Here is a 55,510-nt window from a genome sequence, read left to right as displayed (position 1 = left end):
GGCCGCGGCGCGCGCTTCCCCGGCCAGCTGGAACTGAACGGCCGCATCGAGCGCATCGACGCGACCCGCGTGCAGCGCTATCTGCCGCTGCAGGTCGGCGAGACGGCGCGCCATTACGTGAAGGAGGCGATCCGCGGCGGCACGGCGCGCGACGTCACGTTCAAGCTGCGCGGCGATCTGGCCGACTTCCCCTTCGACGCGGCGCCGGGGCGCGGCCAGTTCCGCATCGCGACCCAGGCGCGCGACATCGAGCTGGCCTATGTGCCGCCGGCGCCGGGCCAGCCGCTGGCCTGGCCGGTGCTGGAGCATATCGACGCCGAGCTGATCTTCGAGCGCGGCAGCATGACGATCCGCGACGGCCGCGCCAGGACCCTGGGCTACGAGCTGACCGGCATCGAGGGCGGCATCAAGGACCTGATCCACAAGCCGGTGCTGCTGATCGACGGCGCCGGCCGCGGCCCGTTGGCCGAGCTGCTGCGCTTCGTGCGCGCCTCGCCGGTCGACGAATGGACCGGCCACGCGATGGGCCAGGCGACCAGCACGGGCCAGGCCAATCTGAAGCTGAACCTGCAGCTGCCGCTGGCCGACATCGCCCAGGCCGGCGTCAAGGGCTCGGTGCAGTTGCTGGGCAACGATCTGCGCATACGGCCGGACGTGCCGCTGCTGGCCAATGCACGCGCCAAGGTCGACTTCGACCGCAAGGGCGTCACCGTCAGCGCCGGCCAGGCCCGCGTGCTTGGCGGCGACGCGACGTTCGAGGGCGGCACGCAGCGCGACGGCAGCCTGCGCTTCACCGGCCAGGGCGTGGCCAGCGCCGAGGGCCTGCGCCGTGCCGGCGAGCTGGGCTTCGTGCCGCGGCTGGCACAGGCGGCCAGCGGCCAGGCGGCCTACCGGCTGCAGCTGGGCTTCAACAACGGCCAGACCGAATTCGCCGTGACCAGCAATCTGCAGGGCATGGCGATGGACCTGCCGGCGCCGCTGCGCAAGGAGGCCGAGGCGGCGCTGCCGCTGCGCGTGCAGACGACGGCGCTGGCGCCGGGTCGCGACGAGCTGCGCGTCGAGCTCGGCACGACCCTGCTGGCGCAGTACCAGCGCGATGTCGCCGGCGACAGCACCCGGGTGCTGCGCGGCGCGCTGGCGGTGCAGGACGCGCTGCCGGCACTGCCGGCCAGCGGCGTGCTGGCCCAGGCCAGGCTCGGCAACGTCAATCTGGATGCCTGGGCCGCGACGGCGCAGCGCCTAGCCGGCGGCGCCGCCGCGCCGACGAGCGGCAGCCCGGCGGGTCCCGCCAATGGTCCCGCTAGCGGCCCCGGTAGCGGCGGCGATCTGCTCGACGGCGGCTATATGCCGGGCCAGATCGGCCTGCGCGCGCAAAGCCTGCAGCTCAATGGCCGGCCCATCACCAAGCTGGTCGCCGGCATCACCCGCGCCGGCGGGGCGGGCTGGCGCTTCTCGGTCGATGCCGAGCAGCTGAGCGGCTTCGTCGAGCTGCGCACCAATCGCGCCGGCCAGCTGGACAACGTCTATGCGCGGCTGGCGCGGCTGTCGCTGCCCAAGCAGGAGGTCGAGTCGGTCAGCCGCCTGCTCGACACCGGCCTCGACCAGGCGCCCAGCTCGGTGCCGGCGCTGGACATCGTCGTCGACGACTTCGAGCTGCGCGGCAAGCGGCTCGGCCATCTTGAGGTGCTGGCCAGGGCCGGCCCGACACGTGACTGGCGGCTCGACAAGCTGCAGCTGCGCCACCCGGACGCGGTGTTGAACGCCAGCGGCCAATGGCTAAACGAGCCCGGCTCGGCGCAGCGGCGCAGCCTGATGGACTGGAAGCTGGAGGTGGCCGATGCCGGCAATCTGCTCGAGAAGCTGGGCCAGGGTCGGGTCTTGCGCGGCGGCAAGGGCCAGCTCTCGGGCCAGATCGGCTGGCTCGGCTCGCCGATGTCGCCCGACTACTCGACGATGTCGGGCGAGCTGAGCGTCGCGCTCGATCGCGGCCAGTTCCTGCATGCCGAGCCCGGCGTCGGCCGGCTGCTGGGCGTGCTGAGCCTGCAGTCGCTGCCGCGGCGCTTCCTGCTCGACTTCCGCGACGTGTTCGCCGAGGGCTTCGCCTTCGACGGCGTCGACGGCGACGTGACGATTGCCCGCGGCGTGGCCAGCAGCAAGAATCTGCGCATGCGCGGCGTGCAGGCCGCCGTGTTGATGGAGGGCAGCACCGATCTGGCCAGCGAGACGCAGAATCTGCGCGTGCTGATCGTGCCCGAGATCAGCGCCGGCGGCGCGGCGCTGGCCTATGCGGCGGTCAACCCGGTGATCGGCCTGGGCACCTTCCTGGCCCAGCTGCTGCTGAGCCGGCCGATGGAAGCGGCGAACACGCGCGAATTCCATATCACCGGCAGCTGGGAAGATCCCAAGGTCGAGCGGGTCGACCACAAGGCGGCGCTGGAGGCGGCCAAGGCCAGCGCCGACGCCGCCAGCGCGGCCAAGGAGTAGAGCTATGCAGATCGCGGCGATCCAGATGGTGTCCGGCCCCGAGGTGGCGCGCAATCTCGAGCGCGCGCGGCACTGGCTGGAGCAGGCCAGGGCGCGCGGCGCCGAGCTGGCCGCGCTGCCCGAGTACTTCTGCCTGATGGGCCATGCCGACACCGACAAGCTGGCGCTGGCGGAGACGCCCGGCGCCGGCCCCATCCAGCAGATGCTGGCCGAGGCGGCGCGCGAGCTGGGCCTGTGGATCATCGGCGGCACCTTGCCGATGAAGGCGGCTGCGGCCGAGGCCGGCGCCGCCGCGCGGGTGCGCAATGCCTGCTGCGTGTTTGCGCCCGACGGCAGCCTGGCCGCGCGCTACGACAAGATCCATCTGTTCCGCTACGACAACGGCCGCGAGCACTACGACGAGGGCCGCGTGCTCGAGGCCGGCGCTGCGCCGACCGCCGTGCAGACCGGTCCGCTGCGCACCGGCTTGAGCGTCTGCTACGACCTGCGCTTTCCGGAGCTCTACCGCGCCGCGGCGCTGGGCGGGCCCTGCGATCTGCTCAGCGTGCCGGCCGCCTTCACCTACACGACCGGCCAGGCGCATTGGGAACTGCTCTTGCGCGCCCGCGCGGTCGAGAACCAGGCCTATGTGATCGCGCCGGCCCAGGGCGGCAGGCACGAGAACGGCCGGCGCACCTGGGGCCACACGATGATCGTCGACCCCTGGGGGCTGGTGCTCGGCTGCCTGGAGGAGGGCGAGGGCCTGGTGACGGCCGAACTCGATCCGGCGCGGCTGGCGCAGGTGCGCGAACAGTTGCCGGCGCTGCAGCATCGGGTGCTCTGAGCGGCGCGGGCGCCTGTCGAACCGAGGAGCGATCATGGCGAAATTCCTGACCATCGGATACGGCGACGAGGCCGGCTACAAGCGCACCGATCCCGCGGTGCTGAAGGCTGCCCATGCCAACGACGCCCGGCTCAAGGCTGCCGGCGCGCTGATGGGCGTCGCCGGCACAGCGGTGCAAGTGCGCAAGCACAACGACGAGCAGCTGCAGACCATCGAAGGACCCTATATGCACAGCGCCCTGCCGATCGCAGGCTTTGCCGTCATCGAAGCCGCGGATCTGCAGGAAGCCATTCGGCTTGTCAGCGGCTCGCCCTGCGCGGTGGCCTACGGCCTTGTCGAGGTGTGGCCCATGGAATCGATGCCCTGAAGCGATGCCCCGAAGTGCTGGCCGCCGTCATGCGCGCGGGCTGGGAATGCTGCTTGCCGGATTGCTTCCTGCGTATCAAGGCCTGCCGCGCTTTCGCGTCGGGCAACAGGAACGCAATCAACAGGAGCAATCATGGAGACCAGCAATGACCGCCGCATGGTGACGGGACTTTTTCCGGACCGCGCCAGTGCCGAATCCGCCTACGGCTCGATGCGCGAGCGTGGTTACGAGCAGAGCGACGTCGACGTCGTCATGTCGGACGAAACGAGGCAGAGGCATTTCGCCGATGCGGGCACGGAAACCGAGTTGGGCAACAAGGCCGCGGAAGGCGCGGGCGTTGGCGGCGCCATCGGCGGCACCGTCGGCGCCATTGCCGCCGCGGTCGCCGCAGTGGGTACGACGCTGGCGCTACCCGGGCTGGGCCTGGTCATCGCCGGCCCCTTGGCCGCCGCCTTGGCGGGCGCGGGGGCCGGTGCAGCAGGCGGCGGTTTGATCGGCGCGCTGGTCGGCTGGAACATGCCGGAGGAGCGGGTTAAGCATTACGAGGAAGGGATTCGCAAGGGCGGCATCCTGATGGGCGTTCGCGCCAAGAACGAAGAGGACGCCGCGCACTTCGAGGATCGTTGGACCGCCAGCAACGGAGAGCATGTCTATCGCTGAGCCCGCGCGGGCGAGTGCGCTGGGTCGCGTCGGCCGGGGCCCGGTCGGCCCTCAGACGACAGCGGGCCGCGGGCGGGGCTCAGATGCCCTTAGCCCTCACGCACTTGCCTTCCTTGTTCGGGCGATAGAGGGTGGAGCGGGTCCGGATGTTGTCCTCGTCCTGGTTCCAATACGCCAGTGAGACGGTCTCGCCCGGCTGAACCAATTTGTCGGCATAGGACTGGAAGCTGCGCGCGGTCGTGAGATTCCAGACGGCCGCGCAGATCGGCGACTTGCCGCGGTTGACCGCGTACCACTCCGAGTAGGAGGCTCTGGCGTGGGGATTGAACCACTCCTGCACGAACACGGTCGCCCCGCCGTACTCGTGCTCCACCGACTGCTTGCGGAGCTCGTTGGGCGCGGACTCGCAAGCCGCGAGCAGGCCTGCGGCGACGATGGGGATGAGCTTTGTTGCTTTCATGGCGGGGGCTTCGAAGAGCGCTGTTGACGAGTCGGTAGCGCCTCTGCCCTCGTTGAATCCGGTCAAGCGCGCCTGCACTGATCGGCAGCTTAGCGGCGATCGGCCGCCGCTTTGCCGACGGAGCCGGGCGAGTTTGTGGCATCCGTCGCAGATGGGTCCGCAGCGTGCATCGTCCTTGCCGGGCCCAGGTGCTCCCTCGTATTGGATGGCTGGGGGCCGCCTTCGTCAGCCGGCCGGTTAGCCGGGTGGAGGTGGCCCGTTTCAGCGCTCTCCAGCCAACGCGCCTGTCTTGGCACGCTCGGCCAACTCAAAGATAACCATGCCCGCCAGCATGGCCAGCACAAAGACAGCGCCCTTGGCATTGCCTGCGCCCATGGACACGATGGCCGGCCCCGGGCAGAAGCCGGCGAGGCCCCAGCCGGCGCCGAAGATCAGGCTGCCCGCGACCAGTCGCCGGTCGATGTCCGGGGATGCAGGCAGGTGCATGGCGCCGCCCATGAGGTTCGTGGCACGACGCCTGGCCAAGGCAAAGGCGCCAAGCCCCACCAGAATGGCGCCGCCCATGACGAAGGCGAGGGAAGGGTCCCAGGCGCCGGCAAGGTCGAGGAAGCCGATCACCTTGGACGGATCGGTCATGCCGGCAAGAATCAGGCCGATACCAAACAGCAGGCCGACGAGGAATTCGGAGACGCGATGCTGCAAGTGTTTCTCCTCAGGCGTTCAGTGCGTGGCGCAGCAGGAAGACGACAACAAAGCCGGCGCCCATAAAGCAGATGGTGGCCACCAGGGAGCGCGGCGACAGGCGGGAGAGGCCGCACACGCCATGGCCGCTGGTGCAGCCCGCGCCATAACGCGTGCCCAAGCCCACCAGCAGGCCGGCCAGTACCACCGTGCCCCAGCCTGCATCGACCGTGGCCGTCAGCGGGCCTGCAAGCGGCATGTAGAGCAGGGGCGCAAGCAGCATGCCCAGCACGAAGCTCAGGCGCCAACTCGCATCGCCGGCGCGCGGGCGCAGCAGTCCGCCCACGATGCCGCTGATGCCCAGAATGCGGCCGTTCACTAGAACGAACAACGCAGCGGCCAGCCCCAGCAGCAGCCCGCCAATCAGCGAGGCCCAGGGCGTGAAGTGATTCCAGTCGATCGTCATAGGGTTCTCGTTCATCGGATCTTGCAGAACTGGGCATACAGCACGCCCATAACCGCCAGGGCCTGAGGGCTGTTGATGCAGTAGTAGATGTTCTTGCCCTCGCGGCGGGTGCTGACCAGGCCTTCTTCCCGCAGCACGCCCAGTTGCTGAGACAGCGTGGGCTGGGCTACGCCCACCAGGGCCTCGAGTTCGCCCACGTTCTTCTCGCCCTGGCTCAGTTGGCACAGCAGAAGCAGGCGGTCGGGGTTGGACAGGATCTTCATGAGCCGACAGGCGGCCTCGGCCGAGAGGCGCATGGCGTCCAGGTCCAGGGGGGGATCTCCGGCGGGGTGACGGTTCGTACGCACAGTGCGCGAGTCCTTTTCAAATTCGATGCGGTCAGTTTATTGACTGACAATATGTTTGTCAATAAACTATATGAATTGAAACAGACGGTCGCCTGGATAGACATGACTGCCACCACCCAAGCTCTTGTCAAAGCCTTCTTTGACCCCGCCACCTGGACCGTGAGCTACGTCGTCTACGACCGGCCGCAAGGGCATTGCGCCATCGTGGACTCGGTTCTCGACTACGACCCCAAGTCTGGCCGTACCCGCTCGACCTCGGCCGACCAGATCGTGACCTTTGTGCAGGAGCAGGCGCTGACCGTGCAATGGATTCTGGAGACCCATGCCCACGCCGACCACCTCTCTGCCGCGCATTACCTGCGCAGGCAGCTGGGCGGCAAGATTGCCATTGGCGCGGCCATCACGGACGTTCAGAACGTGTTCAAGCGCATCTTCAACCTGGAGCCCGAGTTCTACCCGGATGGCAGCCAGTTCGACCACCTGTTCCAGCCGGACGAAGGCTTCGCCATCGGCGCGCTCCCAGCCCAGGCACTACCGGTGCCAGGCCACACCCCGGCCTGCATGGCCTACCGGGTTCAGGATGCCGTCTTCGTGGGGGACACCCTGTTCATGCCCGACGTGGGCACCGCCCGCTGCGACTTCCCCGGCGGTGATGCGCGCCAGCTGTATCGCAGCGTTCGGAAACTGCTGAGCCTGCCCGGCGACACCCGGCTGTACATGTGCCACGACTATCCGCCCGATGCCCGAGAGCCCGCCTGGGTATCGACCGTCGCCGAGCAGCGGGCCAGCAACATTCACATTCGCGAGGGCGTGAGCGAAGAGGCCTTTGTTGCGATGCGCACCAAGCGCGACGCAGGCCTATCCATGCCTAATCTGATCCTGCCCTCGGTGCAGATCAACATCCGCGCCGGCGACATGCCGCCGTCGGAGGCCAACGGAACGGCCTACCTCAAGATTCCGCTCAACGCTCTGTGAGTAACAGTCCTGTCATGAACGCCTTTGCCGAGGTCTGGACATTCCCGCTGGCCAGCATGGCGATCATTGCGCTGTACCTGCTGCAGTTGGCCTGGCGCCCCGAGCGGCGTGCGCGTCATATCCACGCGGATTTGCGCGCCGCATGGTTTGATGAGATCTCTGCGCAGCCGGGCACCGAGGTTCTGGCCGTGCAGACCCTGCGCAATTCGGTCATGACCGCTACGCTGATCGCCTCCAGCGCGGCACTAGCACTGATGGCAGCCATCAGTCAGGCTGCGCCGTCGCTGCATGAAGCCTTCGGAGCAGGAGTACCGGGCCCGCGGGCGACGCCGCGAATCGTGCTGGAATTGACCCTGATGGCCCTGCTCTGCGCCACCGTCTTGCTCAACATGCTGGCCGTCCGCAACTACACCCACGCCGGCTTTGTGCTGGGCATGCCCGTCAACGCGCCGGCGCGCCAGCGCTGGGCGGGCGCGGGGCGTCTGCATCTGCGCAGCGCCGGCCTGCTTTACGGCTGGGGTCTGCGCTGCATGCTGCTTGTTGCCCCCATCCTGGTGTCCCTGGTCCATGCCGGGGCCGGCACGGTCTCTGCGCTGCTGCTCACAGGGGCACTGTGGCGTCTGGAAGGCAGTGGCGCGGTGTCGCAGTAAGCCGGGTCGTTTGCCGACGGCGAGCCGCCTTCCTCCAACAGTGCGAGGACCGGCAGCCACCGTGAGTTCGGCCTCGACGGTCGAAGGGCTGCTACAGGCCGATGTCGCTCAAGTGCACCCAGCCCCCCCAGCGGCTCCCGCCGGCATGAACAGCCGAGGGCCAGGGGCCGCGGGATCAGCGGGTCGGCCTACGCGCAGAGCCGGTTGCGCCCGCCTCGCTTGGCGCGGTAGAGCGCGGCATCGGCGGTCTCGAGCAGCGCTGCCAGCTCGTAGGGGGCGGCGATAGCCAGGCCGATGCTGACGGTGACCTGCCAGTCCGGTCCGCCCAGCTGAGCCCAAGGGTGGGTCGCGACGCGTTCACGCAGGCGTTCGCAGACGTCGGTTGCAGCCGACAGGTCGGTGTCGGGCATCACGATGACGAACTCTTCGCCCCCCTGTCGCACCACCACGTCGCTGGCGCGCATGCTGTCCTGCAGCAGCTGGGCCAGCAGCGTCAGCACGCGGTCGCCGGTGGCGTGGCCACAGCGGTCGTTGATGGACTTGAAGTGATCGATGTCCAGCTGCGCCAGGGCCAGCGGGCGCTGCTCGCGCCCCGCCGCGGGCAAGAGCTCGGCGCAGCGGCGCTCCAAGTGGCGGCGGTTGCCCAGTCCGGTGAGCGGGTCGCGTTCGGCGCTGGCGGCCGCCTCGGCAGCGCGCTGGCGCTGCTGCTGGGCCTCCAGCCGCGCGTCTTCCGCCTGCCACTGCACTTGTTGGGCTTCGGCGCGCGAGACGAAGAGTTCGGACTGGGCGCGCATCTTCCTCGTCAGGTCACGCAGCTCCTCGCGCTCGGCCACCTCCAGATGCTGCAGCGCCGGCTCGAAACGGCCGAGTGCGCGGCAGGCACGGTAGGCCGAGCGTCGGGCACGGATCACCGTCTGCTGCTGCCCATGGGCGCCCATCTCTTCGAGCACACCGAGCGCCAGTGCCAGCGCGTGCTCGGGCTCGGCCTGCGCCAGATGCCAGTCGGCGAGCGAGATGCGCATGCGCCAGGCATAGGCCTGCAGACCCTGCTGCTGCGCCAGCGCCAGAGCCTGGCGCAGCAGCGCGCCGGCGCCGGCGAGCTCGCCCTGGTGCAGCATCACCTCGGCCAGATTGCCCATGATGGGCGCCTCGTAGGCCGGGCTGGGCAACTGCGCCAGCAGCTCTCGCGCACGCTCGGCGGCGGCGCGCGTGTGCAGCAGCAGGGCTTGCAGCTCGGCCTCGTCGGCCTGGCTGTCCAGCAGCAGGTGCAGCATGCCGATGCCGATGACACAGAGGCAGTTGTTGGCCGACAAATTGAGCGGCGTGCTGGCATCGGGGCCATGGTCGCGCAAGCCGTCGGACAGCACACGCTCGGCCTGCCAGGGGTCGCCCATGCGTTCGAAGCAGGCCGCCAGCGCGATGGCGGCATCGAGCGCGGTGCTGGCGTCGCGATCGCGCGCCAGGCGCACCAGTTCGTTCGCGGCGGCCAGCGCGGTCTCGAAGGCATTGGCTTCGCTCGCGGCCATGGCCTGCGTGCGCAAGACCGCACAGCGTTCGGTTTGTTGATCGGCGCCCTGCAGCAGGGGCAGCGCCTCATAGGCTGCCGCCACGGCCTCGGTGTAGCGGCCCAGTCGCGCCAGATGCAGGCAGCGCAGCTCGGCCGCGCGGCCATGTTCCAGCGGTCGCTGCAGCTGTGCGGCCAGCTTCATGGCGGCCAGGCAGGCGGCCAATGCCGCCTCGGGTGCGGCGGTGCTGCCGCGTCCGCCCAGGGCCAAGGCCGCTTCCAGCTGCTGGGCCAGATCCGCCGGCGGCAAAGCAGGCGGCACGTCGGGCAGTGGGGATGCGGATTCGGATGCTGAGTCAGTGCCTTTCACCTGGGGCTTATCGGCAGCTGGCGGCGTTTGCTTGAGGGAATTTCACCCCTGTCCGGGCGGACCGGCGCGCCGTCCGGGTGCCCAAATGAGCGCGACGCGCATCGCCCTGGCGCCGGCCGCCCTCGCGACGTTTTTCAACAGCCTGCTAGCCCGCCCAGGCCGCATGGAATCCGAACGGGATCACTTGCGGCGCCTGCACCAGCGCCAGGCATTCCATGCTGTGCGCATCGACGACGCCGATGCGCGTCGTGTCGTCGGCGTCGGCCAGGGTCGGCACCAGCAGCACGCCGTCGTCCTCCTCCGTGCCGCCGGGCCGCGGCACGAACAGCGGCTCCAGCTGGATCGCGTCGGGCCGCTGCCAGCTGCGCTGCTCGCGGCGCTCCAGATCGAGCCGCAGCGTGCGGTCGAAGAAGCGGCTGGCGCCGGCGGCATCGAGGCCGCTGCCCCAGCAGATGCCGGCGCGCGCGCGGCCGAAGCGCTCGGGGTGGACCTGCGGCAGGTCCAGGCCGCCGCCGAAGTCCTCGACCAGCGCCTCGCCATGGCCCTGGCGCAACCGGTAGCGGCGCAGCCGCGGCATCTGGCCCAGCGGCTCGCCGGCGCGCAGCCGCGTCAGCTGCAGCGCGTCGATGATGCCGGCATCGTCGAAGCAGCACAGCTCGGCGACCAGATCGGCACCGTCCTGATAGGCCTGGACCGGATGGAAGGCCAGCATCGGCGGGATGTCCCAGCTGCGCACGCTGCCGTCGGCCAGCGAGACCGCATGCAGCACCGAGCCATGGGCCGGATCCCAGCGGAAGTTCTCGATATAGGAGCGGCCGGTGAACAGAAAGCCCAGCGGCTGCGCGCGCAGCGCGGTCTCCCAGATCAGCGCATGGCCCGGCGTCATCGCGAACGCATGGGTGTAGCCGGCTTTGGCGACGCGCACGCTGCCGACCAACTCGCGCCTGTGGCCGCCCGGGCGCAGGCGGAACAGCTTGTAGATGCACTTGGGGCCCAGGGTGATGCCGACGTTCCAGTAATTGCCCTCGGCGTCGGTGATGCCGTGGGCGCCCATGATCTGGATGCCCAGCCCGTCGTCGAACTCGAGCCGGCCCTCGCTGGCCAGGCTCAGCGGGTCGAAGGCCAGCAGATGCGGGGACTCGGTGGTCGCGATCCATTGCGCGCCGACCCGGGACATCACGACGGCCGGGTTGTCGGTCGAGCGCGGCTTGCCGAAATGGCGCAGGCGCTGCAGCAGGGTCTCGGGATCGCGGGTGTCGAAGGCGCTGTAGGCCGGCGCGCCGGCGGCGATGCTTTCCAGATAGTCCTGGCTGCGCGCGAAGCGGCTGCGGTAGCGCGGCGCGGCCTCCGGCGCGAACTCGATCCGGTGCAGCATGGCCAGGCCGTCGAACCAATGCCGGTAGCTGCCGCGCGGCAGGTCCCACAGCGCCGGGCCGTTCAGCAGCAGGCCGCCGCGCAGCCAGTCGGGCAGCCGGCCCTGGACCTGCAGCGCCGCGTCGTCGATCTCGCGCGCGCCGCTCAGGAAGCCGCGCCAGCGGCCGCGGGCCGGTGTCGGCGTCGGCGTCGAGCTGCCGAGGGGGCTGGAAGTGCTGGCGGCGGGCAGGATGACGGACATGGCGGCGACTCCTTGCGTGCCGCGGGGGCGGCGACGCGAATCGTCCCACCGCGGCGCGGCGCCGGCAAGCGGCCGGGCGCGGCCCCTGTCCTGTCGATCGGCCTCAGCGCGGCGGCAGCGCCATCAGATCGCGCAGCAGGGTCGCGATATTGGCGCGCACGGCGCCCTCGTTGGCGCGGCGCGCGCGATCGGGCTGCGACAGCATCGAATCGCCGAAATCGGCCGTGTGGGCGGTGCGCACCGAGCGCTGGTAAACCACGCGGCCACCGTTGGCGGCGCTCCTGTCGACCAGCACATAGTGGATGGTCGCCGTGACCTGATAGTCGGCCGCGACAATGGGCTGCACCAGGCTCAGCATCTCCACCTGCAGCTGGTAGCGGCCGCCGCCCAGCGGCGCCAGCATGCCGACGCCGCGCAGCGAGTCGTCCAGCGCCTGCTCCAGCGCCAGGCCGCTGACGCGCGAGCCCCACCAGGCGCTGGTCGCGTCGCCGCCGCGCACCTTGTCGAGCTCGATCGCATTGCGCAGGAAGTCCGGCGTCCAGCCGCGCATCTGCAGCTGGTCGGCGGCGCTGAGGCCCATGGACAGCGATTGCGAGGGCGTGCCGCAGCCGGCCAGGCTGGCCGCGGCCAGCAGCAGGGTGACGCCCCACCAGGGGCGCCGGGACGAGGAGGGCCTTGCCATCGAGCAGAACTCCGGGAATCTTGTCCTGTCACGATAGCGCGCGGCGGCGCGGCGCAAGCGCCGATAAGCGGACGATAGCGAGGGCTGTTTGCCGCGCCGGCTGCTAGCGCCGCCCGAACATCATCTGCCGCGCCAGCGCCCGCTTCAGCGGTGGCAGCGCCTGCAACGCCGCCAGCCCCAGCCCGCGCGCGCCGGGCAGGCCCGGCCAGCGCCAGGCAAAGGTCCGGGCCAGGAAATCGGTGCCGGCAATGGTGCTCCAGCGGTCGGGGCCGCGCTGCCACTCGACCTTGCGCAGCGCCGCATCGATGTCGCCGTAGCGGGCCTCGTGCTGGCGGCGCAGCGCCTCGACCAGCGAGTAGGCGTCGCGCAGGCCCAGGTTAAGCCCCTGGCCGGCGACCGGGTGCAGGGTCTGGGCGGCATTGCCGATGCGCACGATGCGGCCCTCGACCAGGCTGCGCTCGGCGTTCAGGCCCAGCGGGAAGCATTTCAAGGGGCTGATCGCGCGGAGCTTGCCGACCTCGGCCGGCAGCAGGGTCTGGATCACGGCCAGGCGCTGACCATCGTCCAGCGAGGCGATCTCGTCGTCCTCCTGCGGCATGCACCAGACCAGGGCCGCGCGCCGCGCGCCGTCCTTGGGCGGCAGCGGCAGCAGGGCCAGCGGGCCATTGCGGGTGAAGCGCTCGTAGGCGATGCCCGGCGGGCTGTCATCGGCCAGGGTCAGGGTGCCGACCCAGGCGTTCTGGCGGTAGTCGTGCGCGATGGCCTTGCGCGCCTGCTCGGCGAACACGCCGCCCTCGGCGACGACGGCCAGATCGAAGCGCTCGGCCAGGCCGCCGGCATCGAGCTCGACCCCGCCGGCCAGCGGCTTGAGCTGCTGTACCGCGCTGCCGAAGCGGCTTTGCAGCCGCTCGGGCTCGGCGGCGGCGTCCGCCAGCCAGGCGGCCTGCAGCGGCGCGAGCAACTGGCCGTAGTGCAGCACCGCGCCCAGCTGGGGCACGCGCTGCTCGGCGGCGCTGATGCGCACCTCGGGCTCGCCGCTGGCGCCGAACAGCGGATGCGACAAGGTCGGCGGCGCCTGGCTGACATGGACCTCGCGGATCGCCTGCGCCAGCTGCTCGCGCCAGGCGCCCAGGCGCTGCAGCAGCTGCACGCTGCCCAGGCTCAGCGCCAGGGTGCGCGGGTCGCCGGAGACGTCGCGCTCCAGCGGGCGGGCGTCGAAGAGGCTGATCTGCGCCTGCGGCAGCGCACGCGCGGCCAGCAGGGCCAGCGCGAGGCCGGCCGGGCCGGCGCCGACGACGGCCAGGCGCAGCGGGGCGGCGGAGGGAGTGGGCATGCGCATGGGCCGAAACTATAGCTGTGCGTAAACTCGCGCTTTCGCTTGAGGAAGATGCCATGCAATACCGTCGTCTGGGCCGCAGCGGCCTGAAGGTTTCCGAGCTGTCGCTGGGCTCCTGGGTCACCTATCACAACCAGGTCGACACCACGGCGGCGACCGAGATGCTGGCCGCGGCCTTCGACGCCGGCGTCAACTTCTTCGACAACGCCGAGGTCTACGCTTTGGGCGAGAGCGAGGTCGTGATGGGCCAGGCCTTCAAGGCGCTGAAGTGGCCGCGCCTGAACTATGTCGTCTCGACCAAGTTCTTCTGGGGCCTGGAGCGGGACGGCAACACGACCAACCGCAAGGACACGCTGAACCGCAAGTACCTGATGCAGGCGATCGACGGCTCGCTCCAGCGCATGCAGCTGGACTTCATCGACCTGGTCTACTGCCATCGCCCCGATCCGCACACGCCGATCGAGGAGACCGTGCACGCGATGAGCGACATGATCACCCAGGGCAAGGCGCTCTACTGGGGCACCAGCGAATGGTCGGCCGCCGACATCCGCGCCGCCTGGGAGATCGCCGACAAGCACCATCTGCACAAGCCGCTGATGGAGCAGCCGCAGTACCACCTGTTCCACCGCACGCGGGTCGAGCAGGAGTACGCGCGGCTGTACGAGGACATCGGCCTGGGCCTGACGACCTGGAGCCCGCTGGCCTCGGGCCTCTTGACCGGCAAGTACCGCAGCGGCATTCCCGCGGGCAGCCGCGGCGCGCTGGAATCGATGAGCTGGATGCGCGAGCAGCTGCAGGACCCGGCCCGCAACGCCGCGGTGGCCGAGCTGGAGAAGATCGCCGCCGAGCTGGGCGGCAATGTCGCCCAGCTGGCGATCGCCTGGGCCAACCGCAATCCGCGCGTCTCCACCGTCATCCTCGGCGCCAGCAAGCTCGCGCAGCTGCAGGACAACCTCGGCGCGCTGGCGCTGACGCCCAAGCTGACGCCGGAGGTGCTCGAGCGCATCGACGCGCTGACCAAGCCGCTGGCGAAGTAAGCAAACGCAAACGCGGGCAGCGCCGTCCGGGCAGGGCGGCGCTGCGGCCGGGCTACGTCCGGTCATCGCTGCAACAGGCGCTTACCGCGGCTGTCTGCGCTGCGCTCACCATCCTCGGCACCACAACAAGATGAGAAGGTGCCGTCATGAGGAACAAGAACAAGAAGCTCTGGAGTCTGCTGCTCGCGGCGGGCTTGGCGGCGGGCCTGAGCGCCTGCGGCGGCGGGAGCGGTGGCGTCGAAGTCGGCCCCTCGGCGCAGCCGATGGGCACGCTGCGCGCGGCGCTGACCGATGCGCCATCCTGCGGCTACGAGACGGTCCATGTGACCGTGCAGAAGCTGCGCGTGCACGGCAGCGCGACGGCCGGCGAGAACGACAGCGGCTGGTCCGAGCTGGTGCTGAACCCGGCCCGCCGCGTCGATCTGCTGAGCCTGTCCAACGGCGTGCTGGAGGAGCTGGGCCAGATGCCGCTGCCGGCCGGCCGCTACAACCAGCTGCGCCTGGTGCTGGCCGAGAACGGCGGCGCCGGCCTGCCGGCCAATGCGGTCACGCCGACCGGCGGCGCCAGCGTCGCGCTGGACACGCCCAGCGGCCAGCAGAGCGGCATCAAGCTGAACGCGCAGATCGATGTCGAGGCCGGCAAGGTCGCCGATGTCGTGCTGGACTTCGACGCCTGCAAATCGGTCGTCAGGCGCGGCAACTCGGGCCGCTACAACCTGAAGCCGGTGATCACGGTGCTGCCGCGCCTGTCGGACGCCGGCGCGCGCGTGATCGGCTATGTCGACGCCAGCCTCGCGAACAGCGGCACCCGCGTCTCGGTGCAGCAGGGCGGCGTGCCGATCAAGGCGACCTGGCCCGATGCCAACGGCCGCTTCGTGCTCTACCCGCTGCCGGCCGGCAGCTACGAGCTGGTGCTGGCCGCCGGCGGCCGCGCGACGGCGGTGATGACCGGCGTGCCGGTCGTGGCCACGACGCCGACCGAGGTCAACAGCACGGCGCTGCCGATCACGCTGCCGAGTTCGAGCGAGCGCGATGTCACCGGCACGCTCAACCCGGCCACGGCGACGCTGCGTGCGCTGCAGACCCTGGGCACGACGACGGTCGAGGTCGCCTGGGCGCCGGTGCTGGCCGACAGCGGCGCCTATGCCCTGCGCCTGCCGATCGCCGCGCCGCTGAAGCTGGCCTATGTGGCGAATCCGGTCGCGCTGAACTTCCAGCCCGAGGCGACGGCCGCCGGCAAGTACCGGCTGGAGGCGGCGTCCAACGGTGTGCTGAAGACGGCCGACATCGACGTCAACGCGGCCGTGCCGCCGATCGACTTCAGCTTCTGAGTTCGACCGGCGCCGCCGGGCCCAGGCCCAGCGGCGCCGGCACCAGATTCAGGATGCGGGTGAACAGCGCCTGGTAGACGGCATCCGGCGCATGGCCGGTCAGCGGATCGCGGTTGGCCTCGAAGGCCTCGTCCAGCTCGGCCCAGTCGGCCGGTTTCAAGAGGCGCCGCGCCAGCGGCAGCACCTCGCGCTCCTCCAGCGCCATATGGGCCAGGTAGCCGTCGACATAGCGCAGCGCCCTGGCCTCGAAATCGAGCCGGCGCGCTTCGCCGAGCAGCTCATAGGCCAAGAGCGCATGCTGCAGCTCGCGCACCGCGCGCTCGCCGCGGCCATGGTCGGCGTCGAGCCGGTCCAGCAGCTCGCGCGCCTGCGGTGCCAGCGCGCGCAGGCGTGCGAACAGCAGCTCGGTCTCCTTCGGGTGGTGCAGGCGCTCGGGGAACTCGTCCACATAGAACAGCATCGCGCGCAGCGCAGCGAAATCGGGCCGCGGCTGGCGCGCCATCAGCGCCAGCGTCTGCAGCATCGCCGCCAGCGCGCCATGCTCGGCGCGGATGATCTGAAGGGTCTTGGGTTCCATGGCCACGGCTCCGTCCCGGGGATTGAAGGAAGGCCCGGGCCGGCGCAGCTTGCGCCGAGACCGCCCGCGCCGCCTTGCGCTGGGTCAAAGCGGGGCGCCGACGGCGGACAAGTAAAATCCCGGATTCCGTCGCAACTCCGCCCCGCACCAACCATGGCCGACACCGCCGCAGCAGCAACGAACCCCACCCTGATGGCCAACGCCATTCGCGCACTGGCCATGGACGCCGTGCAGCAGGCCAATTCCGGCCATCCGGGTGCGCCGATGGGCATGGCCGATATCGCGGTCGCGCTGTGGGGCCGGCATCTGCGCCACAACCCGAGCAACCCGCTGTGGGCGGATCGCGACCGCTTCGTGCTCAGCAATGGCCACGGCTCGATGCTGATCTATGCGCTGCTGCATCTGTCGGGTTACGACCTGCCTCTGGCCGAGCTGAAGAATTTCCGCCAGCTGCACAGCAAGACGCCGGGCCATCCGGAAGTCGGCATCACCCCGGGCGTCGAGACGACTACCGGCCCGCTGGGCCAGGGCATCACCAATGCGGTGGGCCTGGCGCTGGCCGAGAAGATGCTGGCCAAGGAGTTCAACCGCGAAGAGCACAAGATCGTCGATCACCACACCTATGTGTTCCTGGGCGACGGCTGCCTGATGGAAGGCATCAGCCACGAGGCCTGCGCGCTGGCCGGCGCCTGGAAGCTGAACAAGCTGGTCGCGATCTACGACGACAACGGCATCTCGATCGACGGCCAGGTCGCGCCCTGGTTCATCGACGACACGGCCAAGCGTTTCGAGGCCTATGGCTGGAACGTCGTCGGCCCGGTCGACGGCCATGATGTCGACGCCGTCGACGCCGCCATCGCCCAGGCCAAGAAGAGCAGCGACAAGCCCAGCCTAGTCATCGCCAAGACCCATATCGGCAAGGGCAGTCCGAACCGCGCCAACACCGCCAAGGCCCACGGCGAGCCGCTGGGCGTCGACGAAATCCGCCTGACCCGCGACGCGCTGGGCTGGGTGCACGAGCCCTTCCAGATCCCGGCCGAAGCCTATGCCGACTGGGACGCCAAGGCCAAGGGCGCGAGCCTGGAATCCGATTGGGACGAGCGCTTCGACGCCTACGCCACCGCCCATCCGGAGCTGGCGGCCGAGTTCGCCCGCCGCATCGCTGGCGTGCTGCCGGCCAATTACGCGCAGACCGCCGTCGACGCGATCGCCGCCGCCCACACCAAGGCCGAGACGGTCGCCACCCGCAAGGCCAGCCAGATCGCGCTGGAAGCCTTCACGGCCGCGCTGCCCGAACTGGTCGGCGGCTCGGCCGACCTGACCGGCTCCAACCTGACCAACACCAAGAGCACGCCGGCCTTCCGCCTGGAGGCCGACGGCAGCGCCAATGGCGGCCGCCACATCAACTACGGCGTGCGCGAGTTCGGCATGGCCGCGATCATGAACGGCATCGCGCTGCACGGCGGCTACATCCCCTACGGCGGCACCTTCCTGACCTTCAGCGACTACAGCCGCAACGCGATCCGCATGGCCGCGCTGATGAAGCAGCGCGTCATCCATGTGTTCACGCACGACTCGATCGGCCTGGGCGAGGACGGCCCGACCCACCAGTCGATCGAGCATGTGGCTGCGCTGCGCCTGATCCCGGGCCTGGACGTCTGGCGCCCGGCCGACACGACCGAGACCGCCGTGGCCTGGACGATGGCGATCGGCAATGCGACCCGTCCCAGCGTGCTGGCGCTGAGCCGCCAGAACCTGCCCTACGCGCCAAAGGTCGTCGTCGACGAGATCAGCCGCGGCGCCTATGTGCTGAGCGAGCCGAGCGAGGTGGGCCTGAAGAAGAAGGCCCAGGCCGTCATCATCGCCACCGGCTCCGAGGTGCAATTGGCCCTGCACGCGCAGCAGCAGCTGGCCGTCGCCGGCATCGCCGTGCGCGTCGTCTCGATGCCCTCGACCAATGTCTTCGACCGCCAGGACCTGGCCTACAAGAACGAGGTGCTGCCGGCCGGTCTGCCGCGCGTCGCCGTCGAGATGGGCGTGACGGACTTCTGGTGGAAGTACGGCTGCGCCGCCGTCGTCGGCATCGACAGCTACGGCGAATCGGCCCCGGCCAATGTGTTGTTCAAGCATTTCGGCTTCACGGCCGAGAATGTGGCGGACACGGTGAAGGCGGTGCTGGCGAAGAAGAGCAAGCGCTGAGCGTCTGCGCAGACAGCTGTGCCAAGGGCCGCCGCGAGGCGGCCTTTTTATTTGTCGCAGCCCGCTCGGGTTCTCAGGGAGCTCCGGCTCGGTCCGCGGCGCTTACAGTCGGCCCATCTCGGCAGGGACCGAGTCAATAACAAGCGTGCTGGGAGCGGGCGATGGGGTGGAAGACGGAGCAGGGGCGAGGCGCGGCGCGCCTCTTGCGGCTATGGGCCTTGCTGGCCGGACTTGTCGGGGCGGGCGCGGTCCCTGCCCAGGCGGCGCAGGCAAATTCCCCGCCGTTGTCTCCATATGCGGCTTGCCTGGTCAAACCCTCGGAGCCGCTGAAGTATCCGGAGCGGGCGGACAAGCTGCGCGTCAGTGGGGCGGTCAAGGCCCGGCTGAGCTTCAGCCATCCGGACCGGGCGCCCAAGGTCGAAGTCCTGGCCTGGAGCGGCGACCGGGAGATGGTCGAGGAGGCCGAAATCTATCTGGCGAGCTACCGCATGCCCTGCCTTGCCGAAGGGCAGCAGCTGGCGCTGGAGCAGGAGTTGGTCTTCAACTCCGACGAAGGCGCTCACAAGGAGACCGCGGCCTTCAATCCCTGGGATTGCCTGCGAACCCCGGGACCGTTCTCCTTCCTCGAGACCCAGCAGACCGGCACCCTGATCCGCCAGCGCACGCGCGGCAATGTGCTGCTCGAAATGAGCTTCGAGGCGCCGGATGCGCCGCCCAAGGTCAGGGAGGTCTACAACTCGGGGCCCAGCCAGTTCCGTCTCGAGGTGCTGGACCATGTGTCGCGATACCGCCTGTCCTGCATGAAGCCGGGGCAGGAACCGGTAGCGATTCAGCAGGCTTTCCACTACGCCGGCTCTGCCCGCGGCAACGACTATTCGCTGCGCGACATGGGCATCGTCGCCTTTCTGGGCGCGATCAAGGATGTGGACAAGGTGCCGGTGAGTTTCGATCTGGACGCGATGTCCTGCCCGTTCAAGCTGCGCTGGACGATGTACCAGCCGGCCCAGGCCAACGGCGTGGCCGAAATCGGCGCCCGCGTGCCATCGCGCAAGCCCTTCATCGCCTGGCTGGAAACGCTGACGATGCAATTGAGCAAGGACCAGTACGAGGCTCTGTTCGGGGCCCATATGGTCATCACCTTGCCCTGCGGCAAGATTGAGCTGTGAAGACGACGCCCCTGCATGCGCTCGCGCTGTCGATCGCGCTCCAATGGGCCGGTACCGTTCAAGCCCAGAACAGCAGCGATGACGCCGACCCGCTGAAGGAAACTGCGGACAGACACATGGCCTGTCTGCAAGCGGCGCCGCCCACGACGCTGGAGGCCTCCACGGCGGGAGAGGGGACCGAACAACTGCTGCGGGCGCGCCTGATCTTCAGCGCGGGCCAGGTCGAGCCGAGCGTGGAGTGGTTGTGGAAGGCCAGCGAGCTCGCAGCGGCGCAGCTTGAGCCCCATCTGCGCCGCTACCGTATGCCCTGCCTGCAGGACGGTGAAGCTCCTAAGGCCGTGGTGCAGGAGTTCTGGCTGAAGCCGGCCACGGGGCGGCTCGAAAGCGGGGCGATCTGGCGGACGCGGTGGGGCGCGCCGGATAGCGCTGGTTGCTACCGGCGACCCAACACGCCCCTCGATGGGAGCCGGCTGCCGGACGGCAGCGCCCATGCGCTGGTCTTCTTCCGTTTCCCCGGCGATAGCGAGGAGCCCGAGGTCCGGGTGGCTCACTACACGGGCTCCGAGACCTTTGCCGAGGCAGTGCGCAAACAGGTTCGCCGCTATCGACGCTGCAGCAATGGCGGCACCCCCTCCAACAGCTGGCACGAACAGCTCTTCAAGCTGAATGGCGGGGCGGCGAAGGCCAAGCCGCTGAGTCTGGCCGAGTTTCTGGGCTTTGCAGAGGGCGTCGAAGGCTCGCGCGCGCATTTCGATTTCGGCAGCATGGGTTGCCCCTTCCAGGTCAGCTGGACGCTTTGGCAGCCGGCGAGACGCAATACCGCTTGGTCTGCCGAGGCCGATTCGGCGAACGATGCCCAGCGCCACGTTTTTCTGAGCTGGCTGGGCGGCTTGCAGCTGCGCTTGTCGAGCCGGATCGAGTCGGCCATGTTCGGCGAGGTGTTCAAGATCGGCGTGCCCTGCGGCGTGCTGGATCTTCGCCAGCCGGCCGCCGGCTGAACCCTCGCTGTAATCGTCAGCGGTTATCCTTAGGGTTTCGCCGCTCCGATGAGATCGGCCACCGCGCGCCCGGCCCAGGCCGCCTGGCGTGCCGCAGTTTTTTTACTTCCCTGGAGAGCTCTCTCATGACGATCAAGATCGGTATCAACGGCTTCGGCCGCATCGGCCGCATGGTGTTCCGCGCCGCCATCGCCAACTTCAAGGATGTAGAGGTCGTCGGCATCAACGACCTGCTGGAGCCGGACTATCTGGCCTATATGCTCAAGTACGACAGCGTGCACGGCAAGTTCGACGGCGAGGTCTCGGTCGACGGCAACACCTTGATCGTCAACGGCAAGCGCATCCGCCTGACGGCCGTCAAGGACCCGAGCGAGCTGAAGTGGGGCGAGGTCGGCGCCGACATCGTCGTCGAGGCCACCGGCCTGTTCCTGGACAAGGCCACGGCCGAGAAGCACCTGGCCGCCGGCGCCAAGAAGGTCGTCATGTCGGCCCCGTCCAAGGACGACACGCCGATGTTCGTCTACGGCGTCAACGACAAGAGCTACGCCGGCCAGGCCATCATCTCGAACGCCTCCTGCACGACCAACTGCCTGGCCCCGCTGGCCAAGGTGCTGCACGACAAGTGGGGCATCAAGCGCGGCCTGATGACCACCGTGCACGCCGCCACCGCGACGCAGAAGACCGTCGACGGCCCGAGCAACAAGGACTGGCGCGGCGGCCGCGGCATCCTCGAGAACATCATCCCGTCGAGCACCGGCGCGGCCAAGGCCGTCGGCGTCGTGCTGCCCGAGCTGAAGGGCAAGCTGACCGGCATGAGCTTCCGCGTGCCGACCAGCGACGTCTCGGTCGTCGACCTGACCGTCGAGCTCAGCAGCGAGGCCTCGTACAAGGACATCTGCGCCGAGTTCAAGGCGCAGTCGGAAGGCGCGCTGAAGGGCGTGCTGGGCTATACCGAGGACAAGGTGGTCGCCACCGACTTCCGCGGCGATGCGCGCACCTCCATCTTCGACGCCGATGCCGGCATCGCGCTGGACGGAACCTTCGTCAAGCTGGTGGCCTGGTACGACAACGAGTGGGGCTACTCGAACAAGGTGCTCGAGATGGTCCGCGTGATTGCCAAGTAAACGGTAAACAAATGCAAATGCGGCCCTGCAGGGGCCGCCGGGATCGGGCCTTGCTCACGCAAGGCCCTTTTTCTTTGCGGGGCGCCAAGACGCGCCCTCGCGTATGTCCAATTCTTAACGTTGGGCTGCGCCGCCAGACCCTACACTGCGCGCGAACGCGCTGTGCGAACGCCGCCCCACGGAGCCCCATGAGAATCCTGAACACCGTCCTCGCCACCGTCGCCGCGGGCCTGCTGCTGGCCCTGCCGGGGCGGGCCGCGCCGGCCGAGCAGGCCGAGCAGGCCGCGGCGACCGCCGCCCCGACGGCGCGCGTGATCGTGCGCTTCAAGGCCGACGCCGACAGCGTGCGCGCCCGCGTGGTGCAGCGCCGGATGACGCGCGCCGAGGTGCTGGACATCGCGCAGACCCGTGCCACCGCGCTGGGCCTGCGCCAGGGCCGCCAGCTGCGCGCCGGGCTGAGCCTGGACGAGCGCACCCAGGTGATCACCGCCGCCGGCCTCGACTCGGCCACGCTGGCGCGCCGGCTGGCACAGGACGGCGAGGTCGAGCTGGTCGCCGTCGACCAGCTGCGCAAGCACACGCAGCTGCCCAATGACCCGATGTTCGGCGGCGCCACGCCGGCGCCGATGTCGACCAGCGGCGGCGTTTCCTCGCGCGTGATCGACCAGTGGTATCTGAAGGCGCCCAGCGGCGAGGTCGTTTCCAGCATCAATGCGCCGGCCGCCTGGGACATCACCACCGGCAAGTCCAGCGTCGTCGTCGCCGTGCTCGACACCGGCGTGCGCCTGGACCACCCGGACCTGGCCGGCCAGTTCGTCGGCGGCTACGACATGATTGGCTACACCACCTCGGCCGGCGTCGCCACCGCCAACGACGGCGACCGCGCCGATGCCGACGCGTCCGACCCGGGCGACTGGGTCAGCCAGGCCGACCTCAATGCCGGCAATCTGGGCTCGGGCTGCAACAGCGAGGACATCGGCAACAGCTCCTGGCATGGCACCCGTGTCTCCGGCCTGATCGCCGCCAGCAGCAACAACGGCCTCGGCATCGCCGGCGTCGGCTGGGGCATCAAGCTCCTGCCGGTGCGCGTGCTGGGCAAATGCGGCGGCTATGACTCCGACATCATCGCCGGCATGAAATGGGCGGCCGGCATCGCCGTCAGCGGCCTGCCGTCGAATCCGAATCCGGCCCAGGTGCTCAATATGAGCCTGGGCGGCAGCGGCAGCTGCAGCAGCGGCAGCACCGCGACCCTGTACCGCGACGCGATCAACCAGGTGATCGCCAAGGGCGCCACCGTCGTCGTCGCGGCCGGCAACAGCACCGGCCAGGCGGTCGGCCTGCCCGGCAACTGCCCCGGCGTGATCTCGGTGGCCGGCCTGCGCCATCTGGGCAGCAAGGTCGGCTTCTCCAGCGTCGGCCCCGAGGTCTCGATCGCCGCGCCGGGCGGCAACTGCGTCAATCTCAGCGGCGCCTGCCTGTACCCGATGGTCAGCACGACCAATAGCGGCTCGACCACGCCGGTGGCCGCCGACAACGCCTATACCAATGGCGCCGTCTCGGTGGGCACCAGCTTCTCGACCCCGCTGGTCAGCGGCACGGTCGCGCTGATGCTGTCGGCGCGGCCCTCGCTGACGGCGCCCGAGGTGCTGGCGCTCTTGCGCAAGACGGCGCGCCCCTTCGTCACGAGCGGCTCGACGGCCGATGTGCAGGCCTGCAAGGCGCCGAACGGGGCCGAGCAGCTCGAGTGCTATTGCACGACCAGCACCTGCGGGGCCGGCATGCTGGACGCGGCCGCCGCGGTGGCGGCCGCGCAGGCGGCCAATACCGAGCAGATCACGATCACGGCCAACCCGGCCAGCGGCGCCCAGGCCGGCCAGACCATCACCCTGACGGTGGCCAGCACCCTGGGCGCCGGCCGCAGCGTCGTCGCCACCGCCTGGAGCCTGGTCGATGGCGGTGGCGCCGTCGGCGGCTTCGCCTCGGCCACCGACGGCAGCAGCGTCACCCTGCAGCCGACGGCGGGTGGCGTGATCACGGTCAAGGTGCAGCTGAGCGACGATCTGGGCGTGATCCACAGCGCGACGACGACGGTCAGCGTCGCGGCCGCACCGGTCGTCAACACGCCCTCGACATCCTCGGGCGGCGGGGGCGGCGCCTTCAGCCCGATGTGGCTGGGCTTGCTGGGCCTGGCCTGCTGGGCGCTGCGGCGGAAGCCGGCGGCGCGCTAGCCGGGGCCGCCGAAGCCGCCGTCGCCGAAGAGGCCGCGGTGCCGGACGCCTGCGCGGGGCCGCAGGGCTTGAAGCCGCCGGCCAGGGCCGGGTCCTTGCCGGCCAGATTGTTCAGCTTGGCCTGCAGCGCGCCATCGGCCGCCGCGTAGACCAGCTCGTGCTGGCGCTGGGCGGGCTGCAGCTGCAGCACCCGCAGGCCCTTCAGCGCGCGCTGCGACAGCTGCTCCAGCGCCGCCTCGGCCGCCTTCGGGCTGTCGTGCCGGCTCAGCAGCAGCGTCGGCAGCTCCTCCGGCGGACCCTGCAGATAGTCGTAATTGATGCGCAGCTTCTTGTAGGTCTCTTCCTTGCGGGCCTGGAAGTCCTTGCTGCCGAGGCGGATCGTCGCCACCGCCCAGACGCCGGCCTGCTCGCTGCTGTGCACGCTGGCGCCACCGGCCAGGCCGGCGCGTTCCAGCGCCGCCTGCGCCGCCTGCAGCGCCGCGTCGCTGCCCAGCGGGCCCAGCGCCAGGCAGCTGGGCTTGCGCAGGGCCGCCGCCGCCTGCGGGCTCAGGATCTCTATCTTCTCCGGGTGCAGCTGGCGGGCGAGGCGCTCGGGCTCGCGGTCGCCGCGGGCCTTGATGCCGACGACCCCGTCGAGCCAGCCGCGCGTCCAGCCGAAGAACAGCGCATTGATCAGCAGCAGGGCGATGAACAGGACGCGCATCGGCGGCGGGCTCCTCAGGCTTGCGGGTCGGCCAGGCGCAGGCTGACCTCGCCGCCGCCGATGGTCTGCAGCGCGCCGCCCGGCTGCTCGAGCAGCAGCTCGCCGCGGGCATTGACGCCGCGCGAGATGCCTTCCAGCGCACCGGCGGTCACCGCGCGACCCAGGGTCAGGTCTCGCCGCGCATAGGCCTCGCGCCAGGCGGCGAAACCGCCGCGGCCGAAGTCGAGCAGCGCGCGCGCCAGCGCCGGCGCCAGTCGGGCCAGCGCGCCGGGCGCGTCGATGCCGGGCAGCAATTCGTCCAGCGCGGCAAAGCCGCTGCCGAACTGGGCCGGCGCGAACGGCGCGGCGCTGCTGTTCAGCGGCGCGATATTGAGGCCGACGCCGATGATCGCCATGCGCTGGCCGGCGGCCGGCACGGTCTCGATCAGGATGCCGCCGAGCTTGCGCTCGTCCAGCCAGAGGTCATTGGGCCATTTCAGCTGCAGCCGCGGCGCCTGGCCGGCGGGCAGCGGTTCCAGCGCCTCGGCGATCGCGCAGCCCATGGCCAGCGACAGGCCCGACCAGTCGGCCAGGTCCATCGCCAGGCCCAGCGAGAAGGTCAGCGAGGCGCCGGGGCTGGACAGCCAGGCGCGGCCCATGCGGCCGCGGCCGTGGCTCTGGTGCTCGGCGATCAGCAGGCAGGGCTTGAGATCGTCGGCGCGCCGGCCATAGGGCTGGATCTCGCCATGGACGCTCTCGCTGCGCACGCGCTCGAGCAGGGTGGTGTTGGTCGACTCGGCGTGCGCCAGCACCTCGATGCCGATGCCCGGCAGCAGCGGCGACAGCTGCTGCCAGAGCGTTTGGACATGCCAATTCAGATGGGTGGGTTCGTTCGCGGCCATCGTTGCTGCGTGCGCGGTCGCTTCAGCGTCCTTGTCCTGAGTGGAGCGGCATCAACGCCGTTTGGGCGCCAGCATCGTGCCACGGCAATTCGGGCTCCCGCAATGACAGGCATATTCTTTTTTCAGCTTGGGCGTGTAGCGCTCGTCGATGGTCAGGCCGTAGTCGTAGAACAGCTCCTCGCCCGGGCGCAGATCGCGCAAGGCCTTGACGAAGACGCGGCCATCGACCTCGTCGGCCTCGCAGTTGGGCTCGCAGGCATGGTTGATCCAGCGCGCGCTGTTGCCGCCGTGCAGCGCATCGATGACCTCGCCGGTCTCCAGCTGGAAGTAGAAGGTGTGGTTGGGCTGCTTCGGGTCGTGCGGATGGCGATCGAGCGCCTCGTCCCAGCTGATGCGCTCGCCGGTGTACTCGATGATCACCGTGCCGGCCGGGATGGGCGCCACCGCGTAGACGCCGCGGCCATGCACGCCGGAGTTGCGGACCTGGATGCGGCGCCCGCCGGAGGCGGCGGATGGCTTGGCGGCGACGGTCTTGGGGCGATCGGCTTGCGGCATCTGGTTTGTGGTTACATTGAATTCATGGGTGCGCGCGTGCGTGTACGTGTAGGCGTGCGTGCGCGCGAGGCCGGATTGTAGGCAGGGCTTGGGAACAGGTCCGAACGGGACGGAAAGAAAAGTTTTCTTATCACCATGAGCAAGACCTTGATCATTGCCGAGAAGCCCTCGGTGGCCCAGGACATCGTGCGCGCGCTGACGCCCACGGCGGGCAAGTTCGACAAGCACGACGAATATTTCGAGAACGACAGCTATCTGGTCAGTTCGGCGGTCGGCCATCTGGTCGAGATCAAGGCGCCGGAGGAGTTCGACGTCAAGCGCGGCAAGTGGAGCTTCGCCAATCTGCCGGTGATCCCCCCGCACTTCGATCTGAACCCCATCGACAAGAGCAAGGGTCGGCTCAATGCGCTGGTCAAGCTGATCCGCCGCAAGGACGTGACGGCCCTGATCAATGCCTGCGACGCGGGCCGCGAGGGCGAGCTGATCTTCCGCCTGATCCTGCAGTACGCCCAGCCGGCCAAGGGCAAGCTGGACAAGCCGGTGCAGCGCCTGTGGCTGCAGTCGATGACGCCGCAGGCCATCCGCGACGGCTTCGAGCAGCTGCGCAGCGACAAGCAGATGCTGCCGCTGGCCGATGCGGCGCGCTGCCGCTCGGAGGCCGACTGGCTGGTCGGCATCAACGGCACGCGGGCGATGACGGCCTTCAACTCGCGCGACGGCGGCTTCTTCCTGACCACCGTCGGCCGGGTGCAGACGCCCACGCTTTCGATCGTCGTCGAGCGCGAGGAGAAGATCCGCAAGCATGTGGCGCGCGACTACTGGGAGGTGCGCGGCAGCTTCGACGCCCAGGCCGGGCAGTACGAGGGCAAGTGGTTCGACCCGAAATGGAAGAAGGGCGAGGACGCCGAGGCGCGCGCCGACCGCATCTGGAGCGCCGCCGAGGCCGAGGCGATCCGCCTTGCGGTCCAGGGCCAGCCGGCCAGCGTGAGCGAGGAGAGCAAGCCCACCACCAGCAGCAGCGGCGGGCTCTATGACCTGACCACCCTGCAGCGCGAGGCCAACTCGCGCTTCGGCTTCTCGGCCAAGACGACCTTGCAGCTGGCGCAGGCGCTGTACGAGAAGCACAAGGTGCTGACCTATCCGCGGACCGACTCGCGCTTCCTGCCGGAGGACTACCTGGCCGTCGCCAAGCAGACGGCCGAGATGATCGCCTCGGAGGACGTGCCGGGCCCGCTGCGCGAGCTGAGCGTCCATGCCAAGAAGGCGATCAAGGAAGGCTATATCAAGCCGACCAAGAAGGTCTTCGACAACGCCAAGGTCTCGGACCACTTCGCCATCATCCCGACGCTGCAGGCGCCCAAGAGCCTGACCGAGATCGAGGCCAAGCTCTACGACCTGGTCGTCAAGCGCTTCCTGGCGGTGTTCTTCCCGCCGGCCGAGTTCCAGGTGACGACGCGCATCAGCACCGTCAGCGCCGCCGGCAAGGACTACAGCTTCCAGACCAATGGCAAGGTGCTGGTCAAGCCGGGCTGGCTGGCCGTCTACGGCAAGGAGGCGCAGGAGGACGATGCCAGCCTGGTGGCCGTCGCGCCGGGCGAGATCGTGCGCACCGAGAGCGTCGAGGTGAAGGCGCTGGCGACCAAGCCGCCCGCCCGCTACACCGAAGCGACCCTGCTGTCGGCAATGGAAGGCGCCGGCAAGCTGGTCGACGACGACGAGCTGCGCGAGGCCATGGCCGAAAAGGGCCTGGGTACGCCGGCCACGCGGGCCGCGACGATCGAAGGGCTGTTGACCGAGAAGTACATGATCCGCGACGGCCGCGAGCTGATCCCGACCGCTAAGGCCTTCCAGCTGATGACGCTCCTGCGCGGCCTGGACATCGAGGACCTGACCAAGCCCGAGCTGACCGGCGACTGGGAATTCAAGCTGGCCGAGATGGAGAAGGGCCGCCTGGACCGCGAGGCCTTCATGGCCGAGATCGCCGCGATGACCGAGAAGGTCGTGCGCAAGGCCAAGGAATACGACCGCGACACCATCCCCGGCGATTACGCGACGCTGAAGACGCCCTGCCCGAAATGCGGCGGCATCGTCAGGGAGAACTACCGCCGCTTCAGCTGCGTGGGCAAGAGCGGCGACGGCAGCGATGCCTGCGGCTTCTCGATCGGCAAGATCCCCGGCGGTCGCAGCTTCGAGCTGCACGAGGTCGAGCAATTCCTGCGCGACAAGAAGATCGGCCCGCTGGAAGGCTTCCGCTCCAAGGCCGGCTGGCCCTTCACCGCCGAGCTGGCCCTGGTCTACGACGAAGAGATCCAGAACTGGAAGCTCGAGTTCGACTTCGGCGAGGATGCGAAGAAGGCCGAGGGCGACGGTGAGCCGGTCGACTTCAGCGGCCAGTCTTCGCTGGGCGCCTGCCCCAAGTGCCAGGGCCATGTCTATGAGCATGGCAGCAACTATGTCTGCGAGCATGCGGTCGGCGCCAACGTCACCTGCGACTTCAAGAGCGGCAAGATCATCCTGCAGCAGCCGATCGAGCCCGAGCAGATGAAGAAACTGCTGGCCAGCGGCAAGACCGATCTGCTGGAGAACTTCGTGTCGAACAAGACCCGCCGCAAGTTCAAGGCCTTCCTGGCCTACGACAAGAAGGAGGGCAAGGTGATGTTCGAATTCGAGCCCCGCGCGGCCAAGGCGCCCGCGGCCAAGAAGAGCACGGCGGCCAAGAAGACGACGGCCAAGGGCTGAGGCGATGGCGCTCGCCTCGGTCCTGCGCCGGCTGGCGCTGGCGGCGCTGTGCCTGGTGGGCCCGGGCGCCGCGGCCGCGCCGGCCTACCAGCTCGACGGCACCGAGGTGCTGGAGCTTGCTTCGCGCAGCCTGCCGCGCGATTACCAGCTCTTCGTCAGCCTGCCCGAGGGCTATGCGGCCAGCGGCGAGCGCCGCTATCCGCTGCTGCTGGTGATGGACGCCAACTACGCCTTTCCGCTGGTGCGCAGCATCGCGCGCCGGGTCGGCGACCAGGGGCGCGGGCTGGAGGACTTCATCCTGGTCGGCCTCAGCTATGCGAAGGGCGACACGCCGCAGCTGAGCCGCGGCCGCGACTACACGCCCAGCGCCGGGGGCTCGACCAAGCCGGACGGCGGCAGGCGGCCCGACTACGGCCAGTCGGCCGCGTTCCGCCGCTTCATTGCCGACGAGGTGCTGCCGCTGATCGCCAGGAGCTACCGCGTGGACATGGCGCGCAAGACCTTTGCCGGCCATTCCTATGGCGCGCTGCTGGGCGCCGACATCCTGCTCAGCGAGCGGGCGCTGTTCGAGCGCTATGCGCTGTCCAGCCCCTCGCTGTGGTTCGACCAGGGCCTGATGTTCGAGCGCGAGCGCGCCTATGCGGCGCGCCACCAGGACCTGCCGGCCCAGCTGCTGCTGAGCGTCGGCGAGTTCGAGGCCGCCGGCGCGGCGGCGACGAGGCGGACATGGTGGCCGATATGCGCCGCTTCGAGCGCCTGCTGAAGTCGCGCCGCTACCCGGGCCTGCGCCTGCGCGCCGAGGTGATCGCCGGCGAGGACCATCTGAGCGTCAACCCGGTCGCGCTGACGCGGGCGCTGAAATGGGCCTTCCCGGCCCGGCCGGCGCGCTGAAGCGGCGGCGCCGTCAAGGAATGCCTTTATGCTGGGCGCCGTTCGAGGAGGATTGCCGACGATGGCCTGGATGCCCCTGAAGTCGCTCAGCATCGGAATTCCGGCGCGGCTGATGGCCGGCATCGCGATCGCCGCCGGCCTGCTGGTGCTGGCCCTCGGCTGGTACTGGATCGATCACGAGGAGGCGCAGCTCAGCGAGGCGCTGGCGCAGCGCGAGGCGCGCATGGCCGACCTGGTCGCGCGCGGCTTCGCCGGCCCGATCTGGAATCTGGACAGCGCCGCGATCGACAATCTGCTCGATGCGGTGATGGCCGATCCGGAGATCCACTCGATCGAGCTGCAGACCCAGGGCCTGGCCGCCGGCCCGCTGCGCCGCCAGCGCGCCAAACCGCCGGTGCAGCCGCTGCGGCGCGAGTTCGACATCCTGCACCAGGAGGTCGAGCAGGCGCCGGTGCAGGCGATCGGCCGCGCCACCCTGGTCTTCAGCCGCGAACAGGTGCTGGACAAGGTCGCGCAGACGCGCCGCTTCGTGATGGGCCTGCTGGCCGCGGTGCTGGCGGCCATCGTCATCACCAGCTATCTGATGGTCGACCTGCTGGTGCGACGGCCGGTCGCGCGGCTCGGTGCGCTGGCGCGCCGCGTCGCCTCGGGCGAGCTGGGCACGCGCATGGAGGTCGAGCGCAATGACGAACTGGGCGCGCTGACGCAGCAGTTCAACGCAATGAGCGAGCAGCTGAAGGCCTCGTCCGAGGGGCTGCGGCGCAGCGAGGAGCGCTACCGCAGCCTGTTCGAGAACGCCACCGAGGGCATCTTCCAGACCGATGCGCGCGGCCGCCTGCTGGGGCTGAACAGCGCGCTGGCGCATCTGCTGGGCTTTGCCGATCCGGCTCGCGCGCTGGCGGAGAGCCGGCGGCTGCGCGGGCTGGCGCATATCGGCGCGGCCGACTACGGCCGCATCGTTGCCGCGCTGGGCCGCGGCCAGTTGCAGCAACTGCCGCTGCAGATCGCCACCCACGACGGCCGCCAGCTCTGGATCGAGCTGAGCGCGCATCGGGTGCGCACCGCCGACGGCCCGCGCATCGAGGGCATGATCAGCGACATCAGCCGCCGCCGTCTGGCCGAGCAGGAGCTGGCCCGGCATCGCGAGCATCTGGAGGAGCTGGTGGCCGAGCGCACGCTGGAGCTGAGCCGGGCCAAGAAGCGCGCCGAGAGCGCCAACCAGAGCAAGAGCCGCTTCCTGGCGACCATGAGCCACGAGTTCCGCACCCCGCTGAACGCCATCCTCGGCTTCGCGCAGCTGCTGCAGATGGATCCGAGCCTGGGCCAGGCGCAGCAGGGCAAGATCAATCTGATCCGCGATTCGGGCGAGCATCTGCTGGCGCTGATCTCGGACGTGCTGGACATGGCCAGCATCGAGGCCGGCAAGGTGCGGCTGCAGCCGGCGCCCGTCGATCTGCGCGCGCTGCTGGAGGTCGCGGCCGACGCGGTGCGCCTGCGCGCCGAGCAGAAGCGCCTGCGCTTCGAGGTCGAGCTGGATGCGGCGCTGCCGCCGCGCGTGCTGGTCGACGGCCAGCGCCTGCGCCAGGTCTTGCTGAACCTGCTGTCGAACGCGGTCAAGTTCACCGACGCCGGCGGCCTGGGCCTGACCGTGCGCCTGCTCGAGCAACTGCCGGGCCGGGCGCGGCTGCGCTTCGAGGTGCGCGACAGCGGCATCGGCATGGCGCGCGACCAGCTGGGCCGGCTGTTCCAGCCCTTCGAGCAGGTGGCCGACGAATCGCGCCGCCATGGCGGCACGGGCCTGGGCCTGTCCATCAGCCAGCAGCTGGTGCGGCTGATGGACGGCCAGATCGAGGTCCACAGCGAGCTGGGCGCGGGCAGCACATTCAGCTTCGAGCTCGTGCTGCCGACCCTGGGCTGACGGGCATACTGCCGCCCATGTCCTGGGCCGTCTTCTACAAGCTGCTGGCGATCTTCATCACCGTCGTGCTCGGCTGGTTCGTCGGCCGCATGCGCTGGCTGGGCGACACGATGGCCGACGAGGGCGGCCGCGCCAGCGATCCGGCACGCGTGCTGTCCAACGCCGCCTTCTACCTGTTCGTGCCGGCGCTGCTGTTCCGCACGACGGCGCGGCTGGACCTGGGCGATCTGCCCTGGCTGCTGCTGCTGGCCTTCTTCGGCCCACTGATCCTGCTGGCGCTGGCCGTCTACGGCTGGCAGCGCCGGCGCACGCCGGTGCGCGACGAGGAGAGCGCCGCGCGGCCCAGCGTGCAGGCGATCAACGCGGTGTTCGGCAACACCATGCAGATCGGCGTGCCGCTGGCCGCCGGCGTGTTCGGCGAGGCGGGCCTGGGCCTGCACATCACCATCCTGAGCCTGCACGCGCTGACGGTGCTGACCGTGCTGACCGCCCTGGTCGAGCTGGACCTGGCGCGCAGCCGCCAGCGCTCGCAGGGCCTGGCGGCGACCCTGGGCCTGACCGTGCGCAACACCATCATCCATCCGGTCGTGCTGCCGGTGCTGGCGGGTCTGGCCTGGAACGCGACGGAGCTGGCGCTGCCGGCCGTGCTCGACGAGGTCTTGCAGCTGCTCAGCACCGCCGTCGTGCCGCTGTGCCTGACCCTGATCGGCATGTCCATGGCCTACTACGGCTGGCCCAAGGCCTGGCGCGGCATGCTGGGCCTGGTGGCGTGCAAGCTGCTGGCGCTGCCGGCGCTGGTGCTGCTGATCGCGCATTGGGGCCTGGGTCTGAGCGGCCTGCCGCTGGCGGTGGTCGTGATGATGGCGGCGCTGCCGACCGGCTCCAACGCGCTGATCTTTGCCCAGCGCTACCGCAGCCTGGAGGGCGAGAGCACGGCGACCATCGTGCTGTCCACCCTGCTGTTCGTGCTGAGCGCGCCGCTGTGGCTGGCGCTGCTGAGCGCCCTGGAGGCGCGATGAGCAGCGCGGCGCTGTACCCGGCCGACCGGGTCGACCCGGCGGCCCTGCATGCCGCCTTCGGCCAGGCCTTTGCCGACTATCTGATCGGCCCCTTCGCGCTCAGCCCGGCGCAGTGGCCGCAGTTCCTGGCGCGCCAATGCGTGGACCTGGCGCTGAGCCGCGTGCTGATGCAGGGCGGGCAGCCGCTGGCCTTTGCCTTCGTCGCGCCGCGGCCGGTCGGGCGACCGCGCTGGCGGCTGGCGACCATGGGCGTCGTGCCGGCCGCGCGCGGCAGCGGCGCCGCGCCGCGCCTGCTGGACGACTTCATCGCCCGTGCCGCCGCGGCCGGCCTGGCCGAGGTGGAGCTGGAGGTGTTCGCGCAGAACGAGCGCGCGCTGCGCCTGTACCGCAGTCGCGGCTTCGAGACCCTGCACGAGCTGCAGGGCTACGAGGCCGCGGCGCCGGGCGGTGCCGCCGCCGAGCCGCCGGCCGCGATCGACCGGCTGGACCGCGCCGCGGCCTTTGCCTGGATCGAGCGGGAGGCCCTGCCGCGCCTGGCCGAACTGCCGCTGCAGCAGACGCCGGCGGCGCTGGCCGCCGGCACCGCCGAGCTGCTCGGCTGGCAGCTGGGCAGCGCCCTCTTGCTGTTCAGCCGGCTCGACGCCGACAGCTTGGCGATCGCCAGCCTGATCGACTGGCGGCCGGCGCAAAATGAGGCGCGGCGGCTGCTGCGGGCGCTGCGCGCCGCCCATCCGGCGCAGCGCATCAGGGTGCCGCAGCTGCAGCGCCTGGACACCGGGGGCCAGGCCTTGCGCGACAGCGGCTTCCAGCCGCTGCCGCTGCACCAGCTGCTGATGCGCGCCCCGACCGGAGCAATGCGATGAGCGATGTGAAGAAATCCGCCTGGCCCGATGGCCGCCTGCTCGATCTGTTCGGCATCGAGCTGCCCATCGTGCAGGCACCGATGGCCGGCCCGAATCTGCACGAGATGGCGGTGGCGGTGTCCGAGGCCGGTGGCCTCGGCTCGCTGCCCTGCGCGCTGCTAAGCCCGGCCCAGCAGCGCGAGCAGCTGCGGCTGATCCGCGCGGGCACGCGCAAGCCCATCAATCTGAACTTCTTCTGCCACCGGCCGCCGCCGCCGGATGCGGCACGCGAGGCGGCCTGGCGCGAGCGCCTGAGCGGCTATTACCTCGAACTGGGCGCGGACCCGCAAGCGCCGGTGCCGGCCTCGAACCGTCAGCCCTTCGATGCCGACAGCGCCGCGCTGATCGAGGAATGCCGCCCCGAGGTCGTCAGCTTCCATTTCGGCCTGCCCGAGCCGGTGCTGCTGGATCGCGTCAAGGCCAGCGGCGCCAAGCTGATCGCCTCGGCGACCACGGTGGCCGAGGCACGCTGGCTGGAGGCGCAGGGCATCGACGCGATCATTGCCCAGGGCTTCGAGGCCGGCGGCCACCGCGGCCTCTTTCTGGACGACGATCTGGCCACCCAGGTCGGGACCTTCGCGCTCGTGCCGCTGATCGTCGACGCGGTGCGCCTGCCGGTGATCGCGGCCGGCGGCATCGGCGATCCGCGCGGCATCCATGCGGCCTTCGCGCTGGGCGCCGCGGCCGTGCAGATCGGCACCGCCTATCTGTTCACGCCCGAAGCCAGGCTGCCGGCGCCGCATCGCGCCGCGCTGCGCAGCGAGGCGGCCGAGCGCACTGCCCTGACCAATCTGTTCACCGGCCGGCCGGCGCGCGGCATCGTCAACCGGCTGATGCGCGAAGTCGGGCCGATCTCGCCGCTGGCGCCGGCCTTTCCGCTGGCCGGCGGCGCGCTGCTGCCGCTGCGCGCGGCCAGCGAGCCCAAGGGCGACGCCGGCGCGGGCGACTTCATGTCGCTGTGGTCGGGCCAGGCCGCGCCGCTGGCGCGCCGCGATCTCGATGCCGCCGCACTGACGCGCTGGCTGGCCGAGGAGGCGCTGAAGCGCATCGCCCCCGCCCGCTGAGCCTTCTTCTTTTTCTCTCGACCAAGGACCTGTCCGCCATGCGATTCCAGCTTCTCGCTCTTGCCGCCACGCTCGCCAGCCTCGGCGCCATCGCCCCACCGGCGCTGGCGGCCGAGGCCCCGCAGGCCGGCGCCGTCGTCGCCGACGGGGCCAGCCTGGCCATCCGCTACGAGAAGCTGAAGCTGGCCAATGGCTTCGAGCTGATCCTGGTCGAGGACCACAGGCTGCCGCTGGTGGCCTTCAACCTCTGGGTCCATGCCGGTCCGCGCAACGAGGCGGCCGGCCAGACCGGTTTCGCCCATCTGTTCGAGCACCTGATGTTCGCCGGCAGCAAGCACATCGCGCGCGGCCAGGCCGACAAGATCGTCGACGCGGCCGGCGGCACCGACTCGAACGGCTCGACCAACTTCGACCGCACCAACTATTTCTTCACGCTGCCGGCCAACCAGCTGGAGCTGGGCCTGTGGATCAAGTCCGACATGCTCGGCTACATGATCGACGAGGTCGATTCGGTGGCCCTGGCCAACCAGCAGGACGTGGTGCGCAACGAGCGCCGCCAGACCACCGAGAACCGGCCCTACGGCATCGTCGACGAGGCGCTGTACCAGGCCTTGTTCCCGCCCGGCCACCCCTATCGCGCGGCGGTGATCGGCTCGCATGCCGACATCCAGAGCATCAAGCTGGCCGATGTGAAGGCCTTTGCCCGCACCTACTACCGGCCGAACAACGCGACCCTGGTGCTGGCCGGCGACTTCGATCCGGCCCAGGCGAAGAAGCTGGTCGAGAAGTACTTCGGCCCGCTGAAGGCCGGCGCGCCGGTGCCGCCGGTCGATGTGGCGCCGGTCAAGCTGACGGCCGAGAAGCGCCTGCAGATCACCGACCGCATCGAGCTGTCGCGGCTCTCGCTGGCCTGGCACACGCCGGCCGTGTTCAAGCCGGGCGATGCCGAGCTCGACGTCGCCGCCAGCGTGCTGGGCGGCGGCAAGTCCGGCCGCCTGTACAAGAAGCTGGTCTACGAGCGCCAGCTGGCGCAGAGCGTGCAGGTCTCGCAGCAGTCGGCGGCGCTGGGCTCGGTGTTTGAGATCGACGTGATCGCGCGGCCGGGCAAATCGCTGGACGAGATCGAGGCGCTGGTCGACGCCGAGCTGAAGGCCCTGGCCGAGAAGCCGCCGACGCAGGAAGAGGTCGAGCGCGCGCGCGCCGCCATCCTGACCAGCGCGCTGAGCCAGCTGGAGAAGGTCGGCTCGCTGGCCGATCTGGTCAATCGCTACAACCAGGACGCCGGCGATCCCGGCTATATCGGCCAGGATCTGGCGCGCTACCAGGCGATCACGCCGGCCTCGGTCAGCGCTGCCGTCGCCGCCCAGCTGGGCAAGCAGGCGCGCGTGGTGATCCAGGCGACGCCGGGCCCCAAGGTGCTCGCCGCCGAGGTGCCGACGCCGCCGATGCCGACCAAGGCCGCCAAGGGGGAGCGCGAGGCGCTGAATGCCGACGCCGCCTGGCGCGCCAAGCAGCCGGCCGCCGGCAAGGCGCCGACGCTGAGCCTGCCCGAGGGCCGCCGCTTCGCGCTGGCCAACGGGCTGACGGTGATCCATGTGCCCAAGCCGGGCCTGCCCCTGGTCAGCGCCGCCCTGGTGCTGCGCGCCGGCCAGGCGGCCAATCCGCCCGGCAAGCCGGGCCTGGCCGGCTTCACCGCCGCGATGCTGCAGGAAGGCACCCGCACGCGCAGCGCGCAGCAGATCGCCGACGAGGTCGCCGACATCGGCGCCGCGCTGAGCAGCAGCGCCGGCCGCGAGGACGCGCGCATCGAGCTGGCCAGCCTGAAGACGCATTTCGCCAAGGGCCTGTCCCTGCTGGCCGATGTGGCGCTGAACCCGGTGTTCGCGCCGGCCGAGGTCGAGCGCCAGCGCGCCGCGCGCCTGGCCGCGCTGGCCCAGCAGCGCGAGGAGCCGGAGGCGGTCGCCGGTGTGGTCGCCGCCCGCGCACTTTACGGCGACGCGCATCCGCTTGGCGCGAGCGCGCTGGGCGACGAGGCGGCCCTCCAGGCCGTCGACAGCGCCGCGCTGCGCGCCTTCTGGCAGGCCAACTACCGCCCCGACCAGGCGGCCCTGGTGGTGGCCGGCGACGTCACCGAGGCCGAGCTGCGGCCGCTGGCCGAGCGCCTGTTCGGCGCCTGGCAGCGCCCCGAGGGTGCGGCCGCCGCTGCGCCCGCCGCTCCGGCGATGAAGCCGACGGCCGCGCGCCTGCTGCTGGTCGACAAGCCGGGGTCGCCCCAGACGGCGCTGGCCGTCGTCGCCCCCGGCCCGCTGGCCCGGGACCCGGACGCCGCCTCGATCAAGGTGATGAACGCGGCGCTGGGCGGCCTGTTCACCTCGCGCATCAACCAGCAGCTGCGCGAGGTCAAGGGCTATACCTACGGCGTCTACTCGGCCTATGCGATGGGCCGCGACAGCGGCAGCTTCGCGATCCGCGGCAGCGTGCGCAGCGACGTCACCGGGCCGGCGCTGGCCGATATGTTCGGCCAGATCCAGGGCATGCGGACCCGGCCCATGGACGCCGAGGAGCTGAAGCGGGTGCGCAATGCGCAGCTGCTGTCGCTGCCGGGCCTGTTCGACACCAACCATGTGGTCGTCGGCAGCTATGCCAGCAACTGGACCTGGGGCCTGCCGGCCGACCATCTCGTCAAGCTGCCGCAGCAGCTGGCGGCGGTCAGCGCGGCCAGCGCCTTCAAGGCGGCGCAGCAGCATGTGGATCCGGCCGCGCTGATCGTCGTCGCCGTCGGCGATCAGGCGCAGATCCTGCCGCAGCTGAAGGCCTGGGGTCGCAAGCCGCTGGAGCTGCGCGATGCGGACGGCGCGCCGCTGGCGCCGGCGGCGAACCAGGCGGACAAGGCCGCTGACAGGGCCGCCAAGCGCTGACGCCCTACTTGCGTCGCAGCGGCGTCGGTGCCAGCATCGTCGGCGCTTCGCATCGGCGAAGCGCTGGCCTTTGCCCGAGGAGCCGATCATGAATCGTCGTCCTGCCGTGCTGCGGCGCCGCGGCCTGTTTGCCGCCTGCGCCATCCTGGGCCTCGGCGGCCTGTCCACCGAGCGCGGCGAGGCGCCGCCGGCGCCCTTCGATCCGCTGCTCGACGCGTCCGGCGCCGTCTGCGGCCGGCCGGCCATGCCCCTGCTGCTGGCCCAGGCCTCGACGCCCGCGAAGAAGAAAAGCGAGACCGCCCCCTTCCAGCCGGCGGCCATGCAGGCGGCCAGCAGCGCGGCCCTGCCGCTCTACGACGATCTGGGCACGCTCAGCTGGCGCATCAGCCGGCCCAAGGCCCAGGCCTATTTCGACCAGGGCCTGCGCCTGGCCTTTGCCTTCAACCACGCGGAGGCGCAGCGCGCCTTCCAGGCGGCGCAGCGGCTCGACCCCGATTGCGCGATCTGCTTCTGGGGCGAGGCCCTGGTGCTGGGGCCCAATATCAATGCGCCGATGTTCCCCGAGGCGAACGCGCCGGCCCTGGACGCGCTGGCCAAGGCGCAGTCGCTGCGCGCCAAGGCCAGCTTGCGCGAGCAGGCGCTGATCGATGCGCTGGCGCGGCGCTACTCGGCCGACGAGAAGATCGAGCGCGCCACGCTCGACGCCGCCTATGCCGACGCGATGCAGGCGGTGATGCAGCGCTTCCCGGAGGACGACACGATCGCGACGCTGTTTGCCGAGGCCGCGATGGACACCCAGCCCTGGGATTACTGGGAGGCCGGCGGCGCGAGCCCCAAGGGCCGCACCGCGGCCCTGCTGCAGGCGCTGGAGACGGTGCTCAAGCGCAATCCGCGCCATCCGGGCGCGATCCATCTCTACATCCATGCGGTCGAGGCCTCGACCACGCCCGAGCGCGCGCTGGCGCCGGCGCGCCGCCTGGCCGCGCTGATGCCCGGCGCCGGCCACATCGTCCATATGCCGGCGCATATCTACTACCGCGTCGGCCAGTACCGCGAATCGCTGGAGCAGAACAAGCGCGCGGTCGAGGTGGACGAGGCCTATTTCAAGCGCTCGCCCTCGGACCCGCTGTACCGCTCGGCCTATTACCCGCACAACATCCATTTCGTGATGGTGTCGGCGCTGATGGGCGGCGACGGGGCGACCGCGCTACCGGCGGCCGACAAGCTCGATGCGGCGATCGCGCCCGAGATCGCGCGCCAGATCGCCGCGCTGCAGCCGATCAAGGCGGCGCGCTTCATGGCCCATGCGCGCTTCAGCCCGGCCGCGACGGTGCTGCAGCTGCCCGACCCGGGCGACGAGCTGCTGCTGGTCAAGCTGATGTATCACTATGCGCGCAGCCTGGCGCTGGCCGGCGAACGGCGCGCGGCGGAGGCGCAGGCCGAGATCACCGCGATGCAGAAGCTAGCCGACGGCGCCGACTACAAGCCCTTCGAACCCTTCGGCGTGCCGGCGCGCGAGATCGCCGACACCGCGCGCCTGGTCGCGCAGGGGCGGCTGGCCGAGGCGCAGGGCGATCTGGACGGCGCGGCGCGCGCCTTCGAGGCGGCGATCAAGATCGAGGACGGCCTGGCCTATACCGAGCCGCCCTACTGGTACTACCCGGTGCGCCAGTCGCTCGGCGCGGTGCGCCTGCGCCAGGGCCGGCTCGATGAAGCGGAAGCGGCCTTCCGCGATTCGCTGGCGCGCGTGCGCAACAACGGCTGGGCGCTGGCCGGCCTGGTCGAGGTCTACAAGCGCAAGGGCGATGCCCAGGCCGGCAGGAGCGCGCAGCAGGCCTATGCCAAGGCCTGGTTCGGGCCCAAGACGGGGCCCGATCTGCAGAAGCTTTAGCCTGCCCGATCAACCGCCGCGGCTCAGCGCGAGGCTGAAGCTCAGGCGCTGTTCGCTCTCGCTGTAGCAGGGCAGGGCCGCGACGGCGCGGCGCACATGGATGCGCTGCGATTCGCTGCCGCCCTGCGGCTCGATCTCGCTGATCTGCGCGCCGTTCAGCTTGAACTGCACGCGCATCGGCTGCTGGCGCGGCGTCGTGCGCAGCGCGACCGGCTGCAGCGCCTCCTGCAGCGCCGCGTCGATGCGCGGGCAGGCGCTGCGCAGCGGGCCATCGGCCTTGGAAGAAGGCGGTTCGGCGGCGGCGTTCAGCGCGAACAGGGCGGCGGGCAGGGCAAGAAGCAGGGACTTCATGATGGAGACTCCGAAACTGAGTGGACAAGGTGGACTCAGCTTAGGAACTCGATCAAGTGGGCCCAAGCGCGCTGCGATGCACCGCAGCGGCGGCGGGCCGAAACGCATAAAAGCCGGACCGGCCGGCGGCGCCGCCGGCATCGGTCAAAATGGGCCGATGAGCACAGCATTACCTTCGACACGGGCCGACGATCTGGGCGCCTATATGGACGAGGTCGGCGCCGGCGCGCGCCGCGCGGCGACCGCGATGGCCGCCGCCAGCACGGCCGCCAAGAATGAGGCCCTGCTGGCACTGGCGCGCCGCCTGCGCGCGGCCGGCCCGGCGCTGGCGGCCGCCAATGCGCGCGATCTGCAGGCCGCGACGGGCCTGGACGCGCCGCTGCGCGATCGGCTCAAGCTCGATGCCAAGACCCTGGCCACCGTCGCCGAGGGCTGCGAGCAGATCGCCGCGATGCCCGACCCGGTCGGCGAGATCAGCGGCGTCAAGCGCCGGCCGAGCGGCATCGCCGTCGGCCAGATGCGCGTGCCGCTGGGTGTGTTCGGCATGATTTACGAGAGCCGGCCGAACGTGACGATCGAGGCCGCCTCGCTGGCGATCAAGAGCGGCAATGCCTGCATCCTGCGCGGCGGCTCGGAGGCCATCCATTCGAATCTGGCGCTGGCGCAGCTGGTCGCCGACGCGCTCGAGGAGGCCGGCCTGCCGCGCGCGGCCGTGCAGCTGATCGCCACCACCGACCGGGCGGCGGTGGGCCTCCTGATCTCGCGGCCCGAGTTCGTCGACGTGATCATCCCGCGCGGGGGGAAAAGCCTGATCGAGCGCATCAGCCGTGAGGCGCGGGTGCCGGTGATCAAGCACCTGGACGGCAACTGCCACAACTATGTGGACGCCGAGGTCGACCTGGAGCTGGCCGTCAGGGTCGTCGACAACGCGAAGACCAACAAGTACAGCCCCTGTAATGCGACCGAGTCGCTGCTGGTGCATGCGGTGCAGGCGGCCGCCTTCCTGCCGCGCATCGGCGCGATCTTCGCGGCCAAGGGCGTCGAGATGCGCGGCTGCCCGCGCACGCTGGCGCTGCTGGGGCCGCTGCAGGGCGCACGGCTGGCCGCGGCGACCGAGGCCGACTGGGGCGAGGAATACCTGGCGCCCATCATCAGCATCAAGGTCGTTGACAGCCTCGACGAGGCGATCCGCCACATCAACCGCCATGGCTCGCACCACACCGATGCGATCCTGACGACCAATCACCCGAACGCGATGCGCTTTCTGCGCGAGGTCGATTCGGCCAGCGTGATGGTCAACGCCAGCACGCGCTTTGCCGACGGCTTCGAGTACGGCCTGGGCGCCGAGATCGGCATCTCGACCGACAAGTTCCACGCCCGCGGCCCGGTGGGGCTGGAGGGCCTGACCTCGATGAAATGGGTGGTGCTGGGGCAGGGCGAGCTCAGGAGCTGATCCCGTCCCGCGCCAGGCGGATCAGCGCATGCCGCTGATGCGTGCGTCCTTGGGATAGCTGATCGTGTAGTCGGCGCGGATCTGCTGGCTGGCGCCCGGCGCCAGCTGCAGCTCCCAGGCGGCGACGCCGGGCTGCTTGCGCCACTCGAGCTCGGCGGGCTTGGGCTCGAAGACGGCCTGCACCTTGATGTCCTCGTGGCGGCCCACCGGCGCCGGCTCCAGCAGCTGCACGGTGAAGGGCCGACCGTGCAGGTTCTCGATCTTGTAGACGCGGGCGATCTTCTGCTCGGCGCGGTTGCCGACGAAGCCGGTGTTGGCGGCATTGCGCTGCTCGGGCTCGACGGCGACACGCAGTCGCTCGTCGCGGCCGAAGAAGAGATCGAGCTTGTCCGAGTTGCCCAGCACCAGCCGGCTCTGGCCGATGAAGGCGCCGTCGCGGAACAGCTGCAGCGCCCCCGCCGGCCAGACGCCCTGCGGCCGCGCGCTCTCGGCCACCAGATAGGCCTGGGCCTCGGCGCGCGGGTTCACGCGCGCGAGGAACCGGCTGTCGAGCTGCTGCTGGCCCAGCGACAGCGCGATGCGCTGGCCGTTGGCCGAGACGCCGACCCGGCCGGGCACCTCGAACTCGGTCGCGAACTCGCCCTGGAAGACGCCGACATTGAAGCCCAGATCGGGCGCGGCCCCGCCGCGCTCGGCCGAGCGCATCGCCGGCGCCGGGGCCGGCGGCGGCGCATAGGCGGCCACCGGGCGGGCCTCGTTGCCGGCGGGCGGCAGCAGGTCCAAGGTCCAGGGTTGCGGCGGCGGCATGCCGGTGGCCGCGCGCGGCTGGGCCGTCGACAGGCGCAGCTTCACATCGCTCCAGTCCTCGCCGCTGTTCTGCGCGACCTGGGCATGGCGCTCGAGCCGGACCTTGCCGCTCTCGCTGTCCAGATAGGCGCGGTAGACCGGCTCCCAGCCGGCCTGGCCGACGCGGTAGCTCAGCTTCATCTCGGTGTCGCGGGCGGCGGACAGCCGCACCTGCAGCGTGCGCAGCTGCGGCTCGGCCTGGCGCAGCCGATCGCGCTCGCCGACCAGCGGCGCCAGCTGGCGCTCGATCTCGTCGCGGCGGCGCTGCAGCGGTGCCTGACGCTGCAAGGTCTCCAGGCCCGCGCGGCGCAGGCTCTCGGCCGTGGCGGCAATCGCCGTCGAGCCGGCGTTGTACTGCTTCATATAGCCCAGCGCCACCTCGTGCGCGGCGATCTCGTTCTGCACCGCGTTGCGCTGCTCCTCCAGCTCGCGGATGCGCGCGTCCAGCGGCGTGTTGTCCGCGCATTCGGGCAGGGTGGCGCGGTCGACCGTCTGCACGCTGATCTCGCCGATGGTCACGCCCTCGGCCTGCAGCTGCAGCGAATCGACGTCGAAGCGCGCCGACAGGCAGCTCAGGCGCAAGAGCGGCTGACCGGCCTTGACGGCGACGCTGCGCTCGACCGTCGCGCCGCCGGGATAGACCAGCACCTGCTCGATGCGACTGGGCGTGGCCGGCGCGGCGGCGGGCTTGGCCGGCGGCGTCTGAGCCAGGGCGGTGGTGGAGAGCAGCAGCAGCGGCCAGGTCTTTTTCATCGTCGCTCCGGGTGGATGGGCGAAGGAACATAACATGGCGGCTGCGTCGTCCCTTCCATGCCGAACCCCGTCTCATGAGCATTCCTCCGCAAGCCAACCAATCCCGCAAGGCCCTGGTGCTGTTCTCCGGCGGCCAGGACTCGACCGCCTGCCTGGCCTGGGCGCTGGACCGCTATGCCGAGGTCGAGACCATCGGCTTCGACTACGGCCAGCGGCACCGCATCGAGCTCGATTGCCGCCAGGTCGTGCGGCGCGAGCTGGCGGCGGCTTTCCATTCCTGGGGCGCCAAGCTGGGCGACGATCACCTGCTGGACCTGAGCCTGCTGGGCCAGATCTCGGACACCGCGCTGACCGCGGACCGGGCGATCGAGATGCAGGCCAACGGCCTGCCCAATACCTTCGTGCCGGGCCGCAATCTGCTGTTCCTCTCCTTCGCCGCGACGCTGGCCTACCGGCGTGGCGCCTCGGTGCTGGTCGGCGGCATGTGCGAGACCGACTACTCCGGCTATCCGGATTGCCGCGACAACACCTTGAAGGCGCTGCAGGTCGCGCTGAGCCTGGGCCTGGACCAGCCGATGACGATAGAGACGCCCCTGATGTTCATCACCAAAGCCGAGACCTGGGCGCTGACCGAGCAGCTCGGCGGCGCGGCGCTGAACGACTTGATCGTCGAGCACACGCATACCTGCTATCTGGGCGAGCGCAAGCAGCGCCATGCCTGGGGCTGGGGTTGTGGGACCTGCCCCGCCTGCGAGTTGCGCGCGCGGGGCTACGTCGAATACAAGGGGCAGGCATGAGGCGGGTCGAGCGCCGGGCCGCTCCCAAGCCGACCCGCATCCCCTCGGGGGATAGCCCGGCGTACTCGCCGGGCGAGGGGCTGACATTTCACCCCGCCTGCGAGCTGCGCGCGCGCGGCCATGCGGAGTTCCTGGTCCGATGACGCTGCCGGTGCTGAGCTGGGCGGCGCTGGGCTGGGCGCTGGCCGCGATCCTGCTGTTCTGGGGCATCGGCGCCTACAACCGGTTGATGCGGCTGCGCAATGCGATCGGCGAGGCCTATGTCGCGCTGGACCAGCATATGGGCGAGCGCGCCCAGGTCTGCACGCAGCTGCTCGAGCGCCTGCGGCCGCTGCTGCCCAGCGAGCAGGCGACCTTCGACAGCCTGGACAGCGCGCAGGCCGAGGCGCAGGCCGCGGCTCAGGCGGCGCGCGCGCGGCCGCATGCCGGCGAGCCGGTCGCGCATCTGGCCGTCGCCGGCGCGGTGCAGCAGGCGGCGCTGACCCGGCTGATGTCGCTGCTGGAGCACCAGCATGAGCTGCGCGCCGAGGCCGGCCTCGATGCGCTGGTCGACGAGCTGAAGCTGATCGAGCGCCAGCGCGCGTTCGCGCGCCAGGTCTTCAACCAGGCGGTGACGCAGTACAACGCGGCGGCCCAGCAGTTCCCGACCCGCGTGCTGGCCGGGCTCTACGGTTTCGCCGAGGCGCGCACGCTCTAGGGCGCATAGAGCGCGCCTGCCTATGCTTATGCGGGCAAGGCATTGGCAAGCGCGGCGCCGCATGCCTACACTGCGGCAGCAACTGCGGGAGACGGCGATGCCGATGCTGCGAGCGCCGATGCGGGGCGCTTCCATGATGGTTCCGACGATGATGATGGCGCTGCTGCTGGCCGCGGCCCTGCCGGCGCGCGCGCAGGACGCCAACAAAGTGCTGCAGGCGCGCACGCTGGCGGCCGCCTGCGCCGGCTGTCATGGCACCGACGGCCGGCAGCCGGCCGGCGCCACGGTGCCGGGTCTTGCCGGCGTGCCGGCCTCGACGCTGAGCGAGCAGCTGAAGGCCTTCAAGGCCGGCACGCGGCCGTCGACGGTGATGCAGCAGCTGGCCAAGGGCTTCAGCGATGCGCAGATCGAGCAGCTGGCCGCCTATTTCGCCGCCCAAGCGAGGAACTGAGGGACGGATCATGACCATGCAAAGACGCAATCTGCTGCAAGGCGCAGCCGCCCTGGCCGCCCTGGGCCTGGGCGGCTGCGCCAGCCTCGGCGGCACGCCCAGCAAGGCGCGGGTGCTGGTGGTCGGCGGCGGCTATGGCGGCGCGACGGCGGCCAAGTATGTGCGCCTGCTGTCCGACTACAGGATCGACGTCGTGCTGGTCGAGCCGGAGCCGGCCTTCGTCTCCTGCCCGCTGTCCAACCTGGTGCTGGGCGGCTCGCGCGAGCTGGCCGATCTGACCACGCCGCACGGCACGCTGCAGTCCCGCCATGGCGTCAAGCTGGTGCGCGACTCGGTGTCGGCGATCGACCCGCAGAAGAAGACGGCGACCCTGGCCTCGGGCCCGACGATCGCCTACGACAAGCTGCTGCTAAGCCCCGGCGTCGAGATGATCTGGGACAGCATCCCCGGCCTCAAGCAGGCGAATGCCTCGGGCCAGCTGCTGCAGGCCTGGAAGGCCGGGCCGGAGACCGCGGCGCTGCGCCAGCAGCTGCGCGCGATGCCGGACGGCGGCGTGTTCGCGATCACCATCCCCGAGGCGCCCTACCGCTGCCCGCCCGGGCCCTATGAACGCGCCTGCGTCGTGGCCGACTATCTGAAGCAGGCCAAGCCGAAGTCCAAGCTGCTGATCCTCGACGCCAATCCGGACGTGACCTCGAAGGGGCCGCTGTTCAAGAAGGTCTGGGCCCAGCAGTACGCCGGCATCATCGAGTACCGGCCGCAGCACAAGGCGGTCGAGGTCGATGCGCGCAGCCGCACCGTGCGCTTCGAGGTGCAGGACGAGGTCAAGGCCGACGTGCTGAACGTGCTGCCCTCGATGCGCGCCGGCGCGATCGCGGTGCAGAGCGGCCTGGCCAACAGCAACAAGCGCTGGGTCAACGTCAACTACCTGAACTTCGAGTCGACCGCGGCCAAGGACATCCATGTGATCGGCGACGCGATCCAGGTCGCGCCGGCCATGCCCAAGAGCGGCCATATGGCGAACAGCCAGGCCAAGGTGGCGGCGGCGGCCATCGTGGCCGAGCTGAGCGGCTGGGAGATCAATCCGGCGCCCATGCTGACCAATACCTGCTACAGCTTCGTCGACGCCAAGAACGTGATCCACGTCGCCAGCGTGCACGAGTACGTCGCGGCGGAGAAGACCTTCAAGGCCGTACACGGCTCGGGCGGCCTTTCGGCCGCGCCGAACGAGCTGGAGGGGACTTACGCCTGGAACTGGGCGAGGACGATCTGGGCCGACTCGCTCGGCTAACCGTTGCGCGGCCAGCGCCGATCGCTTCTCAGGCAGGCTCGGGCTCGGCTGATCTGCCAAGGCCGGCGATGGCTTGGATGCGGCAGATCGCGGCGGGCTTGGTCGCTTACAGCTTGGGACCCGCTGCGGACCTTCGGCTCGGCGATATCGCCGTCGGAAAGCTGACGGTCAACGTTCGAGCTAAGCTGCCCGCGGAGGCGGGCGGCAGGGGTCGCGTGGCGCAACATGGACAAGGGTGCCACGCGGCCCCTGACGACTGCCGTAGCGGGTCAGCTTGAGAGATGGGTTAGGCGTCTCCGCCACGTTATGTGACTGCATTGGACAGAGGCGAAAGCAGGCCAGATTCGAGCTCGACAGGGTATTCTGTCGCTTCCGTCAATTGCTTGATGACTTCCGTCGCTAACTCGTTCTTTGTGCGAGTGATCCCGTTTACAGAGATGCGGTCGCCATCGATAGCCAGTTGCTCAACTTGCTCTAAAGAAGCGGAGAACACTGACTGAAGAATGCTGCGAGGGTAGTAGTACTCGATACCATTCTTTGGCCACACAACGATGTGTGCTGCCAAGACGCCCATCCGCGCCAACTCATCTGAAAGGCCCGGTTGGTGGACGCTATCGAGGACTACGAAAACGCGTCCTCGGAACGGGCTTCTTTCAAAGTCCCCAAGTAGTTCTTTCAGTGCATAGACCTTCTTCTTTACATCACCGTTACCCGGAACCACTGTGACCTTGCGGCCCGCCATTCTTATGCCGATTACCCTTTCCAAGTACGCGTAGTCGGTCTTGCCTTCGACAACGACGACCGCCGACGGAAAGAATAATGTCTCCAGAGAGTTTCCAAGGAGATTGAACTGAAGCTTATGAAAGTCTTGAATGGTCAGGGTTCGGGCGATGGAGACTTTGCGCCCTTCCTTCGTAACTACGAAATTGTCAGTAACGTCGTTTCGCGATAGGAAAAGATTTGAGTGTGTTGCGACAAAGACGCGCTCCAGATGTGGGAAGTACTTTGCTCTTTGAACCTGATCTTGGAAGAAGCTGGAAAGCGCGCTTTGAACTTTTGGGCTGAGGCCTAGTTCAGGTTCGTCGATCAATATGGTGCTGAACCTGTCGTCCATGCATAGTCCAAGGACCGTCATCAACAGTCGTGTCCCGGTGGAGCCGACAGATAGATTCTGGCCATCCATGTCGATATAGCGCGGACTCAGATCATTCCCGGGCTCCACTTGCTGCAATGAAAACGTCGCACCAATCAATGAGCCGCACAGTTCAAAGAGTTGATTCCTCCGAACATCCTTTAGGCCCTGGAGTATTCGGCCGAGATCTAAGACGTTCTGTTCATGGTTGTGAGAGTCGTCGTGAAACTGACTTTGAAATGATGACTCGAACTGCTCGAGTTCATTGGCTTGTCGAAGACCCGTGCTTAAGTGGTAAACATGGTAGAAGCGATTCGTTCCAACGAAGTATGCAGACCTGCCCAACGTGGACTTCAGCCAGCGCAGCGTGAGTGACTTCCCGCTGTTGTTTGGGCCGGCGAGAACGGTATAGCGCGCCTGTGCCCTGGACTGACTAAACAACTGCAGGGAAGGAATGAACTCGAGATCTTGCTTCGGCATGGTGAGCAGGGTGATTTGAGACGCCTAACGTGTTGTATACCGCAGGCCGGCGCGGCCTATCACGGCGACCCGCGAAGTAACAGGCGGCCCAGGGCGGAGCCAAGTGCTTGCGGCACCGCCGGGCGGAGGCCGCCATGCTGCCCGCCGTCGTTCGCCCCGTCCTGCCTCGTGCAGCGCTCCGGCCCGCTGCGCCGGTCAATTTGCCGCCTTTGCGGGCCGTTAGGCTGCTCGACCAGTTGCGCGAGCGCATTCGCATGCTGCACTACAGCCGGCGCACCGAATAGGCGTACTTGTACTGGTCCCGCGCCTTCACCCGCTTCCATGGTTCGCGCCATCCGGCAGAGATGGGTGGCCCGGAGGTCGAGGGCTTTCTGAGCTATCTGGCGGCAGACCGGGAGCTCTCTCTGTCCAGTCATCGCCAGGCCTTGTCGGCACTCCTGTTTCTCTATGGCAGGGTGCTGGGCCAGCAGCTTGCCTGGATGGAGGAGATCGGCCGTCCAGTGCCCAAGCGGCGCTTGCCCGTGGTGCTCGGTGTCGAGGAGGTTCTGTCGGTGCTGGCCCGGTTGCAGGGCGAGCATCAGCTGCTGGCCCGGCTGTTGTACGGCACTGGACTGCGCATCACCGAGGCCCTGTGCCTGCGGGTCAAGGACATCGACTTCGCGCAGCGGGCGATCTATGTGCGCCAGGGCAAGGGTGGCAAGGACCGGGTGGTGATGCTGCCGCAATCCTTGGTGTTGCCGCTACGAGAGCAGCTGGGCCGTGCGCGCCAGATCTGGGCGGCTGATGTGGAGTCGGGCTGCGCCGGCGTGGAGTTGCCCTGTGCGCTGGAGCGCAAGTATCCGCGAGCCGGCGCGAGCTGGGGCTGGTTTTGGGCTTTCCCCAAGACCATCATTCCACCGATCCACGCAGCGGCATCGTCCGTCGGCACCACCTCTACGATGAGACCTTCCAGCGGGCGTTTAAGCGCGCGGTCCAGGCCGCCGGCGTCGCCAAGCCGGCCACGTCGCACACGCTGCGCCATTGCTTTGCGACCCATCTGCTTCAGGCGGGCAGCGACATCCGCACCGTGCAGGAATTGCTCGGCCAAGGCGGTGCGCAGCCCGCTGGATGCCCTGCCGAATCAGGACGCCTGAACGCTGCCGTTCGTCTCTATCCGCTATGGGTCGACAGCGGCGAGTTCTTTCACCGCGACCGAACGGCGGAAGACGCCGACCCAGGGAGCGGACCGCCGCGGTGCCCCGCGAGAGGCTTGTCCTTCAGCTGCAGACGATGGCGCCCGAGCTGACCAGCTCGTGGAACAGCGCGGTCAGCGCCGCGCCGCTCATCGCATAGGGATCGAGCTTGCCGGTCTCGCTGTATTTCAGCACCAGGGCCGGGTTCAGCCGCGACAGATTGACCTGGCCCATGGCCCAGCCGGCAAAGTCGCGCTCGGCGATCTCGGCATAGCTGAGCAGGATCACGTCGCGGTGGCGCGGGTCGTCGATGATGGCCTTGTAGCGCGCGTTGACCGGGCCGCGGCCGCCCTCGAGCACCTGGATGAAGATGCCCTCGGTGTAGCAGAGCAGGCCGGTAACGCCCTCGGCGTGGTTGTGCTCGCGCGATTGCTTGAGGATGGCGGCCAACTCGTGCTCGCCCATCGGGCTGGCGGCGCGGCTGGCGTAGAGCAGGCGGACTAGCATCGCGGTCTCCTTGTCGTCATTTCTTGCTGATCAGCGCAAGGAACTCGCGCCGCAGGTCCGGGTCCTTCAGGAAGGCGCCGCGCATCACGCTATTGGTCATCATGGCCTGGCTGTCCTTGACGCCGCGCCAGTGCATGCAGAAGTGGTCGGCCTCCATCACGATGGCCAGACCGTCGGGCTTGACGCGTTCCTGCAGCTCGTTGGCCAGCATGGTCACCGCCTCCTCCTGGATCTGCGGGCGGCTCATGATCCAGTCGCAGATGCGCGCGTACTTGGACAGGCCGATCAGATTCGAATGCTCGTTGGGCAGCAGGCCGATCCAGACCCGGCCCATGATCGGGCACAGATGGTGCGAGCAGGCGCTGCGCACGGTGATCGGGCCGACGATCATCAGCTCGTTGAGCCGCTCGACATTGGGGAACTCGGTCACCGCCGGCATCGGCAGGTAGCGGCCCTTGAAGACCTCGCGCACGAACATCTTGGCGACGCGCTTGGCGGTCTCCTGCGTGTTGTGATCGCTCTCGGTGTCGATCACCAGCGACTTCAGCACCTCCTGCATCTTGGCCTGCACCTCGGCCTGCAACTCGTCCAGCTCGCCGTCCTCGATATAGGCGGCGATATTGTCGTTGGCGTGATGGCGGCATTCGGCACCGACCAGGCGGTAGCGGATGCGTTCGGAAACGGGAATCTTCTCGGGCGGGGCACTGCTGCTCATCAGGCATCTCGGTTGTTGTGCCGCCATTGTGGCTCGGTTGCCCGATGGGCTCCAGGGCCAGCCTCTACACTGGGCGCGTGTCTGCCTCCAACGCTCCCTCCCATGCCGCGCCGCTGAACCGCCTGCTGCTGCAGGTTGCCGATGCCGTCCAGGCGGTGCGCGACGGCCGTTCGCTGACCGATGTGCTGGCCCGCTGCCCGGCCGATCTGCGCGCCGGCACGCAGGCACTGAGCTTTCATGTGCTGCGCCTCTTGGGCAGCGCGCAGGCGGCGCGCGCCGAGCTGGCGCCCAAGAGCCCGCCACCGCGCGTGGACAGCCTGCTGGTCAGCGCGCTGGCCCTGCTGTGGCCGACGGGTGGCGAGCCGCTCTATGCCGATCACACCGTGGTCGACCAGGCGGTCGGCGCGGCGCGCCAGCGGGCGCCGGCCAGCGCCGGCTTCGTCAATGCGGTGCTGCGCCGCTTCCTGCGCGAGCGCGAGACCCTCGTCGCCGCCGCGCGCCGCGATCCGCAGGGCGCCTTCAACCATCCGCCCTGGTGGATCGAGCGGGTGCGGCAGGATTGGCCGGCGCAGTGGCAGCAGGTGCTGCTGGCCAACAACGAACATCCGCCGATGAGCCTGCGCGTCAATGCGCGGCGCGGCACGGCGCAAGCCTATGTCGAGCGCCTGGCGGGCCTGGGCATCGCCGCGCGCGCGATCGGGCCGCTGGCGCCGCAGGCAGTGATGCTGGCGCGGCCGGTGCCGGTGAGCGCCTTGCCCGGCTTTGCGGAGGGCGAGGTCTCGGTGCAGGACGTGGCGGCCCAGCTGGCGGCGCCGCTGCTGCTCGGCGATGGCGCCGTGCCGGCCGGCGCCCGGGTGCTCGACGCCTGCTCGGCGCCGGGCGGCAAGACCGCCCATCTGCTGGAGCTGCAGGATCTGGAGCTGCTGGCGCTGGATGCCGACGCGCAGCGCCTGACGCGGGTACAGGACAATCTGGGCCGGCTCAGGCTGCAGGCGCGGCTGCAGGCCGCCGACGGCCGCGAGACCGCCGCCTGGTGGGACGGCCGGCCCTTCGACGCGATCCTGCTCGACGCGCCCTGCAGCGCCTCCGGCATCGTGCGCCGGCACCCGGATGTGCGCTGGCTGCGCCGGCCGGCCGATATCGGCAATCTGGCCCAGATCCAGGCCCAGCTGCTGGAGGCGCTGTGGCCGACGCTGAAGCCGGGCGGCCGCCTGGTTTACGCGACCTGCTCGATCTTCAAGGCCGAGGGCCTGTCCCAAATCGACGCATTTTTGCAACGCCATCGCGATGCGGAAAGGCTGGACGTGGACGGCGTCACCGGTCATCTGCTGCCCCTCGCCGACAATGGGGCGAGCACGGCCGGGGCGGTGCCGGCGGCGCCGTCCAGCGTCGACGGCTTCTTCTATGCCCTGCTGAGCAAGCAGCCCGAAGAGAGATCTGTAGCCCCTTGAGTTCAGCCGCTCCCACTCTCACCGCCAAGCCGGACCCGTCGCTCGCGCCGCTGCGGCGCTGGGCCGCCGCGCTGCTGCTGGGGCTGCTGCTGGTGCTGTTCGGCCGCGCGGCGCTGGCCGATGGCGTCGAGCTGAGCCATCTGGCGACGCAGCGGGTGGAGGAGGGGCTGGAGCTCAGCTTCGGCACCCGCTTCGAACTGCCGCATGCGGCCGAGGACGCGCTCTTGAAGGGCGTGCCCATCTACTTCGTCGCCGAGGTGACGGTGCTGCGCAACCGCTGGTACTGGCGCGATGCCCGCGTCGCCCGCGCCCAGCGCAGCTGGCGCCTGACCTGGCAGCCGCTGACGCGGCAGTACCGGGTCAGCACCGGCGGCCTGCACCAGAGCTTTACGGCGCTGGGCGAGGCGCTGGCCTTTCTGCGCGGCGTCTCCGGCTGGCGCATCGCCGAGGCCAAGGAACTCGAGGACGAGGGCCGCTACTACATCGAGTTCAGCTACCGGCTCGATACCAGCCAGCTGCCGCGTCCGATGCAGATCGGCCTCGGTTCGCCGCAGGGCTGGGGCCTGAGCCTCGAGCGCAGCCTGAGCCTGAACCCCGACTTCAGCCTGCGCATTCCGGCCAGCCCATGAGCAAGTGGACGCGGTGGGCCTGGGTCATCTCGCTGTTGACCGTGACCGGCGTTTGCGGCGTGCTGGCCTTCCTCCTGTCGATCGGCGCAACCGCCCAGCGCGGCTTCTTCGAGCGGCATTACGTCTGGCTGTTCTGGCTCAATGCGCTGGTTGCCGCGGTGCTGGTGATCGTCATCGCCGTGGCGGCGGTGCGGCTGATCGTGCGCGTGCGGGCTGCCCGCTTCGGCAGCCGGCTGCTGCTGAAGCTGGCCGGCATCTTCGCCCTGGTCGGCGTCGTGCCGGGTCTGCTGATCTATACGGTGTCCTACCAGTTCGTCAATCGCAGCATCGAGAGCTGGTTCGACGTGCGCCTGGCCAGCGCGCTGGAGGCCGGCCTGAACCTCGGCCGCGGCACGCTGGACGGCCTGGTCGCCGATCTGTCGGCCAAGACCCGCGATGCGGCCGAGCGCATGTCCGAAGGCAACAGCCTGCCGCAACTGCTGAGCCTGGAGCGCCTGCGCGACCAGCTTGGCGCGCGCACGGTGGCCCTGGTCGGCGGCAATGGCCAGATCCTGCTGGCCAGCGGCGGCGACACCGGCGCGCTGACGCCGGACCGACCGACGCCGTCGATGCTGCGCCAGGCGCGCAATGCCGCAATCGCCAGCCAGCTGGAGGGTCTGGACGACGAGGCGGCCGCCATGCAGGGTCTGGCGCGCATCCGCGCGCTGGCCCTGCTGCCCAGCAGCGAGATGCGGCTTGGCAGCGGCGAGCGCTATCTGATGGTCGTGCAGCGCATCCCGAGCACCGTGCTGACCAACGCGCTGGCCGTGCAGACGGCCAGCAGCGAATACCAGCAGCGCGCGCTGGAGCGCGACGGCCTGCGCCGCATGTACCTGGGCACGCTGACCCTGGTGCTGATCCTGGCGGTGTTCGCGGCGCTCTTGCTGGCCGTGACCCTGGGCAACCAGCTGGCGCGGCCGCTCTTACTGCTGGCCGATGGCGTGCGCCAGGTCGCCAAGGGCGATCTGTCGGCCAAGCCGGTGATCGAATCGAAGGACGAGCTGGGCGGCCTGACCCGTTCCTTCGCCGACATGACCGGCCAGCTGGCCGAGGCGCGCGAGATGGTCGAGAAGAGCGTCGCCCAGCTGGAGAGCGCGCGCACCAATCTGCAGACCATCCTCGACAACCTGACCGCCGGGGTGATCGTGTTCGATGCCGCCGGCCGCATCGACACCGTCAATCCCGGCGCGACGCGCATCCTGCGCCTGCCGCTGAGCGCCTACCGCGGCCGCCAGCTCGAGGAGGTGCCGCAGCTGCAGGACTTCGCGCAGGCGGTCGCCCAGCGCTTCGACCAGTACAGCCCCGAGCTCGGCGAGCGCGACCATTGGCAGGATTCCTTCGAGCTGCAGCTGAATGCCGAGCAGGACCAACTGACCCTGCTGGTGCGCGGCGCGCAGCTGCCGCACGATGCCCGGCTGATGGTCTTCGACGACATCTCCGAAGTCGTCTCGGCGCAGCGCTCCGCCGCCTGGAGCGAGGTCGCGCGGCGGCTGGCGCACGAGATCAAGAACCCGCTGACGCCGATCCAGCTCTCGGCCGAGCGCCTGCAGCTGAAGCTGGAGCCCAAGCTGGAGGGCCCCGACCAGGCGATGCTGGTGCGCTCGGTCGGCACCATCGTCAACCAGGTGCAGGCGATGAAGCAGCTGGTCAACGAGTTCCGCGACTATGCGCGGCTGCCCTCGGCCAATCTGAAGCCGCTGGACCTGAACGCCCTGGTCGTCGAGGTGCTGACCCTGTATGCCGAGGCGCAGGAGAAGGGCCGGCTGCGTGCCGAGCTTGCCGCCCAGCCGCCGCTGATCAGGGGAGACGCCAGCCAGCTGCGCCAGGTCATCCACAACCTGGTGCAGAACGCGCTGGACGCCGTGCACGAGCGCGCCGACGGCCTGGTGACGGTGCGCACGCAGCAGGGCTTGAGCGAAAGCGGCGAGCCGCGTTCGCTGCGCCTGCAGGTGATCGACAATGGCCCGGGCTTCGCCGAGAAGGTGCTGAAGCGCGCTTTCGAGCCTTATGTCACGACCAAGAGCAAGGGCACCGGCCTGGGCCTGGCGGTGGTCAAGAAAATTGCCGATGAACATGGCGCGCGCATCCGCGTGGCCAACCTTCATTTGGGTGCGGACGAGGCCCAGCCGGTAATAGGTGCGCAAGTTTCGTTATCATTTTCAAAACTCGCGACTGCAGCGACGGAACGGGCTCACAGCTGAAGCCCGCGTAAACAGGTACTCATGGCAACCATTCTTGTAGTCGACGACGAACTGGGCATCCGTGCCCTGTTGTCCGAAATCCTCACCGACGAGGGTCATACGGTCGAACTCGCCGAGAACGCGGCCCAGGCGCGCGCGGTCCGCGACCGCCTTCGACCGGACCTGGTGCTGCTCGACATCTGGATGCCCGACGTCGACGGCATCACCTTGCTGAAGGAGTGGGGCGGCGCCGGCCACCTGACCATGCCGGTCATCATGATGAGCGGCCACGGCACGATAGACACGGCCGTCGAGGCGACCAAGTTCGGCGCCATCGCCTTCCTCGAAAAGCCGATCACCCTGCAGAAGCTGCTGCGCGCGGTCGAGCAGGCGCTGGTCAAGACCGCACCCCGGCCGGCGCCGGTCGTCGGCCTGCCCAGCTATGCGCGCGGCGAGCTGAGCCCGCTGCACCCGGCGCCCAGCCTCGGCGTCGTGCCGCAGGTGACGCTGCCGACGGTGGGCCTGGCCTCCGAGCAGAGCTTCGAACTCGACCGACCGTTGCGCGAGGCGCGCGACGCCTTCGAGAAGAGCTACTTCGAATTCCACCTGGCCAAGGAAAACGGTTCGATGACCCGCGTCGCCGAAAAGACCGGCCTCGAGCGCACGCACCTGTACCGCAAGCTCAAGCAGCTCGGCGTCGACCTGAGCCGCAACAAGCGCGGCAATGGCATCTAGCCGAAAAACTATGCTATAGTCGCGGTCTTCGCTTCACGGCGAAGGATCAAAAGGCCTGGTAGCTCAGTTGGTAGAGCAGCGGATTGAAAATCCGCGTGTCGGTGGTTCGATTCCGCCCCAGGCCACCAGATAGCAGTCCTTGTGAATCAAGGACTTACCAAGACGGCGGCCTCGGGAGGGGTCGCCGTTTTGCGTTTAAGACGCCTGTTTCTGGCAATGGTCTGGCAGTCCAACGGGATTTCAATGCGGGTCAGCGTCGTTCGCTGCGCT

50 protein-coding genes, 1 tRNA gene and 1 pseudogene (1 of these 52 cut by a window edge) are annotated in these 55,510 nt (G+C 69.6%); 35 read left to right on the top strand and 17 right to left on the bottom strand.

All coding sequences use genetic code 11. From position 1 onward, the window contains the following. From QWJ38_RS00715 to QWJ38_RS00700, 4 genes are all read left to right on the top strand, one after another. Positions 1 to 2,484, top strand: the 3' portion of a protein-coding gene (locus QWJ38_RS00715; RefSeq protein ID WP_290357114.1) for a YhdP family protein. The gene continues 1,686 nt to the left of window position 1, outside the view; 2,484 of the gene's 4,170 nt are visible here — the last part of the coding sequence; the start codon falls outside the window, past its left edge; its stop codon occupies positions 2,482 to 2,484. A gap of 4 nt (positions 2,485 to 2,488) precedes the next feature. Continuing rightward, positions 2,489 to 3,307, top strand: coding sequence for a carbon-nitrogen hydrolase family protein (locus QWJ38_RS00710; RefSeq protein WP_290357113.1), 819 nt, complete (start codon positions 2,489 to 2,491; stop codon positions 3,305 to 3,307). 34 nt (positions 3,308 to 3,341) lie between these two features. Beyond that, a complete protein-coding gene (locus QWJ38_RS00705; protein WP_290357112.1) occupies positions 3,342 to 3,674 on the top strand; it encodes a YciI family protein in 333 nt (110 codons plus the stop codon). Positions 3,675 to 3,806: 132 nt separating this feature from the next. After that, the gene (locus tag QWJ38_RS00700; protein ID WP_290357111.1) at positions 3,807 to 4,334 is read left to right on the top strand and encodes a hypothetical protein; all 528 of its coding nucleotides are present in this window, start codon (positions 3,807 to 3,809) and stop codon (positions 4,332 to 4,334) included. A 79-nt stretch (positions 4,335 to 4,413) separates the two neighbouring features. On the opposite strand, the gene QWJ38_RS00695 is transcribed toward QWJ38_RS00700, so the two are convergent. The 4 genes from QWJ38_RS00695 to QWJ38_RS00680 all read right to left on the bottom strand — a co-directional run bounded on the left by QWJ38_RS00695 (position 4,414) and on the right by QWJ38_RS00680 (position 6,237). Continuing rightward, positions 4,414 to 4,794: a hypothetical protein gene (locus QWJ38_RS00695; protein ID WP_290357110.1), complete on the bottom strand. Its 381-nt coding sequence runs from the start codon at positions 4,792 to 4,794 to the stop codon at positions 4,414 to 4,416. Positions 4,795 to 5,055: 261 nt separating this feature from the next. Beyond that, complete coding sequence (locus tag QWJ38_RS00690) at positions 5,056 to 5,496, bottom strand: YeeE/YedE family protein (protein ID WP_290357109.1); 441 nt, start codon at positions 5,494 to 5,496, stop codon at positions 5,056 to 5,058. 10 nt (positions 5,497 to 5,506) lie between these two features. Next, positions 5,507 to 5,941 (bottom strand): YeeE/YedE family protein, encoded by a 435-nt coding sequence (locus QWJ38_RS00685; protein WP_290357108.1) that lies wholly within the window; start codon positions 5,939 to 5,941, stop codon positions 5,507 to 5,509. A gap of 11 nt (positions 5,942 to 5,952) precedes the next feature. After that, the gene (locus tag QWJ38_RS00680; RefSeq protein ID WP_290357107.1) at positions 5,953 to 6,237 is read right to left on the bottom strand and encodes an ArsR/SmtB family transcription factor; all 285 of its coding nucleotides are present in this window, start codon (positions 6,235 to 6,237) and stop codon (positions 5,953 to 5,955) included. Between the two features lie 153 nt (positions 6,238 to 6,390). Here QWJ38_RS00680 and QWJ38_RS00675 point away from each other — a divergent pair, with 153 nt between their 5' ends. Together QWJ38_RS00675 and QWJ38_RS00670 are read left to right on the top strand one after the other, a co-directional pair. Then, positions 6,391 to 7,263, top strand: coding sequence for an MBL fold metallo-hydrolase (locus QWJ38_RS00675; RefSeq protein ID WP_290357106.1), 873 nt, complete (start codon positions 6,391 to 6,393; stop codon positions 7,261 to 7,263). 14 nt (positions 7,264 to 7,277) lie between these two features. Continuing rightward, the gene (locus QWJ38_RS00670; protein ID WP_290357105.1) at positions 7,278 to 7,913 is read left to right on the top strand and encodes a DUF599 family protein; all 636 of its coding nucleotides are present in this window, start codon (positions 7,278 to 7,280) and stop codon (positions 7,911 to 7,913) included. Positions 7,914 to 8,101: 188 nt separating this feature from the next. Here QWJ38_RS00670 and QWJ38_RS00665 read toward each other — a convergent pair whose 3' ends face one another. The 4 genes from QWJ38_RS00665 to QWJ38_RS00650 form a co-directional block, all read right to left on the bottom strand. Continuing rightward, positions 8,102 to 9,739 (bottom strand): GGDEF domain-containing protein, encoded by a 1,638-nt coding sequence (locus QWJ38_RS00665; RefSeq protein ID WP_290357104.1) that lies wholly within the window; start codon positions 9,737 to 9,739, stop codon positions 8,102 to 8,104. A 193-nt stretch (positions 9,740 to 9,932) separates the two neighbouring features. Further along, on the bottom strand, positions 9,933 to 11,402 hold the full coding sequence (locus tag QWJ38_RS00660; RefSeq protein WP_290357103.1) for a carotenoid oxygenase family protein: 1,470 nt from the start codon (positions 11,400 to 11,402) through the stop codon (positions 9,933 to 9,935). Between the two features lie 103 nt (positions 11,403 to 11,505). Beyond that, positions 11,506 to 12,084, bottom strand: coding sequence for a hypothetical protein (locus QWJ38_RS00655; RefSeq protein ID WP_290357102.1), 579 nt, complete (start codon positions 12,082 to 12,084; stop codon positions 11,506 to 11,508). 103 nt (positions 12,085 to 12,187) lie between these two features. Then, positions 12,188 to 13,417 carry an FAD-dependent monooxygenase gene (locus tag QWJ38_RS00650; RefSeq protein ID WP_290357101.1) on the bottom strand — a complete coding sequence of 410 codons (1,230 nt, stop codon included), beginning with the start codon at positions 13,415 to 13,417 and terminating at the stop codon, positions 12,188 to 12,190. 59 nt (positions 13,418 to 13,476) lie between these two features. Here QWJ38_RS00650 and QWJ38_RS00645 point away from each other — a divergent pair, with 59 nt between their 5' ends. Together QWJ38_RS00645 and QWJ38_RS00640 are read left to right on the top strand one after the other, a co-directional pair. Then, positions 13,477 to 14,457, top strand: a complete 981-nt coding sequence (locus QWJ38_RS00645) for a potassium channel beta subunit family protein (protein ID WP_290357100.1) — start codon at positions 13,477 to 13,479, stop codon at positions 14,455 to 14,457. Between the two features lie 146 nt (positions 14,458 to 14,603). Further along, on the top strand, positions 14,604 to 15,788 hold the full coding sequence (locus QWJ38_RS00640) for a DUF4382 domain-containing protein (RefSeq protein WP_290357099.1): 1,185 nt from the start codon (positions 14,604 to 14,606) through the stop codon (positions 15,786 to 15,788). Here the strand turns inward: QWJ38_RS00640 and QWJ38_RS00635 are convergent. Beyond that, positions 15,778 to 16,365, bottom strand: a complete 588-nt coding sequence (locus tag QWJ38_RS00635) for a hemerythrin domain-containing protein (protein WP_290357098.1) — start codon at positions 16,363 to 16,365, stop codon at positions 15,778 to 15,780. The two genes, QWJ38_RS00640 and QWJ38_RS00635, sit on opposite strands and share 11 nt — an antisense overlap. Before the next feature lie 153 nt (positions 16,366 to 16,518). Between QWJ38_RS00635 and tkt the strand changes: the two genes are divergently transcribed. From tkt to QWJ38_RS00610, 5 genes are all read left to right on the top strand, one after another. Beyond that, the gene (gene tkt / locus QWJ38_RS00630; RefSeq protein WP_290357097.1) at positions 16,519 to 18,564 is read left to right on the top strand and encodes a transketolase; all 2,046 of its coding nucleotides are present in this window, start codon (positions 16,519 to 16,521) and stop codon (positions 18,562 to 18,564) included. A 284-nt stretch (positions 18,565 to 18,848) separates the two neighbouring features. Further along, positions 18,849 to 19,730 carry an energy transducer TonB gene (locus QWJ38_RS00625; protein ID WP_290357096.1) on the top strand — a complete coding sequence of 294 codons (882 nt, stop codon included), beginning with the start codon at positions 18,849 to 18,851 and terminating at the stop codon, positions 19,728 to 19,730. Further along, positions 19,727 to 20,728 carry a hypothetical protein gene (locus QWJ38_RS00620; RefSeq protein ID WP_290357095.1) on the top strand — a complete coding sequence of 334 codons (1,002 nt, stop codon included), beginning with the start codon at positions 19,727 to 19,729 and terminating at the stop codon, positions 20,726 to 20,728. Before QWJ38_RS00625 ends, QWJ38_RS00620 begins: the two co-directional genes overlap by 4 nt. Before the next feature lie 125 nt (positions 20,729 to 20,853). Further along, positions 20,854 to 21,852, top strand: coding sequence for a type I glyceraldehyde-3-phosphate dehydrogenase (gene gap / locus QWJ38_RS00615; protein WP_290357094.1), 999 nt, complete (start codon positions 20,854 to 20,856; stop codon positions 21,850 to 21,852). Positions 21,853 to 22,040: 188 nt separating this feature from the next. After that, positions 22,041 to 24,080 (top strand): S8 family peptidase, encoded by a 2,040-nt coding sequence (locus QWJ38_RS00610; RefSeq protein WP_290357093.1) that lies wholly within the window; start codon positions 22,041 to 22,043, stop codon positions 24,078 to 24,080. Here QWJ38_RS00610 and QWJ38_RS00605 read toward each other — a convergent pair. The 3 genes from QWJ38_RS00605 to QWJ38_RS00595 are packed head-to-tail and all read right to left on the bottom strand — an operon-like array spanning position 24,010 to position 26,219. After that, positions 24,010 to 24,783, bottom strand: a complete 774-nt coding sequence (locus QWJ38_RS00605) for a hypothetical protein (protein ID WP_290357092.1) — start codon at positions 24,781 to 24,783, stop codon at positions 24,010 to 24,012. The genes QWJ38_RS00610 and QWJ38_RS00605 overlap by 71 nt on opposite strands. Positions 24,784 to 24,797: 14 nt before the next feature. Continuing rightward, on the bottom strand, positions 24,798 to 25,664 hold the full coding sequence (locus QWJ38_RS00600; RefSeq protein WP_290357091.1) for a biotin--[acetyl-CoA-carboxylase] ligase: 867 nt from the start codon (positions 25,662 to 25,664) through the stop codon (positions 24,798 to 24,800). Between the two features lie 51 nt (positions 25,665 to 25,715). Further along, positions 25,716 to 26,219, bottom strand: coding sequence for an SET domain-containing protein (locus QWJ38_RS00595; RefSeq protein ID WP_290357090.1), 504 nt, complete (start codon positions 26,217 to 26,219; stop codon positions 25,716 to 25,718). A gap of 135 nt (positions 26,220 to 26,354) precedes the next feature. Here QWJ38_RS00595 and QWJ38_RS00590 point away from each other — a divergent pair, with 135 nt between their 5' ends. The 9 genes from QWJ38_RS00590 to QWJ38_RS00550 all read left to right on the top strand — a co-directional run bounded on the left by QWJ38_RS00590 (position 26,355) and on the right by QWJ38_RS00550 (position 39,561). Continuing rightward, a complete protein-coding gene (locus QWJ38_RS00590; RefSeq protein ID WP_290357089.1) occupies positions 26,355 to 28,958 on the top strand; it encodes a DNA topoisomerase III in 2,604 nt (867 codons plus the stop codon). A 4-nt stretch (positions 28,959 to 28,962) separates the two neighbouring features. After that, the gene (locus QWJ38_RS00585) at positions 28,963 to 29,721 is read left to right on the top strand and encodes an alpha/beta hydrolase (protein ID WP_290357088.1); all 759 of its coding nucleotides are present in this window, start codon (positions 28,963 to 28,965) and stop codon (positions 29,719 to 29,721) included. Beyond that, a complete protein-coding gene (locus tag QWJ38_RS00580) occupies positions 29,685 to 29,849 on the top strand; it encodes a hypothetical protein (protein WP_290357087.1) in 165 nt (54 codons plus the stop codon). The genes QWJ38_RS00585 and QWJ38_RS00580 overlap by 37 nt, the downstream gene beginning before the upstream one ends. A 61-nt stretch (positions 29,850 to 29,910) precedes the next feature. Then, positions 29,911 to 31,767 (top strand): ATP-binding protein, encoded by a 1,857-nt coding sequence (locus QWJ38_RS00575; RefSeq protein WP_290357086.1) that lies wholly within the window; start codon positions 29,911 to 29,913, stop codon positions 31,765 to 31,767. A 17-nt stretch (positions 31,768 to 31,784) separates the two neighbouring features. Continuing rightward, positions 31,785 to 32,786 carry an AEC family transporter gene (locus QWJ38_RS00570; RefSeq protein WP_290357085.1) on the top strand — a complete coding sequence of 334 codons (1,002 nt, stop codon included), beginning with the start codon at positions 31,785 to 31,787 and terminating at the stop codon, positions 32,784 to 32,786. Next, on the top strand, positions 32,783 to 33,649 hold the full coding sequence (locus tag QWJ38_RS00565; RefSeq protein WP_290357084.1) for a GNAT family N-acetyltransferase: 867 nt from the start codon (positions 32,783 to 32,785) through the stop codon (positions 33,647 to 33,649). The genes QWJ38_RS00570 and QWJ38_RS00565 overlap by 4 nt, the downstream gene beginning before the upstream one ends. After that, positions 33,646 to 34,752: an NAD(P)H-dependent flavin oxidoreductase gene (locus tag QWJ38_RS00560; RefSeq protein WP_290357083.1), complete on the top strand. Its 1,107-nt coding sequence runs from the start codon at positions 33,646 to 33,648 to the stop codon at positions 34,750 to 34,752. The genes QWJ38_RS00565 and QWJ38_RS00560 overlap by 4 nt, the downstream gene beginning before the upstream one ends. A 38-nt stretch (positions 34,753 to 34,790) precedes the next feature. After that, a complete protein-coding gene (locus QWJ38_RS00555; RefSeq protein ID WP_290357082.1) occupies positions 34,791 to 37,670 on the top strand; it encodes a M16 family metallopeptidase in 2,880 nt (959 codons plus the stop codon). Positions 37,671 to 37,758: 88 nt separating this feature from the next. Continuing rightward, the gene (locus QWJ38_RS00550) at positions 37,759 to 39,561 is read left to right on the top strand and encodes a tetratricopeptide repeat protein (RefSeq protein ID WP_290357081.1); all 1,803 of its coding nucleotides are present in this window, start codon (positions 37,759 to 37,761) and stop codon (positions 39,559 to 39,561) included. A 9-nt stretch (positions 39,562 to 39,570) separates the two neighbouring features. Here the strand turns inward: QWJ38_RS00550 and QWJ38_RS00545 are convergent, their stop codons facing one another. Then, positions 39,571 to 39,912, bottom strand: a complete 342-nt coding sequence (locus tag QWJ38_RS00545) for a hypothetical protein (protein ID WP_290357080.1) — start codon at positions 39,910 to 39,912, stop codon at positions 39,571 to 39,573. Positions 39,913 to 40,117: 205 nt separating this feature from the next. On the opposite strand from QWJ38_RS00545, the gene QWJ38_RS00540 reads away from it, so the two are divergent. Then, positions 40,118 to 41,365, top strand: coding sequence for a glutamate-5-semialdehyde dehydrogenase (locus QWJ38_RS00540; protein WP_290358031.1), 1,248 nt, complete (start codon positions 40,118 to 40,120; stop codon positions 41,363 to 41,365). A gap of 21 nt (positions 41,366 to 41,386) precedes the next feature. Here the strand turns inward: QWJ38_RS00540 and QWJ38_RS00535 are convergent, their stop codons facing one another. After that, a complete protein-coding gene (locus QWJ38_RS00535; protein WP_290357079.1) occupies positions 41,387 to 42,964 on the bottom strand; it encodes a DUF4139 domain-containing protein in 1,578 nt (525 codons plus the stop codon). Positions 42,965 to 43,038: 74 nt separating this feature from the next. Between QWJ38_RS00535 and queC the strand changes: the two genes are divergently transcribed. From queC to QWJ38_RS00515, 4 genes are all read left to right on the top strand, one after another. Further along, positions 43,039 to 43,761, top strand: coding sequence for a 7-cyano-7-deazaguanine synthase QueC (queC, locus tag QWJ38_RS00530; RefSeq protein WP_290357078.1), 723 nt, complete (start codon positions 43,039 to 43,041; stop codon positions 43,759 to 43,761). Between the two features lie 139 nt (positions 43,762 to 43,900). Next, entirely contained in the window at positions 43,901 to 44,458 is a 558-nt protein-coding gene (locus QWJ38_RS00525; RefSeq protein WP_290357077.1) for a LemA family protein, read from the top strand. Positions 44,459 to 44,591: 133 nt separating this feature from the next. After that, complete coding sequence (locus QWJ38_RS00520) at positions 44,592 to 44,909, top strand: c-type cytochrome (protein WP_290357076.1); 318 nt, start codon at positions 44,592 to 44,594, stop codon at positions 44,907 to 44,909. A 16-nt stretch (positions 44,910 to 44,925) separates the two neighbouring features. After that, entirely contained in the window at positions 44,926 to 46,200 is a 1,275-nt protein-coding gene (locus QWJ38_RS00515) for an NAD(P)/FAD-dependent oxidoreductase (protein WP_290358030.1), read from the top strand. Between the two features lie 304 nt (positions 46,201 to 46,504). Here QWJ38_RS00515 and QWJ38_RS00510 read toward each other — a convergent pair whose 3' ends face one another. Continuing rightward, positions 46,505 to 47,812 (bottom strand): ATP-dependent nuclease, encoded by a 1,308-nt coding sequence (locus QWJ38_RS00510; protein ID WP_290357075.1) that lies wholly within the window; start codon positions 47,810 to 47,812, stop codon positions 46,505 to 46,507. A gap of 134 nt (positions 47,813 to 47,946) precedes the next feature. Here QWJ38_RS00510 and QWJ38_RS24055 point away from each other — a divergent pair, with 134 nt between their 5' ends. From QWJ38_RS24055 to QWJ38_RS24045, 3 genes and pseudogenes are all read left to right on the top strand, one after another. Then, positions 47,947 to 48,096 (top strand): hypothetical protein, encoded by a 150-nt coding sequence (locus QWJ38_RS24055; protein WP_434063927.1) that lies wholly within the window; start codon positions 47,947 to 47,949, stop codon positions 48,094 to 48,096. Positions 48,097 to 48,156: 60 nt separating this feature from the next. Next, positions 48,157 to 48,516, top strand: a pseudogene (locus tag QWJ38_RS24050) (tyrosine-type recombinase/integrase); the annotation flags it as partial. Between the two features lie 164 nt (positions 48,517 to 48,680). Continuing rightward, positions 48,681 to 49,097 carry a tyrosine-type recombinase/integrase gene (locus tag QWJ38_RS24045; RefSeq protein ID WP_434063943.1) on the top strand — a complete coding sequence of 139 codons (417 nt, stop codon included), beginning with the start codon at positions 48,681 to 48,683 and terminating at the stop codon, positions 49,095 to 49,097. Here QWJ38_RS24045 and QWJ38_RS00500 read toward each other — a convergent pair. Beyond that, complete coding sequence (locus QWJ38_RS00500; protein WP_290357074.1) at positions 49,069 to 49,491, bottom strand: BLUF domain-containing protein; 423 nt, start codon at positions 49,489 to 49,491, stop codon at positions 49,069 to 49,071. The two genes, QWJ38_RS24045 and QWJ38_RS00500, sit on opposite strands and share 29 nt — an antisense overlap. A 16-nt stretch (positions 49,492 to 49,507) precedes the next feature. After that, entirely contained in the window at positions 49,508 to 50,206 is a 699-nt protein-coding gene (gene folE, locus QWJ38_RS00495) for a GTP cyclohydrolase I (RefSeq protein ID WP_341850469.1), read from the bottom strand. 77 nt (positions 50,207 to 50,283) lie between these two features. Between folE and rsmB the strand changes: the two genes are divergently transcribed. The 5 genes from rsmB to QWJ38_RS00470 all read left to right on the top strand — a co-directional run bounded on the left by rsmB (position 50,284) and on the right by QWJ38_RS00470 (position 55,368). After that, the gene (gene rsmB, locus QWJ38_RS00490) at positions 50,284 to 51,657 is read left to right on the top strand and encodes a 16S rRNA (cytosine(967)-C(5))-methyltransferase RsmB (RefSeq protein ID WP_290357072.1); all 1,374 of its coding nucleotides are present in this window, start codon (positions 50,284 to 50,286) and stop codon (positions 51,655 to 51,657) included. Next, positions 51,654 to 52,286, top strand: coding sequence for a DUF4390 domain-containing protein (locus QWJ38_RS00485; RefSeq protein WP_290357071.1), 633 nt, complete (start codon positions 51,654 to 51,656; stop codon positions 52,284 to 52,286). Before rsmB ends, QWJ38_RS00485 begins: the two co-directional genes overlap by 4 nt. After that, the gene (locus QWJ38_RS00480) at positions 52,283 to 54,526 is read left to right on the top strand and encodes a sensor histidine kinase (protein ID WP_290357070.1); all 2,244 of its coding nucleotides are present in this window, start codon (positions 52,283 to 52,285) and stop codon (positions 54,524 to 54,526) included. Before QWJ38_RS00485 ends, QWJ38_RS00480 begins: the two co-directional genes overlap by 4 nt. Before the next feature lie 21 nt (positions 54,527 to 54,547). After that, the gene (locus QWJ38_RS00475) at positions 54,548 to 55,240 is read left to right on the top strand and encodes a response regulator (RefSeq protein ID WP_290357069.1); all 693 of its coding nucleotides are present in this window, start codon (positions 54,548 to 54,550) and stop codon (positions 55,238 to 55,240) included. 52 nt (positions 55,241 to 55,292) lie between these two features. Further along, positions 55,293 to 55,368 (top strand) — tRNA-Phe (locus tag QWJ38_RS00470). The last annotated feature ends 142 nt before the right edge of the window (positions 55,369 to 55,510 follow it).

Origin of the sequence: Roseateles violae (genome assembly GCF_030410485.1) — a bacterium.
Taxonomy (GTDB): Bacteria; Pseudomonadota; Gammaproteobacteria; order Burkholderiales; family Burkholderiaceae_C; genus Roseateles_D; species Roseateles_D violae.
Note: the sequence above shows the minus strand (reverse complement) of the source record. Positions and strands in the feature narration are given on the sequence as shown.

Excerpts from the sequence above, each read along its gene's own strand:
- QWJ38_RS00710 (WP_290357113.1), top strand. The coding sequence starts at position 2,489 with ATGCAGATCGCGGCGATCCAGATGGTGTCCGGCCCCGAGGTGGCGCGC.
- QWJ38_RS00705 (WP_290357112.1), top strand. The coding sequence starts at position 3,342 with ATGGCGAAATTCCTGACCATCGGATACGGCGACGAGGCCGGCTACAAG.
- QWJ38_RS00700 (WP_290357111.1), top strand. The coding sequence starts at position 3,807 with ATGGAGACCAGCAATGACCGCCGCATGGTGACGGGACTTTTTCCGGAC.
- QWJ38_RS00695 (WP_290357110.1), bottom strand. The coding sequence starts at position 4,794 with ATGAAAGCAACAAAGCTCATCCCCATCGTCGCCGCAGGCCTGCTCGCG.
- QWJ38_RS00685 (WP_290357108.1), bottom strand. The coding sequence starts at position 5,941 with ATGACGATCGACTGGAATCACTTCACGCCCTGGGCCTCGCTGATTGGC.
- QWJ38_RS00680 (WP_290357107.1), bottom strand. The coding sequence starts at position 6,237 with ATGCGCCTCTCGGCCGAGGCCGCCTGTCGGCTCATGAAGATCCTGTCC.
- QWJ38_RS00675 (WP_290357106.1), top strand. The coding sequence starts at position 6,391 with ATGACTGCCACCACCCAAGCTCTTGTCAAAGCCTTCTTTGACCCCGCC.
- QWJ38_RS00670 (WP_290357105.1), top strand. The coding sequence starts at position 7,278 with ATGAACGCCTTTGCCGAGGTCTGGACATTCCCGCTGGCCAGCATGGCG.
- QWJ38_RS00660 (WP_290357103.1), bottom strand. The coding sequence starts at position 11,402 with ATGTCCGTCATCCTGCCCGCCGCCAGCACTTCCAGCCCCCTCGGCAGC.
- QWJ38_RS00655 (WP_290357102.1), bottom strand. The coding sequence starts at position 12,084 with ATGGCAAGGCCCTCCTCGTCCCGGCGCCCCTGGTGGGGCGTCACCCTG.
- QWJ38_RS00650 (WP_290357101.1), bottom strand. The coding sequence starts at position 13,417 with ATGCCCACTCCCTCCGCCGCCCCGCTGCGCCTGGCCGTCGTCGGCGCC.
- QWJ38_RS00645 (WP_290357100.1), top strand. The coding sequence starts at position 13,477 with ATGCAATACCGTCGTCTGGGCCGCAGCGGCCTGAAGGTTTCCGAGCTG.
- QWJ38_RS00640 (WP_290357099.1), top strand. The coding sequence starts at position 14,604 with ATGAGGAACAAGAACAAGAAGCTCTGGAGTCTGCTGCTCGCGGCGGGC.
- QWJ38_RS00635 (WP_290357098.1), bottom strand. The coding sequence starts at position 16,365 with ATGGAACCCAAGACCCTTCAGATCATCCGCGCCGAGCATGGCGCGCTG.
- tkt (WP_290357097.1), top strand. The coding sequence starts at position 16,519 with ATGGCCGACACCGCCGCAGCAGCAACGAACCCCACCCTGATGGCCAAC.
- gap (WP_290357094.1), top strand. The coding sequence starts at position 20,854 with ATGACGATCAAGATCGGTATCAACGGCTTCGGCCGCATCGGCCGCATG.
- QWJ38_RS00610 (WP_290357093.1), top strand. The coding sequence starts at position 22,041 with ATGAGAATCCTGAACACCGTCCTCGCCACCGTCGCCGCGGGCCTGCTG.
- QWJ38_RS00605 (WP_290357092.1), bottom strand. The coding sequence starts at position 24,783 with ATGCGCGTCCTGTTCATCGCCCTGCTGCTGATCAATGCGCTGTTCTTC.
- QWJ38_RS00600 (WP_290357091.1), bottom strand. The coding sequence starts at position 25,664 with ATGGCCGCGAACGAACCCACCCATCTGAATTGGCATGTCCAAACGCTC.
- QWJ38_RS00595 (WP_290357090.1), bottom strand. The coding sequence starts at position 26,219 with ATGCCGCAAGCCGATCGCCCCAAGACCGTCGCCGCCAAGCCATCCGCC.
- QWJ38_RS00590 (WP_290357089.1), top strand. The coding sequence starts at position 26,355 with ATGAGCAAGACCTTGATCATTGCCGAGAAGCCCTCGGTGGCCCAGGAC.
- QWJ38_RS00585 (WP_290357088.1), top strand. The coding sequence starts at position 28,963 with ATGGCGCTCGCCTCGGTCCTGCGCCGGCTGGCGCTGGCGGCGCTGTGC.
- QWJ38_RS00580 (WP_290357087.1), top strand. The coding sequence starts at position 29,685 with ATGGTGGCCGATATGCGCCGCTTCGAGCGCCTGCTGAAGTCGCGCCGC.
- QWJ38_RS00575 (WP_290357086.1), top strand. The coding sequence starts at position 29,911 with ATGGCCTGGATGCCCCTGAAGTCGCTCAGCATCGGAATTCCGGCGCGG.
- QWJ38_RS00570 (WP_290357085.1), top strand. The coding sequence starts at position 31,785 with ATGTCCTGGGCCGTCTTCTACAAGCTGCTGGCGATCTTCATCACCGTC.
- QWJ38_RS00565 (WP_290357084.1), top strand. The coding sequence starts at position 32,783 with ATGAGCAGCGCGGCGCTGTACCCGGCCGACCGGGTCGACCCGGCGGCC.
- QWJ38_RS00560 (WP_290357083.1), top strand. The coding sequence starts at position 33,646 with ATGAGCGATGTGAAGAAATCCGCCTGGCCCGATGGCCGCCTGCTCGAT.
- QWJ38_RS00555 (WP_290357082.1), top strand. The coding sequence starts at position 34,791 with ATGCGATTCCAGCTTCTCGCTCTTGCCGCCACGCTCGCCAGCCTCGGC.
- QWJ38_RS00550 (WP_290357081.1), top strand. The coding sequence starts at position 37,759 with ATGAATCGTCGTCCTGCCGTGCTGCGGCGCCGCGGCCTGTTTGCCGCC.
- QWJ38_RS00545 (WP_290357080.1), bottom strand. The coding sequence starts at position 39,912 with ATGAAGTCCCTGCTTCTTGCCCTGCCCGCCGCCCTGTTCGCGCTGAAC.
- QWJ38_RS00540 (WP_290358031.1), top strand. The coding sequence starts at position 40,118 with ATGGACGAGGTCGGCGCCGGCGCGCGCCGCGCGGCGACCGCGATGGCC.
- QWJ38_RS00535 (WP_290357079.1), bottom strand. The coding sequence starts at position 42,964 with ATGAAAAAGACCTGGCCGCTGCTGCTGCTCTCCACCACCGCCCTGGCT.
- queC (WP_290357078.1), top strand. The coding sequence starts at position 43,039 with ATGAGCATTCCTCCGCAAGCCAACCAATCCCGCAAGGCCCTGGTGCTG.
- QWJ38_RS00525 (WP_290357077.1), top strand. The coding sequence starts at position 43,901 with ATGACGCTGCCGGTGCTGAGCTGGGCGGCGCTGGGCTGGGCGCTGGCC.
- QWJ38_RS00520 (WP_290357076.1), top strand. The coding sequence starts at position 44,592 with ATGATGGTTCCGACGATGATGATGGCGCTGCTGCTGGCCGCGGCCCTG.
- QWJ38_RS00515 (WP_290358030.1), top strand. The coding sequence starts at position 44,926 with ATGCAAAGACGCAATCTGCTGCAAGGCGCAGCCGCCCTGGCCGCCCTG.
- QWJ38_RS00510 (WP_290357075.1), bottom strand. The coding sequence starts at position 47,812 with ATGCCGAAGCAAGATCTCGAGTTCATTCCTTCCCTGCAGTTGTTTAGT.
- QWJ38_RS24055 (WP_434063927.1), top strand. The coding sequence starts at position 47,947 with ATGCTGCCCGCCGTCGTTCGCCCCGTCCTGCCTCGTGCAGCGCTCCGG.
- QWJ38_RS00500 (WP_290357074.1), bottom strand. The coding sequence starts at position 49,491 with ATGCTAGTCCGCCTGCTCTACGCCAGCCGCGCCGCCAGCCCGATGGGC.
- folE (WP_341850469.1), bottom strand. The coding sequence starts at position 50,206 with ATGAGCAGCAGTGCCCCGCCCGAGAAGATTCCCGTTTCCGAACGCATC.
- QWJ38_RS00480 (WP_290357070.1), top strand. The coding sequence starts at position 52,283 with ATGAGCAAGTGGACGCGGTGGGCCTGGGTCATCTCGCTGTTGACCGTG.
- QWJ38_RS00475 (WP_290357069.1), top strand. The coding sequence starts at position 54,548 with ATGGCAACCATTCTTGTAGTCGACGACGAACTGGGCATCCGTGCCCTG.